Here is a 54133-nt window from a genome sequence, read left to right as displayed (position 1 = left end):
CGGTGACGCCGCCGGCGGTCATCGTCAGCGCGGTGTCGGTGTAGATGCCGCCGCCGAACGAGGCGCGGCTGTTGCGCACGCCTCCACCGGCCACGGCGACCGACCCGCCGAGGTTGGCGATGCCGCCGCCCACCCCGAAACCGGCGTCACCGTTGCTGATGGTGACCGAGGTCAGGGCGAGCTGGCCGTGGGCGGCGGGGAGTTGCGAGGGCCCGTCCACCTCGATGATGCGGAACGCGGGCGCGCCCCACGCACGGGTGATCTCGGTGGCCAGCCCGGTCATGGTGATCGGCGTGGTGATGTTCGGCAGCCCCGCCGGTCCGCCGGCCCCGCCCGAGCTGTGGGCGCTGGTGAGGGAATAGGTGCAGAACGGTGCCAGGGTCAGGCCACCGCCCCCGGCGGCGTTGGCCGCATTGACGGCGCTGACCAACGCGGCTTCGCTACACGGCACGATCGCCGCCTGTGCCGCACGCGCGGTCTGCGCGTGTGCCGCCGGGGCGGTGAGTATGAGCGCACCGACAACGCCGGTCCCGAACAGCACGTGAAGCATGGTGATGGCTCGCAAGCACGCCTCCTCGGACGCCTGAGCCAACCCTCATCAGCCGATGCACCCCAACAGCGCGTCGGCCGACGGCTCCCTCCGATGGGCGCCCCTGCGGGCCTGTGACAGGCACCCACCACCACAAACCGATGGGCTGCCTTCCCCAACGGAGGGATGGGCAGCCCCCTAATCGGACGCCACAAGTAAGTCATCTGAACCGCCATAAACACAAGGCATATGACTACGGATCACCCGTTCGGCGCAGCGCCACTCGTAGCATTTTCCCCAAGGCGCGTTTGGGAGTGTGCACTGCCGCCCCACACGAACCACGCGTTAACACGTGAGCCGGATCGCTGACACAGCGGTTCCGCGCGGTCTTCGGTGCAACTCCCGATCGAGAAAGAACACCCGATGAGCGACGTGCCCCGCGGCCGGATGGCAGCTTCGAGCCGAAGACCGTGCACGATCGCCAGCGCCGGCCGGCCGGGCGGGCGTGAACGACATGCCCCCACCCCTGCCCTTCTCTCGCGCGACCTGCCCGCCGGGCAACGGCGGTTCCGGTGCCGACGGCCGGGCAGGGAACGTCAGCCCACCCTCATTCGGATATCGAATTCCGCCCGATATACCGCAGAAAATGACATCGCGTCGCAAAAAACACCGGTCAATCACTTGAAAAAGTTAATTCGCATCAGAAGTATCGTTTCTTCACTCCGCCTTTCTGGTACATGTCATGACGACCAGCCGGGATCGAAGTCAACTCCCGTCGAGACCGCCCTTGTTGACCTCGGCGGCGGCATCGCCGACGACGGCATCGTCCGCACCGAGGACAGCCTCATCATCGGGAACCAGGCGAACACCGGCGGCGGCATCGCCAACGTCAGCGGCGGCACCACCGACCTCTTCCACACCACCGTCGCCGACAACCGCGCGACCAACGCGCCCGGCGGCATCCTCGACAACGCCGGCATCGTCACCCTGGCCGACAGCCCCGTTCACGGCAACCAGCCCACCGACTGCGCGGGCAGCCCGGTCCCCATCGCCAACTGCGTGAACTGACCGCCCAGCCCCCTGACCTCGTGCGAACGATGGTTCTTGACGCGGGTGCGGGTCCCCGGACGAACTGCGGCCCGGGCACCCGCACCCCTCGCGTGGATGATCGACCCCGGGGGCGAAGCAGGGCCGCTGGCCGGTGAGGTCAGGCCGTGTGCCAGACGGTGGCACGCCGACGCCGAACGCCTCCGGGCGGCCGTGTCCGGCGCGGGCGAGGAGGCCGGCAGTGACGTCCAGGGCGTGCTCGGAGAACGCCACCGACGGCCCCTCCCGCTCCGGGCACAGCGCCGACAGCTTCGCCCCGGCCGGGAGGAACTGTGCGGATCTTCCCGAGGCGCGGGTGACAGGGCTGGTTCAGCAGGTCTGGCGCAGGTAGCCGGGGCTGCTCGGCGGAACGACATCGAGGTCGCGCCGCACGATGCTGATGCGGGTCCCCCATGTCGTGCACGCCACCTGAAGGCCCTGCTCGTCGTACTCGACGTCGAATACGCTGTCGCCGAACGCGTCGGTGTAAAGGTCGCACTCGCCGTACGTGCCGCACTGTTCCACGACCGCGAAGTCGAGGCCCAGTCGCTGCCGGTCCGGTGCCAGCTCCGCCGCGTTCTTCTGCGCGATGGCAAGGCCTTGTCCGTGGGCGTGCGCGACGAGTAGAGATTGGTACGCCTCGGCGTCGGCCGCGCTCAGCAGTCCGGCCGATCGGGTGTAGCTGTCGTAGTTGTCCGGCTCGACGGCGTTGAAGTTCTTGGTAGCGCACTCGTCGATCCAGCCGTTCACCTTCAGAGCGATCCGCTGACGCTTGGTGTCCGTGCTGATGTCCAGCAGCGCCTCGTTCCAGGTGGTGTCGTAGACGACATTGCCGACCTGGTCCCGGAGCAGCAGGTCCTGGTCCCATTCCTGCTCCGCGTCCGTCTGGGCCTGGAAGCCGTTGACATAGCAGATGTTGTAGATCCCCGGTGCCGGAAACGCCTCGTGGTCACGGCTGACGACGACCACACCGGCCGGCGGCTGGTACGGCCCGCCGATCTGGTAGTCGAACCCGGCGTGCACTGGAGGCACCGTCACGGCGGGCGGGGCCGGCGCCGATGCCGATGTCCCCTCGGACGTGGAAGGCACAATCGTCACCGTCGGTTCCGTAGTTCCGCCGGAGGGACTGTACGAAGAGACCGCGAGAACGGCTGCCGCCGAGATCGTCAGCGCTGTGGCGATCCTGACGCGCGGCCTGCGGGATCGACCATGGTCAACGGGCATCATCGAACTCCAGGTTGACAGGGCATGTCCGCAGGGCAGCTCCCCCTTGCGGTGCCGGAAGCACGAAGGACCACCCCGGCGCTTTCCTCCCGGGGAGGGCGACCGGGACGACAGGGGAATCGAGGAACGTCCGGGGACGAGGGAGGATCGGGCGCATCGCGCCGGGCGACGGAACCGCCGTCGTGCGCCCGCGATTTGATCGCATGAGAACGTCGAGTGGCGCCGCATCGGCGTGGAAGAACGCAGCGTGGCAGCCTTCGTCCCGGCCGGAAGAACCGCGGCCGCTTCGCGGCGGCTGCGGTCGGGCGCAGTTCGCTGCACATCTCAGCGACTCCGCCCGCCGTAGCGCGGCCGCGGTGCTCGGGCACCCAGGTGCCGTGCGAGGAGCAGACGCAGCAGGGTGATCGCGCCGTCGGGGTCGGCGGGCAACGACACTTGTCGTCGGCAGCGTCGGTGACCGGGCGATGGTCGATGACGGCGGCCAAGGTCTTGGCCGCCGTCGAGGTGTGGAAGCTGCGGACAGCGGGCTCGGTGGGTCAGGCCACGCAGCCGGGGACCGCGGTGGGGCTGCCGAAGCAGTTGGTCGGGCTGTTGGGGAACACGGCGGTGAAATCGAGCGTGACGCTGCCGCCGTTGTTGTAGACGCCTCCGGGGGCGTTGGTCGCACTGTTGCTGTCGACCTTGCTCCGGGTGAGCGTGGTGGTGGCGCCGGCACCACCGAAGTTGGCGATTCCGCCGCCCGCACCCGTGGGCCCGGATGCCGAGTTGTCGAAGACGTTGCTCTGCGAGACGGTCAGCGTGGCGTCGTTGGCCACTCCGCCGCCCAGCTCGAGCGCCGTGTTGTTGACGACGGTGCTACTGGTAATGGTCATGTTGCCGTCGTTGCTCAGACCGCCACCGTTGTGGAGCGCGCTGTTGCCGCTGATGACGCTGTGGTCGACCAGCGTGGTGGATCCGGTGTTGCCGCCGATCCCACCGGAGTAGTCGGCGTGGTTGTCGCGGATGAGGCTGCGCCTGACAGTGAGGGCTCCGTCGTTGCGGATGCCGCCCCCGAAGTCTCCCGTCGCGTCACCGTTGGCGATGATGGCGTCGCAAAGGTCCAGGTTTCCCGTCGAGTCGACCTTGAGGATGCGGAAGGTCGACGCGGCCGGGTCGCGGGTGATGGTGGCGCCGCCACCCATGATGGTGATCGTGTTCTGGATGGACGGCAGCGGGGTGGTCAGGGTGTAGATGCAGCCCGGGGCCAGGGCGAGCGTGCCGCCGGAGGTGTTCGCGTCGGTGATGGCGCCCGCCAGCGCGTCGGTGAGGCACGGGACGAACGTCTGCGCGGCTGCCGGGGTGACGGCCACGCCGGTGGCCATGAGGGCGGCGGCCCCGAGAGTGCCCAGCGTGCGGATCGCCAGCTTGCTGTGGTTCATTGCTTCTCCTTGGTGTTGAGTGGATCGTTCACGGGGCCGCGTGCGGCGTGGCCGGGAACGGGTCGAGGTGTGCTGGGACCGGGCTCGTGGTGGCTTGAGCCCTTTGGTGTGGTCCGGTCGCACCTGTTCGGATCCGGCCTGCGACTGTCGGGGGCGCAGGGGTTGAACGTCTGTGCCTCGACCGGGCGGTGTGGCATCACGGGTATCGGTGTGGTGCCACGGCCTCGTCGGGGTTCTCGCCGCGCCGGGTCCGACGGCCGCATCCGTTCGGCGGCCACCCCGAGGTGCCCGCCTACGCAGTGGGTGCGGTGAGGTAGGTGCGGGCGCCGGGGAGGTGGGTGGTGCCTGTGGTGGTGGTGATGATGACGCTCGCCGTGTTCGCACCGTTGTCGCTCACGCAGGAGGACGGACCGCCCGGGGTGAATGCCACCCTGCTCGGGACGGTGTCGATCACGTTCACGCTGCCAGCGGCGGTGTTCGCCGCATAGGCGCGTCGGCCGTTCACAGTGATCGCGATTCCGATGGGCCCGCGCCGACCGGCACGGTCCCGTCCTTCGCCGCCGGCTCTGCTGTCAGGCGGTCAGTCGCTGAGATCATGACGTCCCCTCCGATCGAACGGGGACCGTCGACGTCCAAAGGCCGTCGCGTTCACGACAGCCGACATGACGTCGGTTCCTTACCGGGGGCGCCCGACGGCTGCCGGACCGGGAGCACATGTCCCCTCAGATCCAACGCATTCCCCCGGCAAGGGATGGGCGGCCCACCGGGTGTCATCGCTACGAGTAACACATAGGGCTACAGAAGGTGGCTACCACAAGACCTACTTCTCACCCGAACGGCCGAGCGCGCTCCACCCGGACACGATCCCGCACGTGCTGTCCACCCCGCCGCGACGGCCGCTTTCCCGCGTGCCGCGGCCACACCTGCCGGCCCTACCGCGTCTCGTTCGCGTTCGTCCGGAACGGCCCCGTCGGCAGACGCAGAGCGGCCTCCAACGATCTCATCCGTCCGTTGCGCCGGCGGCGCAACTCCCCCGGCCGGCCCGGCGGCGTGGTCGTGATCCGCCTCCACTGCGCCATACCGGAGTCACGCCCACCCGATGGACCCGATCGGGTCGGAATCCGCGCACGCCCGGCGGGTCGCGATCCGCACCACAACCGATGGGATAAGCAGGAAGACATAAGTGCTGAAACATCACTTATATGGATCGATCAATCCTCACCAGGAGACACACCATGCGCCGTTTCAAGACACTGGGGCCGATCGCGGGGACCGCCCTGGCCGCTGTCCTCGCCTGCGCGCCACTCGCACATGCCGCCGCCCCGACCCCCGACACCCTCGGTGGCGATGGTGATGGCAAGGGCAAGGTCATCAAGCTCGTCGCCCTCCTGCGACAGGCGGCCGGCATCCCCGTGGACGGGCCCGGGCTGAGCCTCGGTGACCGGCAAGTCGGCAACGACGAGCTCTTCCAGAACGGCAGGAAGGTCGGCAGCGACGGCTTCGTCTGCACGGTCACCAGCCTTTCACCGGACGAGCGAGAGTGCGAGATCACCCTCCACCTGCCCAAGGGCGACATCGCCATCCAGGGGCTCGCCCCGGTGATCCATGGCTTCCCCACCGAGTTCACGCTCGCGATCACCGGCGGCACCGGCGTCTACAGGAACGCCCGCGGATTCGTGACCGGCACCAATGTCAACGCCACGGAGACGGACATCACGCTCCACCTCACCTAGCGGTGCCCGGGGCGGCGACCGCGATGCCCCGCCACCGGCAGCTTCGGCGGCCCGGCCACCCCGACACCCGGGGCACAGTCGAGGCCGCCGAGTACTGCGCTCTCGTGAGGGGCGATCCGCGTCTCCGGCAACCGAAACGGCCGGTCAAGCCGACATACTGTCGGATCGACCGGCCACTCTCGGGCCGTCACGGTCACCAGCGCGGCTCCCTGACTGGTGACTTTAGACATCTCGCTCAACCGCCCGGGAGCATCGTCCGCTCGGCCCTCACCCCAAACGCCAGGCCGTCGCCCGACCAGTGCCCCCCGAACAAGGATCAGCGCGTCAACGCGGATAGCCGGCCTTCGGAGTGTCATCCGAAGGCCGGCAGTGCCGCCGGGTCGATCAGGCGGTGTAGGTCATGGTTCCGGCGGACACCGTGCCACCCGGGGTGGTCACCGTGACGGTGACGGTGGTACCCGGAGTACCGGCCGGGATGATGCCGGTGATGACGGTGTCGGTGTTGACGGTCAGCGTCGCCACGGTCGACCCGAAGGTCACGGTCGCACCCGTGAGACCGGTGCCCCCGATGGTGAACACGCCACCACCCGCCGGGATACTGATCACCGGAGTGATGGTCGCAGTCACGACCGGCAGCGCGGGCGCGAGGTAGGTGAAGCCTCCCGGAACGCTCGCCGATCCACCGGCGGTGGTCACCACCACCGGGACGTTGCCCGCAGCGTGCGCCGGGGTCAGGCCCACGATCACGTTCGCGGTGCTGGCCAGCAGGGTGGCCGCGGTACCGCCGAAGGTCACGGCCGCCCCGGCGAGCCCGGTACCGGTGATGACGAACACGGTACCGCCGGCGATCGGGCCGGAGACGGGCGTGATGGCTGTGGGGTTGGGCACGGGCGGCGGCGAAGCCACCAGATACGTGTAGGCCACAGGGTTGCTGGTGCCGTTCGGGGTGGTGACGGTCACCGCCACCGTGCCCTTTCCGGGCGGGGCCACGACGACGAGACTGAAGCCGAGGACGTCACCGGCCACGATGGTGGCCGGAGTCGATCCGAAGAGGACCTGGGTGGCGGCGTTGAGGCCCAGACCGGTGAGGGTGACGGTGTTGCCGCCGGCCACGGGCCCCGCGTCGGGACTGTCCACGAACAGCACGGGTGGCAGCGGCCAGGGCAGCGTGAGGTTCGGCGCCAACGACGCCGCATTCACAGTTGCGTTCACGATGTACCTCCTGTGTGAGAACGGTGACGGCGGCCGGGTGGACCTTCAGCCACGCCGCCCGGCCCGGCCCCGGCCCTGTCGGCCGTCCGGCCACTGCCCCGACCCGGCACACTGCGCCGGCAGCGAGTCCCAAGGACGGGACGGGAGCAACCGGGCCGCGGGCACCGACACCGTCGCGACTACGGGATGTCCGGACCGGTGGCGTCGACGAGCGCCGGCGAGCTGACAGCGGGCCGACTCGAACCGATCAGCCCCGGTGTCCGAGCGGAGGGGGGCGGAAACAACGGACGGGCCGCCAACTGAGCTTCCCGGCACGGGATGGGCGGCCCGCCGGTTCAGACCTCATCATTAACCCGAAAGAATGGATATGAAGCAACAGCATTGACGAATAGTCACCCAAAAGGCCCAGCGCGACGAGATGTCCGCGCACGCCCATCGCGAATGCCGGACCCCACCAGCGTGGCAAGACGAAGCATCGAGGCGCCGGCCACTCGCGTCGCCGTGGAAGCGGGCCAGGACATGGGAACGCCGCGGAACCACCCCGGTCGTGGAAGTCGGCGCCCGCCACTCCGGGCGCATATCGGTGGCCGGACCGATCGCGGCACCGCGGGCGACGCGTTCTTCCTGCCGGTCAGGCTGGCGCCCCGGCGCCGGAGGTCCGGTTGGGCCGTTCCAAGGTGATCGGGCCACTGTGCTCGGTGACCGTCCGGCCTGCCCCCCTCGGAGCCCTCGGGAAGCGGGCGATGACCGCCCCGCGAGTGGTGGTGATCGACAGGTGGGGTTCGTCCAGCCGTCGGCGGATCCCCACCTCGTTACCGGCGAGACCCGGGGGGAGCAGGTAGAAGTTGCCCTCGAACGACACGAGTCCGTGCGGATCGACCCTGCGCTGAACGCCGATGCGAGCCGGGAACGGCTTCGAGGGCAGCGGCAGCAGCGCGCGGGCCTTGCAACTCACTCGTCGATGCCAACCGTCCGAGCGCTCGGTCAGGCGGTCGAGGCTGTCCTGGGCCGCCTGCACGCCGAGTTCGTTGGCCGCGGTGTTCCACCAGTGAAGGACGACGGAGCGGTGGGCGCGGACGACGGGGCCGGGCGCTCCCATCTGCGGGCGGATCGCGATGGAGGCACCGTAGTGGATCGCGATCTCGTGGAAGACGGCGGTCACCTTGCCGGCCGTCGAGCAGACCGGCCGGGTCCGGTCGAACAGCCAGCGCTCGCCGGTGCCGCCGAGGCGACGCAGCACCTGGTCCAGGGCTTCCACGTAGTGCGGGAGGTCGTCGGTGTCGGCCAAGACGGCCCGCCAGCGGCCGGATCGCGTGAGCGAACCCATGAGCAGGTAGGTCTCGCGCCCGCGGTCCCGTTCGACCGGCGCGGCCGGGAGCTGTACCCAGTCGAACTGCACGTCTTCCAGGGTGCCGCAGCCGGGGCCGGCTCTCCCCCGGTGGCACGGTCCGCAGCGCGGCCGCGTCAGGTGCCGGCGCAGGGCGCGGGTGAAGGTCGAGTAGGCGCGGTTGTAGCCCAGCTCGACGATCTCGCCGTGGAGCACCTTCGCCTGTAGGTGCGGATCGTCGTCGAGGCGCTGTTGGCAGTACGGGACGAACTGCAGGAACTCATCACGGGTCACTGCTCGGACCCCTACGGTCCGCTCACCGTTGAGGTAGGCCCTGACGGTCTTGCGGTCACGGCCCAGGAATCGGGCGATCGCAGAGATGGACCAGCCCTGCTGACGCAAGGCGAAAACCTCTTTGTGTTCCTCTGCACTGAGCATCCGAACCCCCTAGCTATCAGACTTCGCCGCCGCAAAGCTCCTTGAATTAGTGGCGACCGCCAGACATGGTCGAAAAATATAGCATGCAACAGAAACGCTCAAGGGGCGGAAACGTTTCTTTTTGGATATTCCCATGGGAATTTCAGAGAGCGGGTGTTCACCACCTCCTCGCCCGGGAGACGGGGGTTCAACGCCGCCCCGCCCCGGATTGACTCCCGAATTTCACACTATAACCACGTTGCATTCCGGGGATTCTGCAGAGCGTTGCGAGAACTGCATATTAAAGGACGCTCGAATCGCGCGCATGTGAGGATTGGCACCGAATCGCCATGCGGCAGGTCCGGTGACGCGGGAACCCCGAATCACCGAACCCACCCGATCTCCTCGCCGTCTTCGGAACAGGCGCCACCGGTGGGGTTTCGTTCCCCGTCGCGCGACAGCGCACGGATTGCCGTGCGGCTGGCGGCGGCGGGGCGCGGGAGACGGCGCGCGGCCTCACAACGGCAGTCGGCAGGAAACCGTCTTGGTTCCGTCGAGATGGAAACGGTACGCCCATGCACCGGCAATGCTCTCCACCAGAAGCAGCCCGCGTCCGCCTTCGTGGCAGGTGGTTACCCGGTGCGCCTGGGGAGCGCTCGCGGAGCGGTCTCGAATACCGATCGCGAGCCACCGCTGCTCGAGCGCGAGCGTCACCCTGATCGGCTGCTCGCTCTCGGTGTGCCTGATCGCGTTCGTCAGAAGCTCGGTGGTCAGGAGTTCGGCGTCGTCGGTGAGGTATGCCATCTCCCAATAGCTGAGAATGGCCTTCACGGCGTGGCGTACGGGCCGCACGCAGTGGGGCTCCGGCAACACGAACATGGTGAGGCGTCGCCCCTGCATGTCATACGGGTCCAGGCGTGGCAGGTCTGTCGAGGTCATGGTCGTCCCCTGGTTCCCTCCCCCGGCGAAGGCGGAATCCCGTGCTTCGCGGTCCGGCAGTGGCTTGGTGCGCCGACGGCCCGGCGTGGGCTCATGAGTTCTTCCTCAGCGGCACGGTGTCGGCGGTGGAGTCCGGCGGCTGGTCCGACCGCGGCGAGCGGGGAGCGATGAGGTCCACGGCTCGGGGCATGGCGTCACCGGGGGAATCCGGTGGGGCGTCGGTGGTCAGGCCGATACCGATGTGCTGTGCGAGGCCGTCGGCGAGAGCCGCCAGAGTGGGATGGCCCGCGACGAAGTCGCCGGCCAGCCTGACGTCGAGCGAGGCCTCCAGTCGGGTTCGCAGTTCGATGCGGAGCAGGGAATCGAACCCGAGTGCATTCAACGGGGTCTGCGGATCCAGGGTGCTGGCCCCCAGCCGGAGGACGGTGCGGATGTGTTCGGCCAGGTAGTCCTCGAGGATCGTGCGGCGGGCGAGGCCGGGTTCGGCGGCCCGCAGCTCGCGTCGGATGTCGCGCGCCGCGTCCTGGCCGACCGTCTGCACGGGGGTGTCGGGCGCCTCGGGCGTGAGGAGGGCGAACAGCGATGACGCTCGGCCGGCCGAGGGGATCCAGGTGTCCGGCGGGCCGGGGATGACGCCGGTGCGTACGCGGCTGTGGGTCAGGAGCGCCGCGAGGGCCTTGAGTCCATCGGCGGTGGGAATGGTCTGGTAGCCGCGGGTCGCGAAGTCGGTGGCGACCCCGGTTTCGCCCCAGGGGCCCCAGTTCACGGCCAACGTGGGCAGGTCCAGGGCGGTGCGCCAGGTGGCGAACGCGTCAAGCCATGCGTTGGCCGCCGAGTAGGCGCCCTGGCCCGGGTTGCCGAGCAGGGAGGCCATGGAGGAATAGAGAACGAACCAGTCGAGTGGCAGTCCGGTGGTGGCCTGGTGGAGACGCCAGGCACCGGTGACTTTGGGACGCCAGACGCGTTCCAGCTGGTCGTCGGTGATGTTGGACACCGCGGCGTCGTCGAGGACCATCGCGGCGTGGATGACGCCGCGCAGTGTCCCGCCGTCGGCGGTGGCTTCGGCCACCAGTCGCTCGGCGATGCCGGGCTGCGCGATGTCGCCGAGCACGACGCTGATGCGGGTCCCCTGTTCGCGCAGTCCGGCGAGGACCCGTTCGATGTCGGCCGAGGGCGGTGTGCGTCCGTTGAGTACGAGGTGGGCGGCGCCTTGGCCTGCCAGCCATTGGGCCGTGGCGAGGCCGACCCCGCGCAGGCCTCCGGTGATGACGTAGGCGCCGTCCGCTCGCACCGGCGAGGGCGGGTCGCGCAGTACGGCGGTGGTGTGGCCGTCGCCGGGTACTGTCAGGACCAGTTTGCCGATGTGCCCGGCACCGGCCATGAGGCGGAAGGCGTCGGCGGCCTGCGCGAGCGGAAAGGTCCCGCATGGCAACGGGGCCAGGTTGCCTTGGTCGAATTCGGCCAGGACCTCGCCCAGCAGCTCGGCGAAGGTCTCCGCGCGGGCGTTCTGGAGCTCGACGAGGTCGACCGTGCTCATGGTGATGTTGTGCCGTAGCGGTGCGAGACCCAGCGGGGTGTCGGCGAGGATGTCGCGGACACCCAGCTCGACGAACCTGCCGAAGGGGCGCAGCGTTTCGAGTCCGGCCCGGATGGCTTGTCCGGAGAGGGAGTTGAGGACCACGTCGACACCCTCTCCGGCGGTGGCGGCGCGGGTCTGCTCGGCGAAGTCCAGCGAGCGGGAGTCCATGATGTGCCGGATGCCCATCGCGCGCAGGTACCGGCGCTTGTCCTCGCTGCCGGCGGTGGCGAGCACTTCCGCGCCCAGTCGTCGCGCGACCGCGATCGCGGCCAGTCCCGTCCCGCCGGTGGCGCTGTGGATCAGGACACGCTCGCCGCTGGTGAGCCTGGCGACGTGGCGCAGTGCGTACCAGGCGGTGAGGTAGGCGACGGGCAGCCCGGCGGCCGTCTCGGCGGGCAGGCCCGCCGGGATGGGGGCGACGGCCGTGGCGGGCACGGTGGTGAAGGTGGTGAAGAGGCCGCCTCGCACGTCGACGGCGAGGACGCTGTCGCCGGCGCGCAGGTGCCTGACGCCCGGTCCGACGGCGGTGATCACGCCGGTGGCTTCGAAGCCGATGCGGTAGCCCGCTTCATCGTCGGTCGCCAGCATGCCCATGGCGGTGAGCACGTCGCGGAAGTTCACGCCCGCGGCGTGGAGGCGCAGTTCGACCTCACCGGGGCCGGGAGCACGTCGTGGAGTGGTGGTCAGGCGAAGGGCGTCGAGGTCGCCGAGCCGCCCTGCGTGGAGCTGGAAGCGGTCGGCGCCGTAGCGCACGGTGCGGGTGACGGCGGTGGCGCGTTCGGTTTCGGACAGCGGGGTGTAGGCCAGCCGGGCGATGTGGCGGGTGTCACCGCGCAGGGCGATCTCGTCCTCGGGGGGGTCGGTGAGGAGTTCGGCCGCGAGTCGGTGCAGGTCGACGTCGGCGGGGTCGGCGTCGATGAGGGTCGCCCGCAGCTCCGGGTGTTCGTGTGTCAGGACGCGCACGAGTCCGCGCAGGGAGCTCTGGGCGGGGTCGGAAGGTTGCCCCGGCTCTGGATCGTGGGCGGATCGGGTGACGGCGAACAGGCGTGTGGGCGCGCTGCGCGCGATCGCGCTCTGTGCGGCGGCGAGCAAGCGGCGGGTGCGGTGCAGTGCGATCGCGGCGGCGTCGTCCTCGGGCGTGGACGGCGCGGACAGGAGGACCACGGCGCATGGCGCGGGTGCGGAGTCCCAGTGTCGGGCGATGGTCTGCTTGAACGGCTGGAGGGTGGCGCTGTCGACGGGAGCGTCGAGGACTTCGGTGTGTGCTCCGGCGCGCTCGAGGGCGCCTGCCAGTGCCCGGGCGGATCCGTCCGCCTCGCCGATGACGAGCCAGGGTCCCGGGCCGGCCGGCTCGGGGTTCTCCCGGCGCGGCACGGGCTGCCAGCGGGTTTCGAGGAACCACCGGTCGACGGTTTCGTCGGCCCGCGCGCCGTGGCGTATGAAGCGCAGTGCGTCGATCTCGACGAGGGGGTTACCCGCCTCGTCCAGCAGCCGCACGTCTCCGATGATGCTGTCCGTACCGGTGTGGGTGAGCCGGGCGTGCGCGTAGTGGGCGTCCTCGGGGGCTGCGAGGATTCGCATGGCCTGCATCTGGACGGGCAGGACCAGGCCGTGGCCTGGTTCGCGGATCAGGCCGGCGACGACGAGTTGGGCGCACAGGTCCAGGAGGACCGGGTGGATCCGTAGGCCGTGGTGGGCGGTCCGTGCCGCGTCCGGCAGCGTCACGCGGGCCCAGAAGCTGTCGCCCTGGGCGGAGGTGTGCAGCTCGGTGATGCCGCTGAAGGCCGGGCCGTGCTCCAGGCCTCGTGCGCGCAGACTCGCGTAGAGGGCGTGCGGATCCAGGACGACGGGGTGGTCGGCGGTCAGTGCGGCCACGGAGGACGCGGATGTCCGGGGGGCGGCGTCGGTGCGACGCAGAACCGCGGTGGCCTGCCGTACCCAGATTCCGTCCTCGTCCTGACCGAAGACCTCGCAGTCGGCGCGGTCGGCGCCGGTCAGGGTGACGGTCGTGCCGATGGGCGTGTGGGCGTCGAGGTGCATCAGCTCGCGGAAGTGGATGTCGGTTGCCTCGACACCGTGCGCGGCGCCGTGGAAGACCTCGCCGGCCGCGGTCAGGGCCAGGGCGCAGTAGGCGGCGCCGGGCAGGACCGGTTGGCCGTGGACGCGGTGGTCGGCCATCCAGGGCAGGACGTCGGTGCCGGTGTCGGCGTGCCAGGTGTGGCGGGGTTGGTCGCCGGGCACCTCCGTGTGTGTGCCCGGTAGGGCGGCGGGTGCGTCTTCGGCGTGCTGGGAGGCCGCTCGGGGTGGGGTGATGTCGGTCCAGTGGGGTCGACGGTTGAAGGTCAGCGCCGGTACGTCGGTCAGGCGGCCCCCGGCGTAGAGGCGGGACCAGTCGACGCCGACTCCCGCGCAGTGCAGGGCGGCGAGCTGTGTGCGGAAGGTGGTGCGCTCGTTCTCCCCCTTGCGCAGGGTCGGCAGGATCACGGGTTCGTGGAGCAGGCCGGTCAGGCTCTGGGAGAGCGGGCGGGTGACGACGGCGTGGGGCGAGATCTCGAGGTACACCTGGTGGCGGTCGGCGGCGGCTGCGGCCACGGCGGCGCTGAAGCGTACAGGGCGGCGCAGGTTGGCGCACCAGTAGGCGGCGTCGAAGATCGGGGTGTCGCGGGGGTCGTCCAGGACGGTGGTGTAGAAGGGGATGGTCGGTCGGCTGGGGGTGAGCTCGGCGAGCGCGTCGGCGAGGTCCGCGAGCAGCGGGTCGACCTGGGGACAGTGCGAGGCGACGTCGACGTCGATCATGCGTGCCACGACTCCGCGGGCCTGCCAGGTGGTGGTCAGGTGCCGGATGGCGGCCACGGTGCCGGCGACGACGGTCGAGTCGGGCGCGGCGACGACGGCCACGGACACCGTGTCGTCGCCGATGGCGGCGAGGTCGTTCTCGACGGTCGCGCTGTCGAGGCCGACGCTCACCATGGCGCCGGCTCCGGCGATGCGGGTGAGGAGAGCGGATCGTCGGCAGATGACGCGGACGCCGTCGGCCAGGGTGAGTGCTCCGGCGGTGACGGCCGCCGCGACTTCGCCCATGGAGTGGCCGATGACTGCGGCCGGTTCGGTCCCGTGATCGCGCCAGACTGCGGCCAGGGCGACCTGCATGGCGAACAACGCGGGTTGGACGCGGCCGCAGCCGCTGATGTGTTCGCGGTCGCGGACGGCTCGCAGAACGGAGAACCCGGTTTCAGCGGTGATCAGCGCGTCGGCTTCGGCCAGGGTCTCGGCGAAGGCCGGCTCCTGGTGGAGCAGGCCGTGCCCCATGCCCTGCCACTGCGAGCCCTGACCGGAGAACACCCAGACGGGACGGCGGCTGACGCCCGCGCCCACGTGGCCGCGTACGACGCCGGGGTGGGCTCGACCGGCTTCGAAGGACCGTAGGGCGTGCGTCAGGTCCCGGCGGGAGTCGGCCACCACGCCGAGCCGGCCGTGCCCGGGGGAGCGGCGCAGGGCGAGGGTGTGGGCGATGTCGTACAGGGGGGTGGCGGCTCCATCGGTCTCCAGCCAGTGGGCCAGGCGTGCGGCGGCGGTGGGCAGTGCGTCCGGGGAGCCGGCGGCCAGGAGGAAGACGTGGGGTGAGGTGGCCTGCGCCGACGATGGCGGGGCGTCGGTGGGGACGGCGGCCGCGCGTGTGGGGGTGCCGGCGAGGATGACGGTGCGGCGGCGGGCGGGGGCCTGTTCGAGGATCACGTGGGCGTTGGTCCCGGAGAAGCCGAAGGAGGACACCGCGGCCAATCGCGAGGCCGTCCGGGTGGGCCAGGCGGACAGGTTGGTGGGGACGAACAGGCGGGTGCCTTCGGCGCTGATGGCCGGGTTCCACCGGGTGAAGTGCAGGTTGGGCGGGACGAGCCCGCGCTGGAGGCAGAGCACGGTCTTGATCAGGCCGATGACGCCGGCCGCCGGTTCCAGGTGGCCCACGTTCGTCTTCACCGAACCCAGCGCGCAGCGCCCCTGCCCCACGCCGTAGACCGCGGCCAGGCTGGAGAACTCGACGGGGTCGCCGACGGGTGTGCCGGTGCCGTGCGCTTCCACCAGGCCCACGTCGCGCGGGTCGGTTCCGGATCGGGCGAGGGCCTGGTGGTAGAGGGCCTGCTGGGCCTCGGCGGAGGGCGCGGCCAGGACGTCGGAGCGGCCGTCCTGGTTGACGGCCGAGCCGCGGACCAGTGCCAGGATGCGGTCGTCGTCCCGTAGCGCGTCTTCAAGGCGTTTGAGGACGACGACGCCGCAGCCTTCGCCGCGTACGAAGCCGTCCGCGGCCGCGTCGAAGGTCCGGCAGCGACCGGTGGGCGAGAGCATCCCCATGCGGGCGAAGGACATCGTCGTCCTGGCGCCGAGCATGAGGGTGACGCCGCCGGCCAGCGCGAGATCGCACTCGTCGTTCCGCAGGGCTTGACAGGCCAGGTGGACCGCCACGAGCGAGGACGAGCACGCGGTGTCCAGCGCCACGCAGGGGCCCTGGAGGCCCAGCAGGTAGGAGATGCGCCCCGGGGCGACGCAGTGCCCGTTGGTCAGGATCGCGCCCTCGAGTTCACGGGGCTGGCCGGAGAGGGCCTCCATGTAGTCGGTGTAGCTCAGGCCCGAGAACAGTCCCGTCGAGGTTCCCGCCAGTCGCTCCGGGGGGAATCCGGCGTGTTCGAGCGCCTCCCACGTCACTTCCAGGAGCAACCGGTGCTGGGGGTCCAGGACATCGGCCTCCTTGCCCGAGACCCCGAAGAAGTCGGCGTCGAAACCGGCGACGTCGCGAAGGTAGCCCCCCCACAGCGGCATCGGCCCGGCGGCGTGGGCCGGGGCGGCGGCCACGTGCCCCGCGCGGCTTATCGGCGGTTCGCCGACCGCGTCCTGGCCGGCTTCGAGCAGCCGCCACAGCGCGGCGGGCGAGTCGATGTCACGGGGAAGTCGGCATCCCATGCCGACGATGGCGATGTGTGTGTCAGCGGCTCTCGGGTTCTCTGCGTGGCCTATCACGTGGTCTCCTACGCGCTTGCGCGAACGGGGGTGGGGAGCGCTCGCCGTCCGGCGATGTGGCCGCCGGAGGCCGGGGGTCAGTCGACGTCCGAACTGCCCAGCAGGATCGCGCTCTTGACGCCTCCGATCTGGTAGTTGCAGGTCAGTGCGTAGTCGAACTCCAGGTGCCGGGTGTGGAAGCCGGGGACGGGATCGAAGCAGATGTTGTCGGCCGGCTCCTCGCAGTTCGCGGTGGGGCACACCTCTCCCTGCTCCAGCATCAGGAGGGTCAGGGCGACGCCCAGAGCTCCCGCCGGGGCGCCGTTGTGGCCGAAGCAGGCTTCCTGGGAGGTCATCAGGAGGCCTTCGACGGCGTCGCCGTAGAGCTGCCTGGCTGCGTTCGCCTCGAACGCGGTCACGACGACGTCGCCGTCGCTTCCGCCGTGGATGTAGGGGACCTGGCCGATGTCCCACCGGTCGCCGAGGCACTTGCGGATGGCGGCGACCAGTGACGCGCCGCTCTCGTCGCTTGCCAGCGGATTGGACAGGCCGTCGCGGGTCATACCGTGCGACAGGACCTGGCCGTAGGTGTACGCCCCGCGTCGCTGGGCGCGGTCACGGCTTTCCAGCACCAGGGTCACCGATCCCTCGCCGTGGTTCACGCAGTCGGCCCGCCGGTCGTAGGGCCTCATGACCCGGTCGAAGGCCGGGAGGAGTTCGGGCATGCCGTCGACGCGGACGGAATCGTAGGCACGCTGGGCACCGTGCAGCAGACGCTGGACGTTCTGGATCACATCCACACCGAACACGTCGACGCCGGTGACGACGGCGAGGTCGATGTCACCGTCCGCGATCATGCGGCGGGCGTTGCCGATCTGGACGGCGGAGGAGGCGCAGCCGCACGAGACGGTGAAGCAGGGGCCGGTCGTGCGCATCAGCGCCCCTTGGACCAGTGCCACGTCGGAAGGGGTGAGTCCCTGCTGAGCCCTGACGAACAGCTCCATCGCCTGGTGCGGGGTGGTGGTGCGTGCGTCGGCGTGCAGGACTTCGAGGTAGCTGGCGACGTTGGCGTCGATGCCCCCGCGCCCAACCAGGACGGCGGCGTCGGTGAGGTCACCGCCCCGGATGCTCAGTTGGGCGTCCGCGCAGGCTTCCACGAGGGACACCAGCCCAAAGCGGTGCGCGTTGGTGTAGTGCTGGGAGAAGATGCCCGGCAGTTCCGGCAGGCGCTCCGTGAAGGCCGTGTCCGGCAGATCGACGGAGCCGTAGTAGACGCCGTGATGCTTCAGGCACGAGCGGCCGTTGGCGGCCACGTTCCAGACTTCGCCCGCGGTGAACAGCGGCTGCTCCTCGCCCGGCAGGCAGAACCCCATGCCGGTGACCATGGTGTCCCGCTCGCCGGTGCTGCCGCCTCGTGGGCGCGCGCTGGAGAGGCCGCTCACGACGCGCGCCCAGGAGTGCGACGCGGACGCTCGTTCCGTACCGGTGCGGGAAGGTTGCTGATCATTGCTCACCTCGGGGTGTGGGGATGGGGTGATGCGGGACGGCGCCGCGTCGGGGTGCGGCTCCTGGGGTCCGGCACGGGCGTCGGATGCCGGGGGGACGGCGACGGGCGCTACTCGGCGATGGCGGTCCGGTACGACCACCGGTAGACGGGCATCAGTACGCCGCCGACGTCTTTGAAGTCCTGCGTGATCTCGAAGTGCTCATAGCCGTTTCCGCGAGGAATCTTCAATCGATTCACAATGCTTCCGGATTTCACTTCCTGGATCTCAGGAATGTCACTCGGGCCGCCCTCGAGGAAGACGAGCAGACAGTGGAACGTGACACTCACCTTACCCATTCAAAAAGCGCGGAGTAATTCATCGAGGGGGGACCAAGCATCCGATTGACGGCGCACTCACTGAATACCCGCAGGGAAGGCTGGTTAACCCAGGAGGCTCAACAGCGCCTGCCGCGCGCCAGGGGCGCACCCTCGTCGCCGCCTGCAGATCGCCAGGGCCCCCGGAGGCCGTGATGTCATCCGGTCAAGAATAGCCGGCAAGAATAAATACGAAGACTTCGCCATGCTCTCCCGGCCATACCACGCCATGGACATAACAGCAGGTCAGAGGAGTGAACGAACCGGTTTCCGCATGTGATCTCCCCAGTTTCCGGGTACTCTCGCCGCGATTCCAGTCCAGATCCACGAGCACCCCTCGAGGGTCGTCCGGGAAGGCGCTCACTCGCGCTCACCTAAAATGCCCAGGAGCAAGTCTTTTGGTCGCGACCGGCTCCACATGACGAGGCATCGAAGAGATTGTGCGCCCCCGAGTAGCCTTATGCTCCCGCCTTCGGCGAATACCCTATTGCCACCCGATGAAGCCCGAACCTACCGTGAGGAAAACGCCTCGTCGACTCGGCCACAATGGCCCTGTCCGGCGTTCGGAAGTCGGAAAAGAGGAATCCTATGTCCCCGATTCTCCTCGCACTCGTCCCCTCGCAGGGTCCGACGACCGGGGGTAACCCCGTGCTCCTGGTCGGCACCGGACTGACCGGCGCGACGGCGGTCCGGTTCGGCGTCACCCCCGCGCTCAGCTTCACCGTCCAGTTCGACGGCGCCATCACGGCCGTCGCCCCGCCCGGGAGCGGGACGGTCCCGGTCACGGTGATCACGCCCGCCGGCACCAGCAACTCCCTCAGCTACACCTACCAGGCGCCGGCCCCGCCGACCATCCTCGCGCTCGTGCCGCCGATCGGCCTGGCCGTGGGTGGCATGCCCGTCCTGATCGTGGGTCATGGCCTGTCCGGCGCGACGGCGGTCCTGTTCGGCGCCACCCCCGCCACGAACTTCACCGTGCTGGGCGACGGCGCCGTCCTGGCCGTCTCCCCGGCCGGGACCGGAACCGTCCCCGTCACGGTGATCACGCCCGCCGGCACCAGCAACGGCGCCTCCTACACCTACCTGTAGGACGGCGGCCGACCGCCGGTCCGTGCGCGACATGATCCGGCGGGATGAGAACAGTGAGCTCCGACAGCAGCCGCGCTGTCGGAGCTCACTGTTTGTCGGACGCTCGGTCGGGGGCGGGATTCCGATGTCCGCGCCGCTCTCGGAAGTGGTGGCGACCCTAGATCGCCGGTGGGGCGGTGTAGGTGTAGGCGAGGCTGTTGCCGGTACCGCCGGGGGTGGTCACCGTCACCTGCACCGTGCCCGAGCCCGAGCCCGAGCCCACCGGCACCGTGGCGACCAGGTCGCCGTCCGACACGACGGTGAAGCCCGCCGGCGCGGACCCGAAGGTGACCGCGGTGGCAGCGCTCAGCCCGCTCCCCGCCACCGTGACCGCGGTCCCACCCGAGATCGGCCCCGCCGCGGGAACCACACTCACCAGTTGCGGAACGGGAACGTAGCTGAACGCGACACCGTCACTGGTCCCTCCAGGAATGGTCACCGTCACCGGCACCGTGCCCGAGCCCACCGGCACCGTCGCGATGATCTGCGTCGCCGACACCACCGTGAACGACGAGGCGGCGACGGCACCGAACCGCACCGCCGTCACCCCCGAGAACCCGCTGCCCGTCAGCGTCACCACCGACCCCGCCGCCCCCGGCACCGGACTGACCGGACCAATCACCGGAATGTTGTGATCAAGCATGCCGTACCCCATGGGTTGTGCCGTCTCCGAGTTGCCGAATGTCGTACGTGCGCAAGGCGCCTGAAGCGTCGGCTACTTGCCCAGGGATGCGACGGGCGCCACGGCGGGGAGCCCCGGTCGACGGAGGGAACATCGACCGGGGCTCGTCAGGGGTGGTGATCCGCCGGGCGGCGGGGCAGCCCCGTCCAGGCTGGGGGCTTGTGCGGACTCCCGACCGCCGTGTCGAGCGCGGGCCGCCGGTCACCGGAGTCCGGGCGGCGAGACGCGGGTGAGTGCGCTGGCCCGGGTCCCACCGGTGGTGGATGTCCTGGGCGTAAGCGCTTCCGGATACGGTGGCGACCCTCGGCCGGCGTCCGAGACGTCCGCGAGCGACGCGGGCGCTTCTCCGGTCAGAGTCGGCTGAGAGGTCGCCGGATTCGTTCCGGGAAACCCTCACCGGCGGGCCCCGAGGTCGGGCCCGAGTGACCGGCACGACGCCGCTCGACCGACCGGCGATCTCGTTGTCCGGCTCGTAGGCAGTCGAGGTACGGCGTGGTCTGACGCCATGACAGGTGGCCCGGTAGTGCCGTTGACCCACGGGGGCCGACACGAAAAGGCCTGTTTGTCCCCGTGGAGGAGCTCACCGCCGTTTGCCTTGGTCACTGTCGTCGGGACGCTCGTCCGTGCGGCCGAAACGCCGTCCCCGGCCGATCCGTCCTCGGCGCCGCCTGTGTTTTCCACGGACGGACTCGGCCGAGCGCATCCTGCCGGAGTCCCGCTCGGAAACGTGGTCGTGGGCGGCTGCGGTCACGCTTTCCGTTGTCAGCGGTTCGCGAACGGACTGACTGCCCGCCAACACCGTGGGTACGTACCACCCCAGCAGAAGCCCCCAGCACCACACCGCTGAAATCCTCGTTCGACGGTACGAGGGAGAGGAGCCCGCAGACCACCCGGTCGCCGTACGGGCCAGCACGCTTCGGAACCTTCGGATTGCTTGCATGACGCCTCCTGGCGTATGTAAGCCGCCGCATCTGCCGGCAACCGCTGAGACGGCGCCGGCAGATGGATCCAGATCCTCCACGGGGGTGCCCATCGCGAGCCGCACGTCACCGCCGCCTGAAGCACAGCGGGCGCCGGCACACGTTCCCCCGGGGAGGGATGGGCGGCCCGCCGGTTGGATACAGAAAAGTAATCCAGAGCGGTGAAATCGGTGACAAGCCTTCCGACCCGCTTTCACCCGCTTGGCTCAACGTTCGACCATCTCCCGCAATACGGAAAATGGCCAATGCCGCAGCGCGCAACCGGCGCTGATCAGCGAGAACAGACCTGCCAGTGAGGAATTTGCATGCTTATTCCCCACCCGGCAAGATCGCGACTTCCCTGCCTGTGGCCCAAGAGACGGAGCGGCCACGGGCGGACGAATTCCCCACCTGCTGCCGTTCGGAATTGCTCATCCCAGCCTGGATGTACCGCGCGAAGCGTCCGGCCGGGGCCAGGCGGCTGGGCGCGATCAACGCTCCGACCCGAGTGGACGCCGCCTCGGCTCTCGTGGAAGTGAGGCTTCGGAGTCGCGCCCCACGTGGCGGACGGCGATCTGCGACCCGGGCGGTTCGCGCGCTGCTTCACGGTCCGGCCGCCGGGTCGATCAGGCGGCCGCCCCGTTCTTCCGGGGCCGGCCGAGGAATCGGGCACCCGGTGCGGCGAGACGGGATCCGCCCGGGCGAGACCGATGACGGTCCCGCCCGAGCAGACGGCCTCGTCGGCCACGCGGTTCAGGTGGTCAGGGCCTGGCTCCTGGCTCAGATCCCCGGGCTCGCGAGGTACTGGAACGGGGTCGCGGCGGTCACGCTGCCGGCCGCGTTGGTGACCGTGATGTCGCCTCCTTGAACGAGGTGGGGTGAACCGCGCGGCGGTGTGCCCGGGGAGAGCCGCAGGCCACGCACGGTGCGGGTCGGACCAGGCCCCGGCGAGGGCGAGACGGACGGCCACACCCGTGAACCGGGCGGCGGGCCGGTCCACGGGTGTGGCCGGGTCGCTCTCCGGGCGTGAGGGCGAGACGGTCCTGGATGGCTGTCGCCGGTCGCGGTGGCGGGCGGATCGTTCACGCCCCTGCCAGGAGAGCCCACGGCGCCACCGGTAGTGACCGGCCATACGGCAGGCCGACGCCCCACTCCCCCGGAGAGGATGGGCAACCCACCGGATTGAACGCCCCCAGTAACCCATTGAGGTGACAAGCACGCAAGGTACTTGACGCCACATCACTCCATTGGCGGCACGGTTGACTGAGAGTTCGGCTCGTCTCCGACGGTCGCTCTCACTCTCGCCGGTAGATCGGCTCCGTCGCGCGGTGGCCTGGGACCCGGTCGTCGTCGACGAGGCCCACCGCACCGCCGGCTCCGGGGGCAAGGCCTGGGCCGCCGTCCGCGACGACGACCAGGACGCCGACCGTCGCGCTGGTGATGCGAGACGACCGCCCGGCAGGATCCCCGCTCGGAGGGTACGGACGCCCGTCTGCCGAAGGACGCCCTGGTGGCTCTGCTGTCGGCAGCGGGGTCCCAGTCGAGCGGGCGATCTCGCGCAGCCGACGTTCCGAGCCTCCGGCGTTCGGCTCCTCGTCCGCGCACGTGACCGCGATCGTCACCGGCATGGACACCGGCGGTTCGGGTCCCGCCGGCACGGGCGGCACTGGTGCCCGAGCACGCGGAGCTCCACCCGGGACCGCAGGGCGCGCTCCTCCTGGCCACACCGGCGGGGCTGTCCGAGGAGTGACCCCCCTGGCGGCCGCGTGCGCTTCCGGTGTGCGGTGCGGAACCCTACGAAGTGTCAACCGTTGCTGACGCCGGGCCTGGTCAGCGCCAGGCATGGGAGCAGACGGGGGGCGCGCGCGCGAGCATGTACACCGGCATATGCCAGCGACCGTTTCGCTGGGCGGCGGTACCGGCAGGGCGACCGGGGATCCGTGCCCGTGCGAACCCCGGCACGCCGAGCACACTTGTGCGACGGGTGGCCAGACGCATCTTTGGCCTGCTCGGCCTGGAATTCCGGGGAGAACCGCGAGCGCTCTCGCACCGCAGAGGTCTATGCCAGTCGCCCTCCATTGCGTGCCGCGAAAATTGTTAAGCACTCAACGGCCGAGATCCAGCCACTGTTTGGCCGATCTCCGCGCGCGACTTGACATGGCATGCGTGGGGCCTTTGCCAATTGACTGCCGGGTGATTCGCTCACTCAAATTACACAGCAATCGGCAATGTCTTGCAGAAACCTTTCTGCTCTCACTCCTGGGCTTCGTGTATATTTCCTGGCTTCCCATGGGTCCCATGAGGGAGCCGTAAGCCATAGCGAAGCCTGCTAGGAGTGGAATGCTGACCGGAGAGGAATACATCAACATCTGCGCCCTCCGATCCCGAGGGTTGTCCATCGCCGCAATCGCCCGTCTCCTCGGCCGCGACCGCAAGACCGTGAGCTCCTATCTGAGCGGGAAGCGCACCGTCGGAGTCCGCAGCTCCAGCAGGGACGAGTTCGAGCGGTTCATCCCCTACTGTCGCCGGCGGCTGCAGGACGATGCCCACTTCCAGGCATCGATGCTGTTCGCCGAACTCGTCGATCTCGGCTACAACGGCGGCTACTCGACCTTCACCCGCGCTCTGCGGACCCATCAGCTGCGTCCCCGGTGCCCGCTGTGCCAGCGTCCGCCCCGCACCCGCCCCGGTCGGCCGGACAACGCGGAGGAAGTGCACTTCCGCTGGTTCGTCCTCTCCGACCCCCCTGCGGACTGGGGCAGCACTCATGCTTGCATCCTGGTGGGACGCCTGACCCACTCCCAGCGCTGGAGCGCAGTGCTCGCAGAGCAGATCGATCTCGGCCACCTGGTCGACTCCGTCGACCGGATCCTGCGCCAGTTCGGCGGAACCGGCTGGCGCTGGCGCTTCGACCGGACGCAGCCGATCCCCTGCCCGGGAGGTGGCAAATTGACCACGGCGCTGGGCAAGGTCGCGAAGCACTACGGTGTCGTCGCGGATCTCAGTCCGGCGCGGCAAGACGCCGACGACCAGGCGATCGGGCAAGCACTCGTTCTGTGGTGGCAGACCATCGGCGCGGACACCGGCCTGCTGGAAGCGCAGGAGAGCCTCGGCAGGCTGGCCAGGATCATGGACGCCCGCCGGGCCGCGGCAAGCGGCGGCCACGACGGGTACACCGTGCCCGCTGCGACGGTCCTGCTCGACCTTCCCCGCGACCCGTACCCCGCCAAGATCAGCGTGGCTCGCGCGGTCTCGGCCAACAGCATGGTGTCCTACCGGGGCAACCTCTACGCGGTTCCACGGCATCTGCACGGTCACACCGTGGAAGTGCGCCGAAGGCTCGGTGATCCCCTTCTGGCGATCGCGACTCCTCGTGGCAGGGTGATCGTTCAGCATTCACTGGCGCCCGACGGTGCCAGCCTGTCGGTCATCGGCCACCGGCACGGGTTCAGCCTCGAACGCCCGATCCCGGTACCGAGGCCGGCCTGCCACAGCAAGATGTACAGACCGCCGTCCGCCGAAGCGCTCGCCGCGGCCCGAGCGCTCCGACCGGACGCCTGCCAGGAGGACGGATTAGAGCCCGGTCAACAGGCTGACGGTTCACCGGGACGCCCCGGCCGATCCTGGTGGTGGACGGACGTTCTCGATCGGATCCGGAAGGAACCGACCGAGGGCGACGAGCTCGTCCGTTCGGAGACCGTGATCCACCTCGCCACGCATCGATGACGTGACCCAACTCCGTACCGGCGAAGCCACACCACCCTGGCGAGGCACCTGAACCGGACATCACGGAACCGGCAAGGACCCTTCGAGGGGAGACAGCGCGCATGGCGGACGACCTGCGCCCCTACGCTGGACATGGGCACGTCCAGCACAGGGTTCACCAGGTCGGGCCCGAAGACACACAGGGTCGCGCCTCCCTCCCGCGTGTGATCGGCAGCGGCTGACCGGAGCCGGGTGATCTCACAGATCAGCGACACGTGAAACGCCGGAAATCGCTAACCGAATTCCCCATCCCGCCCTCCCAGGCGTCGGATACCGGTCTTCCCGATAGCGACTCGGATGGAGTAGCGCCAAGTTGTATGAAGACTACTGAATTCGCCTTCGATTGCCGGAACGTCAATTCTTCGCACCACTCTGCCGGTCTGCGCGCCCTGCTGCCCGCCCTCGGCGGTGAATTACGTTCCGTTCATGCTGGGGTCCCGCCGGCATGAACGCTTCTTTTCGGAGGGGATTCGGATGATCCGTTCTCGTCTCGCCGCCGTCGCCGTCGCCGTCGCATCCGGCGCTACCCTCGCCATCGCCCCCGCGGCACAGGCCGCGGCAGCCCCCGGGCTCCAGGTGTCGGCGTGTGCCGCCGATCTCACGGCCGCGATCGGCAGCAACGCGGCCGCCATCGACGCCGACTCCGTCGGCGACACCGCCGACGCTCGCACCTACAACCTCCGCACCCTCGTCATCCTGGCCGGAGCGGGGCTCACCTGCTTCTGCCGGCCGGACCAGGTCCACGCGGACATCATCGCCGCGGCGACCGACGGCATCCATGCGGCGATGTCCAACGCGATCGGCGACTCCGCCGCTGCGTTGAACAGCGAGAAGGCCGTGGCGGCCGCGTTGACGGACGCCCTGGAGGTTGTCCGGTATGCCGAGGTGTGAGGTCTCACGGCACACAGGGGCTCGTTGTTGACCTGCTCGGGTGTGGGGCCTCGGGGGTTGAGCTGCGTTGTGGACCATCGTCGCGGTATTCCGGTGGGTTCGGGCGCCACCCGGTGTGATGGTGTGTGACATGCCGCTTTTGGAGTAATCGGATTACGTAGGCCGTTCGGCCCGTCACGCTGTGCGTGTTGATCACGGTCCGGGTCAGGGAGACCGCTGGTGCACAGGTCTCCTGGCACCGGTCACCGGCACCCGTAACAGCGGCGCGAACCGGAAGGGCCACGGGGCATGACCCGCACCATCACCGTCACCGACCAGGACGAGGACCGGGATCCGGAGCGCGTCCCACCCCGCCGGCCGTCCCTACCGGGCGATCCGGTGGACATGCTGATCGACGAGGCCTGCCGGGAGCTGGAACCACCCGCCTTCCGCGAGCGGTTCATCGAGCTCGCCGCCACCGCCCGGCGCGAGCAGGCCGCCTACGAGCGGTTCCTCCTCGACCTGCTACAGGTCGAACCCGCCGACCGCGACGTGCCCCGCCGGCGAAGACTGCTCCGCATGGCCCGCCTCCCACGCCCCAAGAGGCTGGAGGACTTCGATTTCGCCAGGAACCCGAACGTCACCGCCGAGGTCGTCGCCGACCTGAAGTCCCCCACCTGGGTCCGCGCGGGCCGTCCGCTGGTCCCGATCGGCGACTCCGGTGCAGAGTCCTACGGCTACCAGGCCACCCGGGCAACCCTCTTCCCGACCAGAAAATGACGACTCCCCAGCCCCCTCGGCCGGTCGGCCTCAACCGCAGGCGTGGACGGTGCCGCCTGTCACACGCGCTCTGTGCCATGATCCTTGCCCTCACCTCCGCGCTGGCCTGGATCGTGACCGGTCCGTCCGAGGCCGCCCGGGCCGCGACTGCGTGTACGGCGAGTCTGTGCGTCCTCAATGCGAGTGCTGCGGACACCCTGTACGTCCACCCCGGCAGCGTCCAGGTCACCGGAAGCATCCTGGTCAACTCGACGAACAGTCAGGCCGCGCTGGTCAGTGGCAACACCTCGGTCATCGCGAACGGGGGCACCATCGGCGGCCCGGCGGCACCGGCCGGCTTCGCCACGTCGAGCGGCGGCTCGTACAGCCCGGCCCCGACCAACCAGCCCGCCGGCACCGACCCCCATGCCACCTTGGCCCAGTGCCCGGCCGCGTCGGCCTGTCCTTCGACACCGACCCCGCCGTATCCCTCGGTCAACCACGTCTCGGGGAACCAGACGATCAGTCCGGGGGTGTACTCCAGCATCTCGTCCCTGGCTGGCACGCTCACCCTCAATCCCGGCACGTACGTCATCACCAGCACCACCGGCATCACGATTTCCGGCGGGAAGATGAACGGCACGGGAGTGACGATCTACCTCGCCTGCCCGACCTACCCGACAGCGTGCGCGGCGGGCACCAGCGGTGCGTCCTTCACCGACCAGAGCGGAGGTAAGACCACCCTCAGCGCACCGACCACCGGGGCCTTCACCGGTTTCTCGGTCATCGCCGACCGCAACAACACCGCGGGCGTCACGGTCGCGGGAAACGGCACCTGGCTCACCGGCGGCGGCCTGCTCTACACCGCCGCGGGGAAGCTGACGGCCTCATCCGGAGGCAAGGCCAGCTTCACCGGCGCGGTCGTGGACAGCGTCGAGACCAGCGGCAGCAACAGTTCCCAGATCAGCGTCATCCCGACCACGGGCACGCTGGCCATCAGCGTGCCCACCCCCGCGGGCCTGGGCACCGCGGCGCCCGGTGGCACCCTCAGCGCGGCCCTCGGCACGATGACCGTCTCGGACCAGCGAGGAGTGAGCACCAGCACCTGGACGGCGACGGTGTCCGCCACGAACTTCACCACCGGCGGCGCCACCTCCGCCGAGACGATCACCACCTCGAACGTCTCCTACTGGTCCGGACCCGCGACGAACACGAACGGAACCGTGACGGCCACGCCGGGTGAGAGCAGCGCCTCGGCCGCACAGTCGCTCAGCAGTGCGAGAACCGCCTTCACCTCCACCGGCAGCGGGAACAACTCCACGAGCTGGATCCCCACCGTGGTGATCACGATCCCCGCCGCTGCGGTTCACGGCACCTACACGGGCACCGTGACCCACTCCGTCGCCTGATGCCGCCACCCCCTGCCGATGAGCCCGTTCGGGCCCGTCGGATTCAGCTCACCCGCCTGCGGCGAACCATCCAGCCGCAGGCGATCAGGAGGACGACGGCTGACACACCCATGGCCATGCCCGGCGCCATCGGTTGGGAGTCCACCATCTCCGGTGTGACCGACGCGTCGGCTCGGTAGCCGTTGGGGAAGGTGATGGTGGCCGTGGCGGTGTGTCGGACCAGACCGCTGGCCAGTGTGAGATGGACCTTCCAAGGTCCGTCGGGAAGCTTCCTGTCCAGGGGGACGGTCACCGGCTCGGTCTCGTCGATGCCGAGTGTGGTGCCGAGGTTCACCGCGAAGGGACCGGCACTGAGAGATCCCGGCCCGTCGGTCATCGACATCGATCCGGTCAGGTCGAGGGCACGCTTGCCGGTGTTGTGGACCTTGGCCACCAGTTTCGGCGTGCCGTCGGACTCGCGCGCGGGAGTCAGCTCCTCGATCCGGAAGTCGGACGGCGGCTCGCCTCCGGGACCGACGTCGAGGTAGATCCGTGCTCCGACACGGTTGACCAGACGGACGTTCCCGTCCGGGCCGCCGAGGCCCGCGACCTGCGCCCAGAGGACCGCGTACCGTTCGCCGGCGGACGCGTTCGACGGCACCCGGACGCTGACGCGGACCACGGCCGTGCCGTGCGCCGGGATGTCGCGCACGGCGGTGGACGGCGGCGTGGGCGGCCGGGTGCCCGGTGTGCCGCAGTCCGTCGTTCTGCTGGATACATCCGCATCCGAGACACAGTCGTCCACCGAGACCCAGGTCGTGAGCTCGTTCGGGGTGCGATCGGCATCGACGATGAAGGTGCCGCTGTTGACCGCGGCGGAGCCCGCGTAGAGGTCGACGTGCTGGTCGACGTCGGAGGTGTTGGTCACCAGCAGTCGGCGGTGGATGACGGTTCCGGGCGCAAGGTGGTCCACGATGTACATGTGTGCGCGCGGGTCGGACTCACGGTCCAGGGGCGCGTCGAGCAACTTGAGGCCGATATTGCCCTCAACGGCGGGAGGCGGCGTCTGGCCCTGGCCTTCGGCCGTGGCGGTGCTCGCGCCGCAGATCAACGCGAGCACCGCCGTGGCCATGCACCACAGGCCGGCCGGGCTACGCGATCGAATGTGTCACCGTCCCGGTGTAGGTGCCGTTCACCGCGCTGACAGGGATCGCGACGACCAGCGTGGGGTTCCATGTCGCGGAGTTGTTGCCGGTGCCCCCGGTGAGGCTGTAGGCGGTGCGGCTGACGTTGAGGCTCTGCGCCTGGGCCGCCGTGGCCTGGCCGGGCGTGAAGACGCCCAGGCCGGTGGTGGCGCTCGCGGTGCCCGACCAGTAGGAGATCGAGCTGGCCGGGATCGTCTCCGCGGCCGTGCCGCCGCCTGTCGTGAAGCTGGTGGAGATCGCGGACGCGGTCCAGGCGGCCGTGAGCAGCGCCCGGGTGTCGGTGACCGTGACATTGCCCAGTTGTCCACTGATGGAGTTTCCGGGCAGTCCGTTCCCCAGACCCACCGGGCCTGCGGGGACCGAGATCGCTAACGAACCACCCGAGACGGAGAACGTGACCGCCGTGTCTCCGGGCGCGGCGCTGGCCACTCCGGCGTTGGCGACAACCATCGCGGCCCCGGCGGCCACGGAATATCGGATACGCATGGGCTTTCCTTGTGCCATCAAAGCCCGGAGCAGCAGCAGTCCGGGTGTCGCCCCAGTGACGACCCCTAGTGATATCCGCATACGCACAGTACCTAAACGCCATTCCTCCGTCTGGTCGAACGCGACCACGGAAGAGAGCCCAGCCAGGTCAGGCCGGGAAACGAGCGCATCATCGACAGCCAGCAAGGATTTGCGAAATGCAGTCATATGAGATGCGCGCTAATGAATTCCAGAGGAAGAGTCCGCGATTTATCTCCATCGTTTGTTTTTGACGCCAGCTCAGTGGGGATTGTACGTGCGCAGCGCGATTGCGAAAACGATGTCACCCTGAGCCGCGTGTCGCGGTACCGGGCGACTGCGCCGACTCTCCCCCTATAAGCCCGACACCGGTAATACAAGTCATACCGGCGCTCCGGCTCCGCCGTGCCCTTCAGGAAGGTGTCTCATGTCCCGCCATCCTGGCCGCCTCAGGCGGCTCTACCGTGCACTCGCCGTCCTCGCCCTGACGGCCGCTGTCGCAGCGCCGGGCACCGTCGCCTTCGGCGACTCCCCGCACCACCCCCCCGCTTCCCGGCACCCGTGGGTAAAGTCCTGTGTCCGACACCGGGGACCGATGGGGCTCATCGGCTGCCTCGCGGGCAAGCACCCCCAGACGGGGAAGTCACGGCCCCGCCAGACCCCCACCATCAGCGAGTCGGCGACGCCCACCGCCAATGCGGCCCCGGTCGGCATCACCGCGGGGCCGGACAACGCCCTGTGGTTCACCGAGAACGCCGCCGACGCGATCGGGCGCGTCACCACGACCGGCACCTTCACCGAATACTCGGTGCCCACCACCAACGCCGGGCCGGCCGAGATCGTCACCGGGCCGGACGGCGCCCTGTGGTTCACCGAATCGAACGTCGACAAGATCGGCCGCATCACCACCGGCGGCACGGTCACCGAGTACGCGCTCCCCACCTCCGGCGCCTACCCGTGGGGCATCACCGTCGGACCTGACGGCAACCTCTGGTTCGCGGAGCCCGGTGCCAACAACATCGGCCAGATCACCACCGGCGGCACGATCACCGAGTACGCGCTCCCCACCTCCGGCGCCTACCCGCTGAGCATCACCTCCGGGCCGGACGGCAACCTCTGGTTCACCGAAGTCCTGACCGGAAGCATCGGCCAGATCACCACCGGCGGCACGATCACCGAGTACGCGGTCCCCTCGACCGACTCGCTGCCCATCGGCATCACCGCAGGGCCCGACGGCAACCTGTGGTTCACCGACGCCGGCGCAGCGCAGATCGGACAGGTCACCACCTCGGGTGCGTTCACCGCCTACAACCTCACGGATGCCGTCTTCCCGTTCCCGTGGGGCATCACCTCCGGGCCGGACGGCAACCTCTGGTTCACCGAGAACGCCAGCAATGACATCGGCCAGATCACGACGTCGGGGACGATCTCCGAGCTCTCGATCCCGACCTCCAACTCGAGCCCGTTGGACATCGCCACCGGATCCGACGGCAACCTCTGGTTCACCGAGAACTCCGCGAGCCAGATCGGCACGGTAACGCCCTGACAGAGCCAGCAGTGTGAGCAGTCACTCAGCCGGACGGCCGCGCCTCCCGCCGAAGATCTGGGCGGGAGGCGCGGCCGTCCGCTGGGCGGGCGCCATCACCGGCGCACCGCCGATCCCGCGTACCGCCGCAACGCACAGCACATGACACAGTGACCGACAAGGGACACGGCGCGAGCGCGGTGGCCTCCGCGGTCGACCGTCCGGCCGAAGAGGCGCTGTGACACCACCCCGGAGGCAGCCGGGCCGGACGACCGGCCACGGGCGGCAGCACCCTCCGGACGAAGCCCCTACCCGACTTCGGGCAAGCCTGTCACCGCTGGAGCAAGCGGTGCAGATTCTGCTGTTTCACGCAGTCTGCGAACATGACATTTTCACTCAAACCCGTGAGCAGATCGAGGACAGCGGCAAGCGGCTGGTATTCCGTGCGGATGGCAGGGCGCTCACCACAGGCCTTCAAATGCTCCCAAAGCGCGTGGAAGTAGTCCTCGAGCTCCAGACGCGCGTCGAACTGCGCGCTGAGCCGTTCGGGATCGAGGCGACGCAGGGCGTCGCGGTCGAGCTGAGTCACCGAGTTGATGATGCTGTTGAGGACTTCACGGCTCTCGGTGCTTGAACTGGGCATGGGTGCTCCTGACGATGTGCGCGGTGGATGATTGAGGCTCGACGCTCGATGTGCCGTCCGGCCTGGTCGGATCGCGCGCGCCCGGACGCCGGTGGACGCAACCGGTGGCGGGTGGTGTTCGGGACCACCGCGTCGTGCCCCGGAGCACGGCTTGCCGGCCGGGCATCGGCAACCGGGGTGCGCGACCGGCGACCGCCCCTGGACGGTCACCACGCGGCAGTGCTCCGACCGGACAGCGGCACGACGGCCCACACCGAGCAGCTGCCGTCCGCGCTCAGCCGCACCCCCCATTCCTGGGAGCATCCCGCAACGAGCGCCAGGCCTCTGCCGTGGTCCTCGTCCGGCGTGGCGCGGTGCAGCCGCGGCACCGTGGAAGTCTTTCCCTGATCACGGACCTCCAGCAGGAGCCGGTCCGCGGTCCGGCGCAACCAACCGGTGATGTGTGCACTGTTGGAGTGCTCGAGGGCATTGGTGACAAGTTCGGAGATCACGAGCAGGGCCGCGTCCCGGGCATGGTCGGCCCGAACGTCCTCGGCGTCCAGCCACAGCCCTGCCAGCCCCCGGGCGATCGGTACCGCGCGATCGAGAGACGGCAGCCTGAAGGACAGCGGACGGCCCCTGGCCCAGTGGCTCAGGACATCCTCGGCGAGAGCTCCCGTCGGCCGTCCGTTGATCTCTGCGGTGGTCAGTGGAATCTCCTCCTCGGTGAACGGCGGGGTCGCTTCTCGGCTCACGAGCCGAAAGCGGCTGCCGGTACGACTGCTCGCGGCTTCGCGGCTCAGGCCGCGCCTGGCACATGAGGACTATTCCCTCCGGCGAACGGGGAACTCCCTCTTCGCTCGAGCTGGTTCATGCGTTCTCCACGGCTCGTGGCCCACGTTTCGCCGGAGAAGGCTCCTCGGTCCGTCCAGGGCTCTTCTCCTACCGAAGGATCGGAGCAGCCGGCCGAGCGGGCACCGGACTGGTCGAAGTAAATCAGAAATAGATTATCCGCAGGGAGTGATCCATTCCAAAAGACGGGGGGCGTGTTTATGCAATGCAGGCGCCTAGTGTGACGGTAAGAAGAGTTGTTCGCGCCACCGGGTATCTGGCGGAATGAACTTGACCTGTTTCGTTCACTCAAGTCCGGGTTTCACAGCGAATACGGACGCCGAACCATTGATCCTGGTCTTCGGTGGAGCTATTTGGGCAAGTTTTCTTGCGCGTGCCCAAGGGCGGCTGGCGACTCGCTCACGGAATTCCGCACCGACCTGGCTGAAATCAGCCGTTCCGCTTGTGCGCGTCATGGCCCGCGCGGAGAAGCCGGAGGCCGTGCGGCCGGTCAGCCAGACATTGCGCCGAAGCCGGCGGCACCGTCGACGAGCAGGCGGCCACCAGTAGCACCGTCGGCCCCGAGGTCTGCGGACTCTGTTGGGAGCCCAGCGGACCACTTGCACCGTCGGCTTCGACCAGTCCGATTGCACCTGGGTCGACTCCGGCACATACCAGGGCTTCGCAGTACAGAAGTGGCTAGGCGAGGCGAGGAAGGGTCGCCGGTCCATCGGATCGACCGTCCCGATTCACCGCCGAGCCCCGGATGTGACGGCGTGAACCACGGTCACCGCTGGGAATCACCCCGCTCAGGCGCCTCAGAATGACGACTCCGCAGCCTACGCACGCCCGTATGTGTCCGCCCGGAGAGAGCCTCTGCCGGCTCTTGCGGAGGCCCCCCCGTGAACCACTGAGGGCCGGTGCGACAAGAATCGCACCGGCCCTCGGATCCAATTCCTCAACCGGGGGGATGGCAACACGCCTCCTCAGCGATGAGGCGCAAGCCGGAAGCGCTGGCAGACGCGGCAGCTGCTTATCCCGCGGAGAGGATGGGTGACCCACCCTGTTCGGATGTATCTAGTTACCCATCGAGCCGAAATAGCCGCAATCCCCTGACCTGCCAATTCACCCGTATGGCCGAGCATGTCAACAATGCAAACGCCTGTGCGACCAGACGGGAGGCCCCTCCCATCAGGCATTTTTCATATTCTGGACTGCTCGCTCGGAAAATTGGACAGCGTATCCTAAGGGGACTGCCAAATGATCGCGGAATACCGCCCGTGGGAGCCGACTGGGATACGCGACAGCGAGCTGGACACACTGACCCCGGCCTCGCGACTGAGATTCCCAGTGTCGGCGTACGTTCGGTCTGCTCTGCGCCGGTTCGATGAGGTTTTGACCGGTCTTCGGCAAAGCCAAACGTTGACGGTGAACGCGCTGACTTCCAGACGAACGCAGGCGGCCTACCACTTCTGGCACACCCGGGACCGCGCCCGCGGCGGGCCTGCGATCGACGATGGCCGCGGCGGACTCCCCCGACAGCCTCCGGCCTCCGGTCCGGTCGCGGGGACGCCCGCGCAGGTCCCCGCGACCGGTCGGCCCTTGGCGCCGGGGGGACAACTGGCGGACCGCCGGTAAGGCAGAGATGACGAGAGGTTCCACGGTGGCGTCTCGCAGGCCCCGGTCGCCCCGTGGCGACCACGCCGGGCTTCCTCACATCAGGTCGGCCGTCGCAGCGTGGAGCAGGATCAGACGCCGCGACGGTCTCCAGGGGCACGTCACTGAGCCCGGTGTCCTGCTCGCGCCCCTGGTCGGCGCTTCCTCGACCGGTGTCGTCCTGGCGGGCGGCTTCGGTGGTGCCCTGCCGACGCCGACCGGCAATGGCGGTGCGGGCCGCCGCCAGATCCTCGTCGGCCCGGGCACGGGCTCGTTCCCGCTCGAGTCGGCGAGCGGCAAGCCGCAGGCGAAGGAGGGTTCCTTCCGACTCGTCGCCCTCGGTCGCCATCCGGTCCGAGGGTCCGCTCGGAGCGGTTTTCGGCGTACTCCGTCGGTGGACGGGCGCGGGCCGCGCCGTGAGCGGGTCTCTTGGGGGTGGCACGTCCCACTGGTGATCGGATAGCTCCCACTGCTCCCGGAGCCGACGGCAGGCGGCAGCGGCGGCGGCGGGACCGCAGGAACGGCAGGTTTCCGGGTCCTCGGCGTCGCGGACGACCAGGGGCCCTCGGCAGAGTGCGCACTCGGGGATTCGGACCGGTCTGGCCCCTGTGACCGTCTCGCTCGCCCGGTCGACGACCCTGATCAGCCAGGGAAGCGGGGAGATCACCGAAGACCACGGCACGGCGCCGACCGGCTCCCTGCGGCGCGCGAACTCCCACGCCGACTCGAGAGCTTTGAGGACCACGGCGCCATGGACCTCAGGGGATGTGCTGTAGTCGGCGAATGTTGCGACAATGTGCTGAGCGAGGAGGTTGAGCTGTCGCTCGGTCAGCCGGTCCACCAGTTGCCTCGGCAGGCGCCCAAGAGCCGATGACGCGGCTTGCTGTCCCCATCGCCTCTGCTCGCCGGTCATCGACTGGATCATCTTCTGGTCGGCTTGCCATCTGCCGTGCCCTGTCGGGCCTGCTCCGCACCCCGTGGCTCCCGCCGCGCGTCCTCGCGCGTGGGGGCGCACGGTTTCCGGCTCGCGGGACGAACAACCACCCTGGACGGCCGGCATGTTCAGCACGTCATGTTGGGGGGATCGTGTTTCTGTCACCGGATCGGGGGGGCTCAGTGTCACCGGTTCGGGGGAGTCGGTTGTCACCGAACCGGGGGCCTCCCGGCACACGCCGAGCGAGGCGCCGAGAGGGGAATCCGGTCCGGAGTCGAAGACCTCGACACCGCCGCCTGCGGGCCCGTCCGCGGATCGCAGCGCGGGAACGGGCCGGCTCGGGAGAGACTCGCTCTGCCCGCTCGGTACGCGGACGGGCACGGGATGGACGACGTATCTGTACCCCCTCTTCTCGCCCTGTCTTCTGCTCACCCAGCCCTGGACCAGGAGTTCGGCCACCGCGTCGCGGGCCGTGTCCTCCTTTATCTGGCACTCGCGTGCGATTCGCGCGACGGGAGTCGATTCGGTGAACCGCTGCCGCAGGGAGAGCAACGCATAAACCTTGAACCGAGTACCGGCCAGATGCGCCCGAGCATACGAGCCGACGCACACGGCCAGCTCATCGTCGGCCAGTGGGCGAACACGCCGGTTCATGGTTCGGGTGGCGGGATTTCGACACGCGCGAACCAGATTCTTGGCCTTTGCCTTGGCGATTAGGCGGTTCACACCCCCCCGGGACAGCCCCAGCTGTCTCCCGATCGTCTCGTCAGCGGCGAAGCACAATCCTGACTTCCAGCCGTAGTCCTGCACCAACGTCACGACCCGGATCAGGTCGCCGGTCAAGTCCTTGTCACTGAGCCACGCCGCTGGGAACCGGGTAGCGGGCAGGCGAGCTTGCTCGGTCGCACGCGCCTGCCCGTGAACAGGCCCGGGAACCCCGGCCGGTTCCGTGTGCACGGCGTCCGAGTATCGCGGACTCACAGAGCACCGCCGAAAGCCCGACGCTCACTCACTTCCCTGCCCGGCCCGGCCAGCCACCCAGCGACACCTGGATTGGTCGAGGAGCGATGCGCCGGCCGTCCCAAAGTCGTCGAGGCGACTTTTCCCGCGGTCGGCTCCATTTGAGCGGTGATCACTCGTGCTCGACGGCCTGTTTGGGGAGGTCCTTGGAGCTTTCGCTCATTGAGGACTCTGCGCCCTCCTCCTAGACGGATGGAGCGACGACCCAGGACACGGGCAGGGGCTGGCTGGCAGATTTTGATTCGGTGATGCAAAATGGCATTGCCTACTTACGGACGTGAGGAGGCAACGGCCCGTCAGGACACAGGTTCTCGCAGGATCCCAGGTGTGCAGATGGGCCGAAGCAGCGGTGGATTCCGTCGTCTACTTGGACATGTGCTCAGTGACGGTGGAAGCAAAGCGTTCAGACGCCGAGGCATGTGCTTGACGCAAAGACGGTGAAGGTCCGGTGGTGCGGACCGAGCCGTCTCGTTGCTGCTAGGTCATGTCAAGACCTCCCCGTAGGGGTGCAGGGTGGTTGAAGAAGTCCGAACGAACAATGAGAAGCGATCATGAACGGTCGCTTCTGCCAGACGCGGTTTCGCCTCCAGATGCCTGAGGGGTGATCTGGAACAGCGATGTCGCGCCGACTACCCCTGGAGCCGTCCGGACCTGCCAGAGTCCGGGCGGCTGATCCATGACTGGGCCATGGCTTGACCAAGAGTACCCGGTCCATAACAGAGTGTGAATACTTCTCGTATACGACTCATCGTCGGGGCTCACTGCACCTGCTTGCGGGAAGGTTCGTTCGAGTCGGCCGACGGACGGCTCGAACGCTCCTGTTCCCGTCGCCGGGGAAGGTTTCGGGCGGGACTGTCGAAACCCACGGTCAGCCGAAGATTCCGCGGTCGCGATGGGATGCCGCCGTCCCCGATCGTCCACGGGCCGACACGGAGGCCGCCAGTTGCTCACCGAATGGACGGCAGCTGCGTCGATCGCCACCACGGCTCATGCCGACGACCATGGCGCGGCATCGAACAGTCCTGTCATTGGTCACCCGAATGAGACACACAACTGACCTGCCACTCAGACGACCTGAGCTTCGGTCAATCGGCCGACCGAACGACACGGGTCGCAACGGGTGCGTTCGCCCGAAGCCTGGCCACCTGCGGCTCCGCGCACCGGCGCGCCATGTTGGGGAGAATCGCAGAGTATCCGGCACTCTTCGCGGCCACCACGCCTGGAAAGTGGGGAAGCCGAGCGAGCGGAGATGGTAGCGCCTGCTTCGACCGCTCCCCTCCAAGGCCAGCCGCAGGACCGCTGCACGCCCGGACGAGGAGCTCGGTGACCTGAGTAAAAGCTCTGAGCGCGGGCAGCACGAGCATATTTCAGGACACCCGGATGCCGCACATTTCTCGGTGATTAGACCATCGTTGTCGGGGCATGAGTCCAACAGCCAAGCCGCCTGTTCCATTGTTGCTGGAACGAGACAGGATCTGCAGTGCCGGCGATAACTGGCTATTCGTTCCAGGCCGGAGGAATGCCGTGGGTGATCTGGAAAATGGTTATCTCGTAAAGAATGGCGAACGCGTAGCGCTGACGCATTGCTCACGCCAGCTGGCCGAACTCTTCCGCGTCCTGCGCCGGCTCGAGTTTGAATTCTCGATGCGACTCTATCGATCAGAGAAAGGCTGATGGAGACCGCCGGCCGAGATCCACGATGATGCGAACCGGAGGGCTGCTTTGTACGAGTCAACGGACACCGCTTTCAACCCCTACTACGCAGCTGGATTCTTCCCCGATGACGGAGTGATACACAACCACGCCTTCTGGCCGCCCGCCGGGCAGCTGCCCGCCGACCTGTCCTATCCCTCTTATCCGTCTTATCCGGTCGTCGATGGCTGGGCCGATCCAGGCCCGCAGTCGTACCCTGCGGATGCGGAAGCACTCGACGGGGAAGTCGGCCTGCAGGCCATGGGCTTCCGCCCCCAGTTGATCGCCCACCGCCGGGAGCGTCACGAACGCCTGGCACGCCGTCGGTCCGACATCGTGGGATCCGTCATCGGATTCCTGACCGCAACGATCGTCACTGTGGTGTGCATCCTCGGATGGATGATTTCCTATCACCCTCTGCAGGACGTGGCCCTTTCCCAGCTGCCGAGGGGTCTGTCCCAGTACTGGCCGGTCGTCGTCTACGGGCCGTGGATGACCGCTTCCCTCTCCGTTCTGCGGGCCGCTCTGGGAGGACACAAGGTGGCGAATTCCTGGACGGTCATCCTGGTGTTCGCAGGTATCGCCAGTCTCCTGTGCATCGTCGACTCGCCCAGCACAATGCCTGAGGCCGTGATCGCGGGCCTTCCGCCGGTGACAGCTGTGGTGTCCTTGCAGCAGATGGTGCGCCACCTGCTCGTAACCCGACAAATGCGCCTGGAGGATCCTCGACAGAAACCCTCACACCGGGCATCTCGCTAGCGCGTCGACATCACAGGAGAATCGACCGGGAGGGGGCTGGCCGCTGCCTCTGCCCCTGGCCCTGCGACTGGGGGCGTCTTGTCATCGCTGGAGTGGCCGATCGCCGCAATGCCGGTGGTGAGACATGCCACCCCAGATGCTCAGCTTGTCATCGGGTGATCACTACGCATGGCGACGACCGGGCAGAAAACTCCCGCACCTCGGGAGTTGCTGCGGAAACAAACATTGCGTGCACCGCCCTTGCCGCGCGGGGAATTTCCTACCAGAACCATTTATGCGGGAGGCCTCGATGGCCGCCCCCCTTGCAATGCCGGTGTCCGCCACCGCCGACCTCGACCTTTCCGGTGGCCATCCGTGCTACGCGCCTGCTCGTCGGGATTCCTGGGCTAGACCGCGGCGTTGGTCAATTCCCTGGCGCTGACCGTCGCGTATGGAATCCTGGTACATCTCAGGTTCAGCGACGCCTCGGCGGCGCCCACTGCCGTCCCGCCATGCTGACCGTCTTTCCGGGCCGGAAGGCGTCGACCTGCAGCTGAGCCCGGCAGCACCGGAAGGCTCTGGTGCGGCGATCGACTGTTTCGCGTCGACAAACTGCCGTCGATCCACTGCCCGCGCGCGACCTCGCGGTCGGTGGCGATCACTGCTCCTTCTGTCTCCGCCCCCAACATTGCCTCTCCTAGGCAATGGACTTCGCAGGCGATCAGCATCTTAACGAGACGGGTCCCAACAAGTTGGCCCAATAGAGTGAACCTTCCCCCTTTCGGGTGATCTCACGTTTGACGTGGGTAGCTAGGGAAGGGCGTGCTAAGGGCTGCAGACCGTAGCCACGCCCCGGCACCGAATCCATTCGGGGCCGGTGACCATGCTCTCGACCACGAAAGGAACGACGCTGATGATCCTCGGTCTGCTCGGCAACCTCCTCGCCGTCCTCGGCTGGCTGCTCTAACGGTTGTGTGACCCACCCGGCGGCGAGCCGGCCCCGATCACCCGCTCGGTGATGGGGCCGGACTCACCAACCACGATGACCGGTGCCTCCTACGGCCGGCACCGGACCCGGCGACAACTGGCATCTCCTACTCCGACCCTCCATTGAGGCACACCCTGGCATCTCGAGCTTCTTGAGCTGCTCACCGACGATGTGGGACGCCAGCGGTACGGACAGAACCGCCGGCCAGAGGCCAGTCCGCTTACCCTCGGAGAGCACCCGTCGGAAGGCTCCGGTGGATCCCCGCAGGTTCCGGCCGTTTGCCCTCAACTCGTCTGCAGCGCACTTGACTTCGCCCTCGACGACCGCGTGTGTCCAGCCAGCGGCTCTGTCTCGTCATCGGTAGTGGCGCTGCATGGTGGTCGGCGCAGGAGGATGCGGTGACGGAGGAGGTCGAAGCCCGCGCGGCCGTGCATCTGCCGCATGATCCGCTTTGGTTCGTGTGTTGACACCCCGGTGCGGCCGTTGTGGCACGGGAGGGTGAGACCGGCGTCGAGGGCGGCGCGGTCGAGTTCGAGGCCGTTAGCGAAGGAGTGCAGGCGGGGCAGGTCGGCAGCGCGAACCGTGGCGATCGAGTCGGTAAGCCTGGCGCCGTTGCCCTCCGCCGAGGTCAATAGCCTTGGCGAACTCGCCAGTGAGGCAGACGAGTTCGGCCACCTCGGGGCAGGCTTCGGTGAGTTCCCGCAGCAGCGCGGCGTCCTCGTCGCGCAGGTTCACGGGGCGGGTGAGCACGAGGCGGGCCGAACGCTGCGGTGCGGTGACCGGCTTGCCGCCCTCGGCGTGGCCCTGGGTGATGTGGCGGTAGGGCAGGTCGAGGCTCGCGGTGTAGCCCAACTCCTTGATCTCCCGGAAGAGCTGGAGGACGGGGACGGCCGGGTCTGTACCTGTGCCAGGCCCGGATCGCCGCCGACATCGGCCACACCGCCGAAGGCGCGGCCCACCTCGTCTTCGGACTGCTGTGCCTGGCCGCTGTCCTTCCTCGCCGGCCTCCAGGTCAAGAGGCCCCAGGGCGCCGTCCCCGTCACCGTCATGTACCAGCAGACCAAGAGGGTGCTGGCCCAGGTCCGCCGGACCATGGAGCAGGACGTGCACGGCGAGCTCGCTCGCGCCGGCCACCGCGCGGAGCCGCGCACCGCCACGGCCGCCTGCTCCTGGCGGTGGACGTCTCGCCGCGACCTGCCCGGACCGCTCGTTCTGCCACACCTACGGCGGTGGCGACGCCAAGCATCAGACGATCCCCGGCCGGCCGTACTCGGTCCTCGCCGCGCTGGAGACCGGCCGCACGTCCTGGACCGCGAGCGTGAACGGTGAGACGGGTTCGGCCTGGAGGTGCTGGTCGCAGGTGTCGGAAATGAACGACGAAAGTGCCCCCCTCCCCCCGGCTGGACGACCGGAGGCTTCGACGAGCCTCGTCAGCCGACTGGGAGGGCACTGTCGCGCTACTGCTCATCATTCGGACGCAGTCTCAGGCGAGCCAGGCCGGTTCAGTTGAAGACGACGACGTCCGTACGCATCGGGAGCGGGCTGCCCCACGCGATGTCGACCTTGAAGGTCACGACTCCGTTGCCGGGGGCGATGCTCGACACCTGGAAAGCCGCGTCACCCACGAACCGGTTGCCATTGGCGTCGATCTCGGACGCCGTGATGACGACGGTCGAGTCCACCCCGATGACGTTCCAGGGAATCCGGAGGTTCCACGTCCCGTTCCCCGGGCCCCACGTCCACCAGCCCCGCCACACGGAGCCGACGTTGCCGCCGATCTCCGCGAGGCGCCCTTCGCGGCCGGCAGGCTCCGAGGCGACCGTGATCTCCGGCGCCTGCGTGGCGGATACGTTGGCTATGGCCACAGCCGCTCTCCTTGCTCCGGGAGAACCCCCACAGGCTCCCCTGACACCCTGAGTGTCCGTTGGTTCACGAACCGTCACAATCACTCGTTCGAGTGAAACATTGCCAGGCGGCGACCGCCGGCCGCGCCGCCGCCGAACCGCACGAGTGAGCCGAAGCCAGCCCACCGAGAATGAGCCGGGTGACCGGCACCCAGCCACTCCCCCGCGGCCTCACCGCCCTGATCCCCAGCCCCCGCACCGGCCACGCCCGGCCGAACGGGGCGCCGCCGAACGGGGCGCCCCACCGCTGGAAAGCGAGGACCCGGTCACCCGCGAAGCGGACGCAACTGTCCACTCCCCCCTGCTGGCCGTCGTCGAGCAGGCCGCGCCCGACCGGTAGCCGCCCCGATGACCCAGCCCTGTCCCAACACCCCGCAAAGCACTCCCACCAGGTGAAGTGGGGTGGGACAGGCCCAGAGCCGTCCCACCAACGCCCCAGCAGAACACCTGAAACGGACACCCGGAGGCACGGCTGGGACAGGGCTGAGACGGCTCTGTCCCAGCCCGGCGAATCGTGTTCTGTCGCAACGAGGTTTGATCAGTCTCAGCGGAGTCCGACGGACGGGGGCGCCCTCAGGATTCGTTGCGGATTCCCACGTTCTCTGCGTCTTGGTCGCGTAGGGCGGCGCAAGGCACGTGGGAACGATGTCGACCCTGACGGCCGGGGCCCTGTCGGCTCAGGAGTCCTGGACGAACGGCTTGCCCTGGGCGCCGTCCTCGGGCACGAAGGCGAACACCCTCGGCGACGCGCCGAGGGTGAGGTGGAACGGCACCCGACTCCGCGTCCTGCAGCGTCCGCGGCAGCAGGCTGTACGCCATGTCGACGTGCGTCCGCGCCACCGCCAGGTGCGCAGCCCAGCGACGGTGAAAGGAGCCAAGAGGGTGGTCGAGTACGTCGTCGGCGGTGTTGAGTTCTTCGACAGCCGTCATGGCCAGCGGGTACGACGGAGGCTGGACGCCCGAGGGGAATGACCCGCTGTTGACGGCGATGAGCGCGCGAAGCTCGACAACCCGCGCCCGGAGAGCCTCACGCAGTTCCCGGGCGCCGCTCTCGAACGCCCGCCCCCGCCGCCATCCGGAAGGCGGCGGGGGCGGCGGTGTCCCGGTGGGCACGGTCACGCGCGAGCGGCGCCGGCGCCGGCCCCCTCATCGAGGGGGATGATGCGGCTCTCGGCTGTGCCGATGAGCGGGGTCTCGGAGTACACGTCGAGTTGCCCGGTCATGGGCCCGATCCCGATCCGGTGCAGGGTGGTGATGCCGACGGTGCTCACCGTCGCGCTGTGCCCGTTCAGGTTGACCGACGGCACCAGCACGGAGAACGACGTCGATCCGCGGTCGATCGATGTCTCGATCGTCACGCTCACCACACGGCCGAGCGGGCTTTCGACCACGCTCACTTCCTTACCCCGGAACGTGTGGGACCTCGTCGAGTCGGCGTACTCGAAGGAGCTCAGGCCGCCCACTCCGAGCGGCATCCAGACGACATGGAGCGGGGCGTGGTGCCCGTGGGAGGAGTGGAACTGGTAGTAGTCCGGCTCGGTCACGGCTTCTCCGTCTCGGTTGGCGATCCCCCCACCTGGCGCCCCAGCCTCCGTCGGGTCCGCCGCTGACCCCTTGCAGGCACGCACGTTTGGACCAAATGTGCGACACGGGCTCGTCCGAAGGCAGGCAACAGGCCGGACGGCGGATTGGCACCAAAACTGGGCACCAAACATTGGGGTCTCGGAGTCGTATTCGCTGCCCTTTCGAACGACGTCGTGGAACTGCTCCTTGCGGACGGGTCCTGACCGGCCTGCCCCTGCGGTGCCCGGCGCAGTGGACGTTGTGAGCCGGTGCGGGGCTGCCGTGAGGTGCCGGGCCAGACGCCCAGCGCGAGCGTGGAGGGAAGTGCCCGTACCCGGCGGGCGGTGGCCGCCGTGGTGCACGTCTTCTCCGCACCCGCCGCAACCGGTGGGCCACGGATTTCGACGTGATCAGCCGGCTCAACACGAGCCACTGACCTCGGATGAGGGGGCGGCGGGACGGTGATCTCCTCCCACCGACCTCGCGTCGACGAGCCGGAACGCCTGCATGCCGCTCACGGTGGTGCCATCGGGATTCCGCCCGAAGGCGGCCGCGAGAACGACGGGGAGATCGGCTTCGGGGACAGCGGCGCGCAACTCCGCGAGGACATCGGGAAAGTCGGCGTCATCGATGGCGCCCAGGTACTCCTGGCGCAAGCGGTGGATGACCTCGACCAGCTCGGGCCGCAGCCGCATCCAGGCACGGGACGTCCGGATCTCATCCGCAACCTGGTCCATGAACCAGCGCAGGACCTCGTACGGGATGTCCAGGTGCCGTCCTTGGGGATCGAAGCACACCGTCGGCTCGCGCGCCGGGTTCTCGTCGGGGACGACCGCGGTCACAATGGCCCGTTGCTCCCGGACGAGTTCAAGTTCCAGGTGCCAGGCGTCGTCGGCCACGGAGTACATCGCGGTGATCGCGTAGTCGCGGCTCGGGTGCGTGACCATCGTCCTCAGGCCTTCCCGTCCATCGTCGGCGATGTGGTACGGACCTCGGCGTCCGGTGCCAGCCGCGGGCCGGCCATGGCGAGGAAGTCGGCGATGGTCACATCCTCGTGCAAGTGGGCCTCGACAGCGCCCAGGTCCTGATCGTGGGCGATGACGAGGTCGTCGTCGAGACCGAGCAGGCGGACGCTGCCGCCCGGGAACTGAAGCGTGAGACCAGCCGCGAATCCGACCTGGCCGTTGTGGTAGTCGATCTCCCGAACCGATCGGATCGGCTGTCCGATGAACCGGGTTACCGGGACATCCGGCGGATCGTCGGCCACGGAAACGCTGCCGTGCTCCGCCATCGAGTACGGTCCGTGCGGCTGATCGGCCCGCAGAGACAGGCCGGTCGAGGGTGTGTGGAACAGGACGGGGCCCAGCCCCTCCAGGTGAAGCCACAGGTGTACCAGCGATGGCTCGTCGTCAGCGTGGTGATGCCAAGCCGTGGTCACCTTCAGCAGTCGTCTCCCGATCAGCTCGGCGGCGAGCTGCTCCTCATCGTCGATCACCCGCCGATGCTCGCACGACCTCACCATCGGGACACCCCGATTCCCGGCTGGCTGCCATCCCGAACTCGACGTCTGTCTGCTGCGGAACTCGCTCCGGCCGCCCGACCGGCGCGTGCCGGACGACGTCCTGCGCCAGCAGCACCGGCTCGCCGTCGAAGCCCTCCCCGGCCTGGCCGCTGAGGGGTTCGACGAGGTGCGCCTCTACCCGCGGTGAGCCGCTCCGGGCGCTGACGCCGCACACCGCGCCGCCACCGAAGCCAAGGCCCTCGACCGCAGCGCCGGCAGCGTGACCAGCGCACCCCACTGCCGTGCACCACCGCTGCAGTGCAAGCACCACTCCCCCGGGCACCTGCGGCCTCCCGTGGCCAACGCGGATGCCGTCCGGGGCCGAGATCCAGCGGCTGGAGAGCTCCCGCAGCGCCGGCTCTTGTGCTCGTGCATGCCCGCGGGGGGTGAGAGCCCGGAAGTGCCTGTGTGGGAGAGTACGGCGCGATCAAGAATCCTGGGGGTGGATCAGTGCGCACACGTCACTGCGCGGTGGCTGGGGTTGTTCTGGCAGTTCTCGGCGTGTCGGACTGCTCGGCCGACCCGCAGGCCCGGCCGGGGACAGTCGCAGCCTCCAGCCGGGTGCCTCTGGAGCGACTGCGGGACGGCTTGCTGACCCGGGACCAGCTCCCCCTGGGTTTCCGGCTCCTCACGGAGGAAGTCAACTCCACGACGACCGGTGCTCCGCACACCCCGTCGGCCGTCCCCATCGCGTCGATGCCGTGCTCCGAACTGGGTGTCGAGTCCTTCATGACGACTCACGCCCTACCTGCGGAGGACGTGGCGGTGGGGGTGGAACGGACGCGGGTCGGCAACGACGACCTCGGCTGGTTCGGCCAGGAGTCGCTCGACCGATACGCACCCGGACAGGCGGCCGCGGTCATGGCCGCCATCCGCGGCGTCGCCCAGAACTGCGCCTCCTACACCAACACACTCGCGGACGGTACGCGGCTCCAGGAGACCGCGTCCGTCACGGCGGCCGAGGTGTCGGCCGACGACAGCCTGCTGCTCCACACCACGTCGACATTCCCCGGCGACCCGGAACCGTTCGTCGGCGAAACCGCTTTCGTCCGTATGGGCGATGTGATCCTCATGGTGCAGCAGGTCTCCGACCAGAAACCGTCGCCGAGCTCGGAGAAGGTCCTCGCCGCCGCAGTGAAGGCGTACCGTTCCGCCGGCGGCTGACGCCGCGCACCTCAGTCCTCCATGCCCGGGGCGCCCGGAGCGGAAACCAGTGGGAGAGGTCCGGCTCGATATGGAGATCGTTCTTGAGCATGCTGGAGATCTCGATCAACACCGGGTCGGCCGGCACGCACGAGCGCACGACCGTGCCGTAGGAGCGGGCGATCGGCACCGGCTCCGGGTTACGGACCGCGATCCTGGCGACGTGCTCGACCGTGACGGTCTTCTCGTCGTCGGTCAGGCAGTAGGTCGGAACCCCACCCAGCGTGCGGAAGGTCGCGTCCAGGAGGGCCGCCAGCGTCGGCAGGGTCTTGTCGAACACCGGGATGACCACGCGGCATCGGGACCAGGCCGGCCACGCGCACCACAGACTGGTGCGTCGTCCGCCGAGACGTGGGACCTGTCGGATCGCGGGGACGCATTGCCGCGTCCCCGCCCACTCAGAACCGGGCGAGCGGGTTTCCCCGCACCGCGGCTCAAGTCCTGGGCCGGCGACTGGTCGGTAATTCCATATGGTTGGCCTACTGAATGATGATCGAATACTCTCCGGCCCGACGCGGTGGGGGGATTCCACGCGTTGCCGCGGAGATTGCGGCTATTTCGGACTTTTGAGGTTGAGTTGAGACTTCGGCACGCAATTCTGACTGCCTCCCTTATCGCGTCCCCGCTCGCGCTGTCCCTGCCGGCCCAGGCGGCGGGGCAGGACAAGGACCACTCCATCGCGGTCGACGGCTTCGCCTCGGTGGAGGCCGGCGGTGGCTGGTCCGAGGGCACCGTGACGGTCAAGAACGACGCGGACGCGCCCTACAGCGGCCAGCACCTCGTGCTGTACTTCGGCTCCGAGATGCTCGGCGTGGACCAGGTCGCCGCCGAGTACGCGGACGGCACCTCCGGTGCCTGACAGCCGGTGAAGCTGGTGGACCAGGACCTCGGTGCCAAGCCCGCCGGCCACCAGGGCGTCGCGACCGACCTGACCGGCGCCGGGATCGACGTCCAGCCGCACGCCTCGCACACTTTCAAGCTGCGGTTCAAGCTGGTGCAGTCCACGCACGAGGGCCCGTACCAGGACGTCGAACTCCAGGCCTTCCTGGCTCCCGCCATGGGCGCGAACGGCCAGGCCAAGGACTTCACGGCCCGGGCCGTCGGGAAGAACGTGAAGACAACGGGCCTCACCACGGCCACCACCGCGGCGGCGGCCAAGCCGGCCGCCGCCCGCAGCGGCGCCGAGCTCGCCGAAACCGGCTCCAACGGAGTCGGCCTGACCGCCGGCATCGCCGGTGCCCTCCTCGCCGCCGGCGGCGCCGCCGTCGTGCTGACCCGCCGTCGTACCCGCGGCAACTGAGTCGGACAGCGCTTTCCGAGGTCGTCGGCCTCGGAAAGCGGCTCCCGTCCGCTTTCCCGGCGTCGTTGGTGAAACCCTTGCAAAGGGGGATCGCCCGGCCCGTTGGCATCCGTTCGGTAAGGCGGACCGGGCCTCGCCCCCGCCGACCACTACACGTCACACCCTGCCCACGCACTCGACCTGATCGAGCCCGGCAACTGAGAACGCTCAAGCCCTGGGTACCGTGGCTCCCCCACACAGCCTGACCCTCAGCCTGTAACCCCGAGGCTCGCGACGTGCACCGTTGCGCCGCGGGCCCCGGGTGTTGTCGTGCTACCGCTGCTCGCCGCCTGCAGGGGGCCGAACGAGGAGCAGACCCGCGCTGTAGGCGCGGGCCCGGCCGACGCCGTTGGCGAGGGCGTCGACGAAGGCGTGCGGGTCGGTGACGGTGAGGGCGCCCTTGATCTCCGCGCGGCCGATCTTGGTGCCCTGGTGCTTGGCCGCCAGGCCGAGCTTGGGCAGCATCCGGATCGCCATGGTGTCCGGGTCGCCGTCGGCGCCGATGCGGCGCACGCCGCCCGGGCCGACGCGGTCGGAGCTGTCGGGCTGGAGCCGGGCGGCGAACCACTCCTTGACGTAACGGGGGTGGTGTCGGAGAGCCTCGAACTCGCCGGCCCAGGCGACGCCCTCGTCCCGGTGGGCGTCGAGGTGCTCCGCCAGCTTGGCCTCGGCGTCCTCGGGGGCGAAGAGCAGGACCTTGGTGAGGTTGCGGATGCGCTCCTTGTCGCCGAACTTGAGGCCCGCGCCCTCCAGTACGGCCTTGGCGACGGGCAGGGCGTCTGCTCCTCCCAGCCCAGGCCGCGCAGCGTTTCTGCGGCCCCGACCCTCGGGGGAGCCGATGCGGCGCAGGGCGTCGCCCATGGAGCCGTAGCCGGCCTGGGGCACGCTCTTGCCGGCGGGGCCGTCCCGAAGTCCGCGAGGGGGCCGTTCCCGGGGCTGGTGCCACAGCTCATCAGCCCCGGCAACCCGGACGGGTTCGTCTACGCCCCCTACGCCCTGGCCGCCACCCACCGCCTGCTCGACGACCTCACTCGCGAGCCGGCCTGCCCAGCCTGCCAGGAGGCCTGCGGCGTCGGCCCGGACACCCGGATCGCGTGCCTGTCCACGCCGCGCGACAACGAACACCTCATCGAATCCGTCTACAGCCCCGGCCCGTTGCCGACGACCCCGCTGGGCTCCCCGCTCGCCGAGACCTGGGCCGTATGGCTCGCCGAACACGACAACCACGAGAACACCGCCCACCCCCGCGCCGTCCAGCCCTACCTCCTCGACGGCTCCCCCACCGACATCGACCGCCTCAAGACCGGATCGGCCGAGGGGCAGGGCGACGACGGCAACCCCGGCCTGGCCGCCCGGTCACGCCTCGCCGAGCCGACCACCGGCGTCATCGTCCTGTTCCGGCGGCAGACCGCCGGCACCGCGCGCCCTCGCGTCTACTACAGCTACGACCAGGGCGGCCTTCACGAGGCCGACTCCAGGCATTACAGAGTCCGGGACGACCGCCCCGCCCAGCAGCGAAACCGGCTGCTGAACACCGCCCCGATCCCGCGCAGTTGGTTCAGGCACCTCCCGCCCGTCGAGGAATGGGAGACCCCCAGCACCGTCCGCATCAACCGACGGCACGTCATCGCCCTCTCCCCCGACGGCGAATGTCTCAGGGGGCCCGTCGGGCGACTTCGCTACAGCCCGACCAGGGGGTTGCACCTCGTCCACCGGTCATGAGGCGATACGCTGCCCGTTCCTGCTCCCGGTGGACGCCGGGATGGGCCGGAGGTTCCGAGCTCTGAAGCGATACTCCCCGCGCCAGCGGGGGTCAGCCAGCCTCAAAGCGGGCCTGGATCAAGGTGTTCGATTCCTCTGCGCACCCATGCCGCCACTCTCCTCCCGACACCGGGTGCTGTCCGCTGAGGCTCTGGCGTCAAGACCTCCCCCTTCCCAACCGGAGCGCCTTCACCAAGTGCTGTGACCGGAAACGATCACCCGCATGAGTACTCGGTGCCCAACGCCTGGTCTGTGAACCATGATGAGGAGATGACTGCCAGCTCACGTGCTCATTCATTCAACTCGGCGGCCGTCCAGTACGAGGCGAGTCGCCCGTCGTATCCGCCCGCGCTTTTCGACGCCGTCGAGGAGTTCATGAACCGTTCGCTGGTGGGTGTCCGCGCCGCGGACATCGGTGCGGGCACTGGAATTGCGACCAGGCTCCTGTGTGAGCGGGGTGCCGACGTGATCGCCGTCGAGCCTGGTGACGCGATGGCGGTCGAGTTTCGTCGGGTGCTCCCGGATGTGCCGGTCGTCCGGGGTGACGGTAACGCCCTGCCGCTTGCCGATTTCTCGCGCGACCTCATCACGTACGCGCAGTCATGGCAGTGGACCGATACCAGCCGTTCGGTCCCTGAAGCGCTGCGCGTTCTGTGCTCGGGTGGCGCGCTGGCCATCTGGTGGAACACCACCGCCTTCGACGTGCCGTGGATCCGTGCCCAGCACGAGCGCATCGCGCACCACTGTGGAGTTCCCGCGCGTTCCGCGGTGCGTCCCGATGATGATGAGGCCATCCGGCTTGCGGGGCTGAGCGGATTGCGGGTCACGCGCCGACAGATCCGCTGGCAGCGCAAGGTCGCTCTCGACACACACCTCGCCAATATCGGCAGTCGCTCGGCGTTCCTCGTCCTCGGCCAGGCCGCGAACCGGGCCTTTCTTGCCGAGGAGCGCAGGCTCCTCAGGGAGGTTTTCCCTGCTGAGGTCGTGGAAGAGATCTACGTCGTTGATCTGCTGGTAGCCGCTCGTCCGTGATGTCTACCTGCCCGTCAGGCTGCTGGGGCGACGGCTCGACCGTCCCAGCGGATGCCGTTCTCACTGCGGATGCGGCGTGCTCGCGCGGTTGGGCGGCCAGCGCGTCGGGATGGCGGGTTCGTGTTCCGCCAGCGCGGGTAGCCGTGCAGGGCGCGCGTCTGGACGGTGTGGTTGCGGTGGTTGGGGTTGGCGACGGTGAACTGCCGCAGTGATCCGAAGTGCGCCTCGATCGGATTGGCCCAGGACGCAGAGGTCGGGGTGAAGCACAGCTTGACCTCGTTCTTCTTCGCCCAGCGGCGGATGTCGGCGCCCTTGTGGGCGGACGGGTTGTCCAGGATCACGTGGATCGGGGCGCCGTCCGGGCGGGCCGCGCGGATCGACTTCAGCGCGGCCAGGGTGTTCGCGACGCCCTTCTTGCGGCGGTTGACGCCCGACAGGCGATCACCGCCGATCGCGTAGCAGCCGTGGAGGTAGCGGACCCCGTGGGTGCGGCGGTAGGTCGCGGGATGCCGCTCGGGCCAGCCTTGCTCGGCCCAGCACGACCCGGCGGTGGGCCGGATGCCGAACGGCCCGAACTCGTCGAACGCGAATACACGGTCCGGGTAGCGCTCCAGCACCTCCCGGACGCGGTCCAGCTTGGCATCTGCTCGGGGTCGGGCGACTCCTTCCACATCTTGGTCCGCTGGAAGGTGACGCCGCGGCGGGCGAACAGGCACCGTAACGCCTCGCGGCCGATCCGGATGACACGGCCGTGCACTTTCCGCAGGTAGGCAGCGAGTTTGCGGATGGACCAGCGGGTGAAGGGCTGGCCGATCTTGGTCGGGCGGGTGGTGGCCGTCTGCACGACGAAGTCCTCGTCGTCAGGGCTGAGTCGGCCACGGACGTCTCCGGACATCCCCCCGCACGGGGGATGGAGACCTTCGGCCTCGACCGGAAGCCGCCGACACCCGACTGCCCGCACGCCGACCGAGCCCGAGGAATCGCCTGCGGACACGGCGCGAGGGCGTCCGACGTCGGTGTGTGAAGACAGAATTGGACACCCTCGCCACGGCACTCCACGTCAGGATCGACGACCAGCTGAAGACGGCGCCGCATCTGGCTCGGTGGCCCGGCGGTCGGGATCGCGCCCAAGCTCAGTGACGCCGAGCCGGTCATCGTCGCGGTGATGTCGACACTGCTCGGCTACACCTCGGAGCGGTGGTGGCTACGGCGCGCGACCCGGGACTCCCGCCACCTGTTCCCAACGCGCCCCAGGAGTCCGGGTGCAACAAGCGACTCCGAAACACGCTTGAGGTCACCTTGCCGATTCGCGTCAGTCAGTCATCGACATGGACGCGGTTTATTACCGGTCTATGAGGTCTTTTGTGTTCAAAGCCCGAGGCGTGACGCGAGGTGGGACCGCAGAATCGTGATTCCCGGCTACGAGCTCGACTCAGACTTGGACCGGACTCGGCACGCACTGTGCAACGAACCCCAGAACGGGCATGTCCACCTCGCCGACGAGGCGCGGCAGCTGATGCGGTCCTATCCCCCGGTCCAGCCGTTGCGATACTCGAAGCCGGTCTCCGTGCTGCCGCGGAACGCCAGCGCCTCACGGCCTATGCCAAGGGCGCCGAGCAGGATGTCGAGAGCCACTTCCACGTTGTCCGACGAGCGGCTCACCCAGACGGCCGTGTACGGGGAATGCCCGCCTTCGAACTCACTCAGGGCGAAGTCCGTCCCCTTGATGCGGAACATGGCAACGTTCACGTAGCCAAGGTCCTCCCAGGTCCGTTCGACGCTCAGGCGCAGTCGCGCGGCGAGCACGTCCAGCGGTGGTTGAAGCCCCGCGACGATGTGGAAGGAGCTGGCGGCGAACTCCCATGCGCTCTGCTGGAACGCGGGGTTGCGCTTGCCGCCCTGGTACTCCGGAGCCGTCTCCCAGTCCGGCTCAGGTCCTGGTACTTCGACGCCTCCTGCCATATCAGCCTCCCCCAGACATCAGCAGTGTGACTGGTACTCGTCTCGGCCGAAGGCCTCGACTCGGCAAGCACCGTCAGAAGCTTTGCCGGTTCGAACGCTAGCGGTCAAGGCGCATCAGACCAATGCCAACTCTCCAGCCTCGAGCGGTCCTGTCATAGGTTCAGGGGACGTCAGGCGGCACCCCATGGTCTCTCTCCCGTCCAAGTTCGGTGCCAGTCGCCAGCGCAGGAATTTTCCGCGGAAAATCGGTGAGCTGCGAGGCGGAGGTTGCCCGCGCCACCGGCCGCTGTCCGATCTGGTGTCTAGAGTGCGCAGGTGTGAGATCACCTGAAGAGCTGGACACGGTCGACTGGCCGTCACTGAGGCACGCCTACGGGAACGCCGACGACGTCCCGGGCTGGATACGCGACCTGTACTCGGGAGACCCCGAGCAGGCGCACAAGGCCATGTACGAGTTCTTCGGCAAAGCCCTGCATCAGGGCTCGGTGTCGTCGGCTGCAGTGGCGGCCGTCCCCTTTCTCGCGCACGCCGCGGTGCACGGCGTCCACGAGCGGGCGAGCGTGCTCGCGGCGCTGGCCGGTACCGGGGGTCCCGAGGCGGAGCCGGAGTTCGAGGACGAGGTACAGGGGTGCATGCGGGTGGCCGAGGAGGTGGCCGGGCTGCTGCACCTGCTGCGCGATGACGATCCGCAGATACGCCGGAACATGGTGCGCGTCGCCCGCCGGGCGACCGGTGCGACCGTACCGGCGGCGCTGCGCGAGCTGACGGCCTGTTTCGAGTCCGACTCCTCCCCTGCCGTACGGGCGGAGGCACTGACCGTGCTGACCCGGCTCGACCCCGACGCGCGAGCAGTCGACGGCCGTCTGCGCTCGGCGCTCACGGATCCGGTGCCGGCCGTGCGCGCGGCCGCCGCCGTCGACCTGCTGGAGCGGGCGAAGGCGCCGTACCCGGCCGAGGTGGTCGCCGTGCTGGCCGAGGCCGGTGGGGACCCCGAGTTCTCCGTCAACAGCGGTGAGTTCGCCCCCGGGATCGGGACCGTGGACAGCCGCCTGTGGGAGCTGGCCGAGGACGCCGACGCCCTCACCGCCGTGGCCCGCAGCTGGATCGCCCGGGGCGACCACCAGATCCGCGGTTCGCGCCGCGCCCAGCGGCTCTCCGAGGTCTGGCGCGACCGCGAGAACGAGACCATCGGCCTGCTCACTGCCGCCCTGGCGCACGACCACGCCCCCTGGGACCTGTTCACTCTCCTCGATGCCATCGCGAAGTGGCTGCCGGGCGCCTCCCAGCCCGACCCGGTGCTCGGCGACCGCCTCCTCCCCCACGCACGCACCGAGCGGCAGGCCCAGGAACTCCTCGGCCACCTCGGCGACCAGCGCCTGCTCACCGACATCCCCGATCCCCGGCCGGAGGCACTGGCCGCCCTCGCCGCCCGCACCCAGCACCCCGACCACCAGCGCCTCGCCCTGCGTCACCCTGACGGCTGCGGCCTCGACGAGCTCTACCCGGCCCTGTCCCCAGAGGTCGCCCGCACCCACCTGCCCGACCTCATCCACCTACTGCGCCGCCGCCCCACGCCGACGCTCCTGCGCTGCTTCGGCGACTGGGCCATCCACGACACCGGGCTCCTCGACGCCCTGGAGACTCTCGCGCGCACCGCCGATGACAACACCCTCGCCATCGCCGCAGCCGTGACCGCCGCCCGCCTCGGGACCGACCCGCACCCCGCCCTGCGCCTGCTGGAACAGCAGCTCTCCGACACCGGACGGCATTTGGAGGAGGCCGCCCGGCTGGGCCCGGCGGCCGCACCACTGCTGCCGCTGATCGAACGCCACCTCGACAACGGCACCACCCGGTACCGACTGCACGCCGCCCAGACCCACGTGAACATCACCGGCGACCCGTCCGTCGCGGCCCCGGTCCTGACCGCGCTCCTCGACCCCATGGGACCCGTGGGCGTTCACGCCCTCCAGGCACTCCGCCGGATCGAACCGCCCTACCCCCAGCACCTGCGACCGCAGCTCCTGCACTGGGCCACCAGCGAACGCCGCCTGATGAGCGAATACACCACCTGGGTATCCGGCCGGCGGCAGCACCTCGACGACCAGCTCCGCGAAACGGCGCGCCAGATGCTCACCTAATGGGATTCGACGGGCCGTGAGGGAGACTACGGCCCGTAGCCGCCAGCAGGTGAGCACTACTCTCACCGGAGCCGTTTGAGCTCTGTTGTC

General features: G+C 69.0%; 38 protein-coding genes and 4 pseudogenes. 18 read left to right on the top strand and 24 right to left on the bottom strand.

The features are described 5' to 3' along the window. The coding region (locus ACH4E7_RS38675; protein ID WP_396253877.1) for a hypothetical protein at positions 1–592 on the bottom strand (592 nt) is incomplete at its 3' end. Between the two features lie 360 nt (positions 593–952). Between ACH4E7_RS38675 and ACH4E7_RS38670 the strand changes: the two genes are divergently transcribed. Beyond that, complete coding sequence (locus ACH4E7_RS38670) at positions 953–1597, top strand: hypothetical protein (protein WP_396253876.1); 645 nt, start codon at positions 953–955, stop codon at positions 1595–1597. 348 nt (positions 1598–1945) lie between these two features. On the opposite strand, the gene ACH4E7_RS38665 is transcribed toward ACH4E7_RS38670, so the two are convergent. After that, positions 1946–2839 (bottom strand): endo alpha-1,4 polygalactosaminidase, encoded by an 894-nt coding sequence (locus ACH4E7_RS38665; RefSeq protein ID WP_396253879.1) that lies wholly within the window; start codon positions 2837–2839, stop codon positions 1946–1948. A gap of 536 nt (positions 2840–3375) precedes the next feature. Further along, positions 3376–4257 carry a hypothetical protein gene (locus ACH4E7_RS38660; protein WP_396253875.1) on the bottom strand — a complete coding sequence of 294 codons (882 nt, stop codon included), beginning with the start codon at positions 4255–4257 and terminating at the stop codon, positions 3376–3378. Between the two features lie 341 nt (positions 4258–4598). On the opposite strand from ACH4E7_RS38660, the gene ACH4E7_RS38655 reads away from it, so the two are divergent. Next, the gene (locus tag ACH4E7_RS38655; RefSeq protein WP_396253874.1) at positions 4599–4745 is read left to right on the top strand and encodes a hypothetical protein; all 147 of its coding nucleotides are present in this window, start codon (positions 4599–4601) and stop codon (positions 4743–4745) included. A 747-nt stretch (positions 4746–5492) separates the two neighbouring features. Then, positions 5493–5990, top strand: coding sequence for a hypothetical protein (locus tag ACH4E7_RS38650; protein WP_396253873.1), 498 nt, complete (start codon positions 5493–5495; stop codon positions 5988–5990). Positions 5991–6374: 384 nt separating this feature from the next. On the opposite strand, the gene ACH4E7_RS38645 is transcribed toward ACH4E7_RS38650, so the two are convergent. The 6 genes from ACH4E7_RS38645 to ACH4E7_RS38620 form a co-directional block, all read right to left on the bottom strand. Then, the gene (locus tag ACH4E7_RS38645) at positions 6375–7202 is read right to left on the bottom strand and encodes an IPT/TIG domain-containing protein (protein WP_396253872.1); all 828 of its coding nucleotides are present in this window, start codon (positions 7200–7202) and stop codon (positions 6375–6377) included. A gap of 631 nt (positions 7203–7833) precedes the next feature. Further along, positions 7834–8823: a Mu transposase domain-containing protein gene (locus ACH4E7_RS38640; protein ID WP_396253871.1), complete on the bottom strand. Its 990-nt coding sequence runs from the start codon at positions 8821–8823 to the stop codon at positions 7834–7836. A gap of 639 nt (positions 8824–9462) precedes the next feature. Next, a complete protein-coding gene (locus tag ACH4E7_RS38635) occupies positions 9463–9885 on the bottom strand; it encodes an ATP-binding protein (RefSeq protein ID WP_396253870.1) in 423 nt (140 codons plus the stop codon). Between the two features lie 91 nt (positions 9886–9976). Continuing rightward, positions 9977–16474, bottom strand: coding sequence for an SDR family NAD(P)-dependent oxidoreductase (locus ACH4E7_RS38630; RefSeq protein ID WP_396253869.1), 6498 nt, complete (start codon positions 16472–16474; stop codon positions 9977–9979). A gap of 77 nt (positions 16475–16551) precedes the next feature. Then, a complete protein-coding gene (locus ACH4E7_RS38625) occupies positions 16552–17838 on the bottom strand; it encodes a beta-ketoacyl synthase N-terminal-like domain-containing protein (protein WP_396253878.1) in 1287 nt (428 codons plus the stop codon). 230 nt (positions 17839–18068) lie between these two features. Next, a complete protein-coding gene (locus ACH4E7_RS38620; protein ID WP_396253868.1) occupies positions 18069–18287 on the bottom strand; it encodes a DUF5988 family protein in 219 nt (72 codons plus the stop codon). A gap of 615 nt (positions 18288–18902) precedes the next feature. Between ACH4E7_RS38620 and ACH4E7_RS38615 the strand changes: the two genes are divergently transcribed. Then, entirely contained in the window at positions 18903–19403 is a 501-nt protein-coding gene (locus ACH4E7_RS38615; RefSeq protein WP_396253867.1) for an IPT/TIG domain-containing protein, read from the top strand. Between the two features lie 157 nt (positions 19404–19560). Here ACH4E7_RS38615 and ACH4E7_RS38610 read toward each other — a convergent pair whose 3' ends face one another. Then, positions 19561–20097 carry an IPT/TIG domain-containing protein gene (locus ACH4E7_RS38610; protein ID WP_396253866.1) on the bottom strand — a complete coding sequence of 179 codons (537 nt, stop codon included), beginning with the start codon at positions 20095–20097 and terminating at the stop codon, positions 19561–19563. Positions 20098–23645: 3548 nt separating this feature from the next. Between ACH4E7_RS38610 and ACH4E7_RS38605 the strand changes: the two genes are divergently transcribed. From ACH4E7_RS38605 to ACH4E7_RS38590, 4 genes are all read left to right on the top strand, one after another. Then, positions 23646–24809 carry a Mu transposase domain-containing protein gene (locus tag ACH4E7_RS38605; RefSeq protein ID WP_396253865.1) on the top strand — a complete coding sequence of 388 codons (1164 nt, stop codon included), beginning with the start codon at positions 23646–23648 and terminating at the stop codon, positions 24807–24809. 513 nt (positions 24810–25322) lie between these two features. Continuing rightward, complete coding sequence (locus ACH4E7_RS38600; protein ID WP_396253864.1) at positions 25323–25739, top strand: hypothetical protein; 417 nt, start codon at positions 25323–25325, stop codon at positions 25737–25739. 288 nt (positions 25740–26027) lie between these two features. Continuing rightward, positions 26028–26498: an ATP-binding protein gene (locus ACH4E7_RS38595; RefSeq protein WP_396253863.1), complete on the top strand. Its 471-nt coding sequence runs from the start codon at positions 26028–26030 to the stop codon at positions 26496–26498. A gap of 77 nt (positions 26499–26575) precedes the next feature. Continuing rightward, entirely contained in the window at positions 26576–27886 is a 1311-nt protein-coding gene (locus ACH4E7_RS38590; RefSeq protein WP_396253862.1) for a hypothetical protein, read from the top strand. 43 nt (positions 27887–27929) lie between these two features. Here ACH4E7_RS38590 and ACH4E7_RS38585 read toward each other — a convergent pair whose 3' ends face one another. Both ACH4E7_RS38585 and ACH4E7_RS38580 read right to left on the bottom strand, forming a co-directional pair. Continuing rightward, positions 27930–28997 (bottom strand): peptidase, encoded by a 1068-nt coding sequence (locus ACH4E7_RS38585; RefSeq protein WP_396253861.1) that lies wholly within the window; start codon positions 28995–28997, stop codon positions 27930–27932. A gap of 19 nt (positions 28998–29016) precedes the next feature. Further along, positions 29017–29556 (bottom strand): hypothetical protein, encoded by a 540-nt coding sequence (locus ACH4E7_RS38580; RefSeq protein ID WP_396253860.1) that lies wholly within the window; start codon positions 29554–29556, stop codon positions 29017–29019. Between the two features lie 613 nt (positions 29557–30169). On the opposite strand from ACH4E7_RS38580, the gene ACH4E7_RS38575 reads away from it, so the two are divergent. Then, positions 30170–31120 carry a virginiamycin B lyase gene (locus ACH4E7_RS38575; RefSeq protein ID WP_396253859.1) on the top strand — a complete coding sequence of 317 codons (951 nt, stop codon included), beginning with the start codon at positions 30170–30172 and terminating at the stop codon, positions 31118–31120. Between the two features lie 310 nt (positions 31121–31430). Here the strand turns inward: ACH4E7_RS38575 and ACH4E7_RS38570 are convergent, their stop codons facing one another. Then, positions 31431–31742 (bottom strand): hypothetical protein, encoded by a 312-nt coding sequence (locus ACH4E7_RS38570; RefSeq protein WP_396253858.1) that lies wholly within the window; start codon positions 31740–31742, stop codon positions 31431–31433. Positions 31743–31948: 206 nt separating this feature from the next. Then, positions 31949–32476: an ATP-binding protein gene (locus ACH4E7_RS38565; protein WP_396253857.1), complete on the bottom strand. Its 528-nt coding sequence runs from the start codon at positions 32474–32476 to the stop codon at positions 31949–31951. Between the two features lie 5210 nt (positions 32477–37686). Between ACH4E7_RS38565 and ACH4E7_RS38560 the strand changes: the two genes are divergently transcribed. Both ACH4E7_RS38560 and ACH4E7_RS38555 read left to right on the top strand, forming a co-directional pair. After that, positions 37687–37836 (top strand): hypothetical protein, encoded by a 150-nt coding sequence (locus ACH4E7_RS38560; RefSeq protein WP_396253856.1) that lies wholly within the window; start codon positions 37687–37689, stop codon positions 37834–37836. Positions 37837–37950: 114 nt separating this feature from the next. Continuing rightward, on the top strand, positions 37951–38613 hold the full coding sequence (locus ACH4E7_RS38555; RefSeq protein ID WP_396253855.1) for a DUF2637 domain-containing protein: 663 nt from the start codon (positions 37951–37953) through the stop codon (positions 38611–38613). Between the two features lie 386 nt (positions 38614–38999). On the opposite strand, the gene ACH4E7_RS38550 is transcribed toward ACH4E7_RS38555, so the two are convergent. Continuing rightward, positions 39000–39254 (bottom strand): hypothetical protein, encoded by a 255-nt coding sequence (locus tag ACH4E7_RS38550; protein ID WP_396253854.1) that lies wholly within the window; start codon positions 39252–39254, stop codon positions 39000–39002. A 712-nt stretch (positions 39255–39966) separates the two neighbouring features. Then, positions 39967–40480, bottom strand: a pseudogene (locus ACH4E7_RS38545) (ISL3 family transposase); the annotation flags it as partial. A 203-nt stretch (positions 40481–40683) separates the two neighbouring features. Between ACH4E7_RS38545 and ACH4E7_RS38540 the strand changes: the two are divergent. Then, a pseudogene (locus tag ACH4E7_RS38540) lies at positions 40684–40895 on the top strand (transposase); the annotation flags it as partial. A 187-nt stretch (positions 40896–41082) separates the two neighbouring features. Here the strand turns inward: ACH4E7_RS38540 and ACH4E7_RS38535 are convergent. The 4 genes from ACH4E7_RS38535 to ACH4E7_RS38520 all read right to left on the bottom strand — a co-directional run bounded on the left by ACH4E7_RS38535 (position 41083) and on the right by ACH4E7_RS38520 (position 44542). Then, entirely contained in the window at positions 41083–41445 is a 363-nt protein-coding gene (locus ACH4E7_RS38535; protein WP_396253853.1) for a hypothetical protein, read from the bottom strand. A 1154-nt stretch (positions 41446–42599) separates the two neighbouring features. After that, a complete protein-coding gene (locus ACH4E7_RS38530) occupies positions 42600–43028 on the bottom strand; it encodes a hypothetical protein (protein ID WP_396253852.1) in 429 nt (142 codons plus the stop codon). A gap of 438 nt (positions 43029–43466) precedes the next feature. Beyond that, entirely contained in the window at positions 43467–43994 is a 528-nt protein-coding gene (locus ACH4E7_RS38525) for a hypothetical protein (protein ID WP_396253851.1), read from the bottom strand. Between the two features lie 5 nt (positions 43995–43999). Further along, positions 44000–44542, bottom strand: a complete 543-nt coding sequence (locus ACH4E7_RS38520; RefSeq protein ID WP_396253850.1) for a hypothetical protein — start codon at positions 44540–44542, stop codon at positions 44000–44002. 627 nt (positions 44543–45169) lie between these two features. Here ACH4E7_RS38520 and ACH4E7_RS38515 point away from each other — a divergent pair. After that, the gene (locus tag ACH4E7_RS38515; RefSeq protein ID WP_396253849.1) at positions 45170–45772 is read left to right on the top strand and encodes a hypothetical protein; all 603 of its coding nucleotides are present in this window, start codon (positions 45170–45172) and stop codon (positions 45770–45772) included. Positions 45773–45884: 112 nt separating this feature from the next. Here the strand turns inward: ACH4E7_RS38515 and ACH4E7_RS38510 are convergent. Beyond that, positions 45885–46166 (bottom strand): annotated as a pseudogene (locus ACH4E7_RS38510) (IS21 family transposase); the annotation flags it as partial. Between the two features lie 222 nt (positions 46167–46388). Between ACH4E7_RS38510 and ACH4E7_RS38505 the strand changes: the two are divergent. Both ACH4E7_RS38505 and ACH4E7_RS38500 read left to right on the top strand, forming a co-directional pair. Further along, positions 46389–46670 (top strand): hypothetical protein, encoded by a 282-nt coding sequence (locus tag ACH4E7_RS38505; RefSeq protein ID WP_396253848.1) that lies wholly within the window; start codon positions 46389–46391, stop codon positions 46668–46670. Between the two features lie 6 nt (positions 46671–46676). Further along, entirely contained in the window at positions 46677–47111 is a 435-nt protein-coding gene (locus tag ACH4E7_RS38500; RefSeq protein ID WP_396253847.1) for an LPXTG cell wall anchor domain-containing protein, read from the top strand. Between the two features lie 312 nt (positions 47112–47423). Here the strand turns inward: ACH4E7_RS38500 and ACH4E7_RS38495 are convergent, their stop codons facing one another. Continuing rightward, positions 47424–48035 (bottom strand): type I-E CRISPR-associated protein Cas6/Cse3/CasE, encoded by a 612-nt coding sequence (locus tag ACH4E7_RS38495; protein ID WP_396253846.1) that lies wholly within the window; start codon positions 48033–48035, stop codon positions 47424–47426. Positions 48036–48089: 54 nt separating this feature from the next. On the opposite strand from ACH4E7_RS38495, the gene ACH4E7_RS38490 reads away from it, so the two are divergent. Then, complete coding sequence (locus ACH4E7_RS38490) at positions 48090–48872, top strand: hypothetical protein (protein WP_396253845.1); 783 nt, start codon at positions 48090–48092, stop codon at positions 48870–48872. A gap of 309 nt (positions 48873–49181) precedes the next feature. Beyond that, positions 49182–49943, top strand: coding sequence for a class I SAM-dependent methyltransferase (locus ACH4E7_RS38485; protein WP_396253844.1), 762 nt, complete (start codon positions 49182–49184; stop codon positions 49941–49943). A gap of 14 nt (positions 49944–49957) precedes the next feature. Here the strand turns inward: ACH4E7_RS38485 and ACH4E7_RS38480 are convergent. Both ACH4E7_RS38480 and ACH4E7_RS38475 read right to left on the bottom strand, forming a co-directional pair. Next, positions 49958–50817, bottom strand: a pseudogene (locus ACH4E7_RS38480) (IS630 family transposase); the annotation flags it as partial. Positions 50818–51467: 650 nt separating this feature from the next. Next, positions 51468–51905, bottom strand: a complete 438-nt coding sequence (locus ACH4E7_RS38475) for a hypothetical protein (protein ID WP_396253843.1) — start codon at positions 51903–51905, stop codon at positions 51468–51470. A 317-nt stretch (positions 51906–52222) separates the two neighbouring features. On the opposite strand from ACH4E7_RS38475, the gene ACH4E7_RS38470 reads away from it, so the two are divergent. After that, positions 52223–54043, top strand: a complete 1821-nt coding sequence (locus tag ACH4E7_RS38470) for a HEAT repeat domain-containing protein (protein WP_396253842.1) — start codon at positions 52223–52225, stop codon at positions 54041–54043. Positions 54044–54133: the final 90 nt, after the last annotated feature.

Source organism: Kitasatospora sp. NPDC018058 (assembly GCF_044327205.1).
GTDB lineage: Bacteria > Actinomycetota > Actinomycetes > Streptomycetales > Streptomycetaceae > Kitasatospora.
The sequence above is the reverse complement of the archived record's forward strand: the minus strand, read 5'-3'. Positions and strand labels throughout refer to the sequence as shown.

Excerpts from the sequence above, each read along its gene's own strand:
- ACH4E7_RS38610 (WP_396253866.1), bottom strand. The coding sequence starts at position 20,097 with ATGGGGTACGGCATGCTTGATCACAACATTCCGGTGATTGGTCCGGTC.
- ACH4E7_RS38590 (WP_396253862.1), top strand. The coding sequence starts at position 26,576 with ATGATCCTTGCCCTCACCTCCGCGCTGGCCTGGATCGTGACCGGTCCG.
- ACH4E7_RS38570 (WP_396253858.1), bottom strand. The coding sequence starts at position 31,742 with ATGCCCAGTTCAAGCACCGAGAGCCGTGAAGTCCTCAACAGCATCATC.
- ACH4E7_RS38575 (WP_396253859.1), top strand. The coding sequence starts at position 30,170 with ATGGGGCTCATCGGCTGCCTCGCGGGCAAGCACCCCCAGACGGGGAAG.
- ACH4E7_RS38580 (WP_396253860.1), bottom strand. The coding sequence starts at position 29,556 with ATGCGTATCCGATATTCCGTGGCCGCCGGGGCCGCGATGGTTGTCGCC.
- ACH4E7_RS38665 (WP_396253879.1), bottom strand. The coding sequence starts at position 2,839 with ATGCCCGTTGACCATGGTCGATCCCGCAGGCCGCGCGTCAGGATCGCC.
- ACH4E7_RS38670 (WP_396253876.1), top strand. The coding sequence starts at position 953 with ATGAGCGACGTGCCCCGCGGCCGGATGGCAGCTTCGAGCCGAAGACCG.
- ACH4E7_RS38600 (WP_396253864.1), top strand. The coding sequence starts at position 25,323 with ATGATCCGTTCTCGTCTCGCCGCCGTCGCCGTCGCCGTCGCATCCGGC.
- ACH4E7_RS38595 (WP_396253863.1), top strand. The coding sequence starts at position 26,028 with ATGACCCGCACCATCACCGTCACCGACCAGGACGAGGACCGGGATCCG.
- ACH4E7_RS38605 (WP_396253865.1), top strand. The coding sequence starts at position 23,646 with ATGCTGTTCGCCGAACTCGTCGATCTCGGCTACAACGGCGGCTACTCG.
- ACH4E7_RS38525 (WP_396253851.1), bottom strand. The coding sequence starts at position 43,994 with ATGGTCACGCACCCGAGCCGCGACTACGCGATCACCGCGATGTACTCC.
- ACH4E7_RS38635 (WP_396253870.1), bottom strand. The coding sequence starts at position 9,885 with ATGACCTCGACAGACCTGCCACGCCTGGACCCGTATGACATGCAGGGG.
- ACH4E7_RS38585 (WP_396253861.1), bottom strand. The coding sequence starts at position 28,997 with ATGGCCACGGCGGTGCTCGCGTTGATCTGCGGCGCGAGCACCGCCACG.
- ACH4E7_RS38625 (WP_396253878.1), bottom strand. The coding sequence starts at position 17,838 with ATGGTCACCGGCATGGGGTTCTGCCTGCCGGGCGAGGAGCAGCCGCTG.
- ACH4E7_RS38660 (WP_396253875.1), bottom strand. The coding sequence starts at position 4,257 with ATGAACCACAGCAAGCTGGCGATCCGCACGCTGGGCACTCTCGGGGCC.
- ACH4E7_RS38475 (WP_396253843.1), bottom strand. The coding sequence starts at position 51,905 with ATGGCAGGAGGCGTCGAAGTACCAGGACCTGAGCCGGACTGGGAGACG.
- ACH4E7_RS38485 (WP_396253844.1), top strand. The coding sequence starts at position 49,182 with ATGACTGCCAGCTCACGTGCTCATTCATTCAACTCGGCGGCCGTCCAG.
- ACH4E7_RS38650 (WP_396253873.1), top strand. The coding sequence starts at position 5,493 with ATGCGCCGTTTCAAGACACTGGGGCCGATCGCGGGGACCGCCCTGGCC.
- ACH4E7_RS38615 (WP_396253867.1), top strand. The coding sequence starts at position 18,903 with ATGTCCCCGATTCTCCTCGCACTCGTCCCCTCGCAGGGTCCGACGACC.